The organism is Capnocytophaga sp. CM59 (assembly GCF_000293175.1).
GTDB lineage: Bacteria > Bacteroidota > Bacteroidia > Flavobacteriales > Flavobacteriaceae > Capnocytophaga > Capnocytophaga granulosa.
In genome coordinates, this window is the sequence record NZ_ALNN01000068.1 from 1 (window position 1) to 57,671 (window position 57,671).

Here is a 57,671-nt window from a genome sequence, read left to right on the forward strand (position 1 = left end):
TACACGTACGCCTTATTCTTCCCATATAAAAGCAGTTTACAACCCATAAGGCATTCTTCCTGCACGCGGCATGGCTGGTTCAGTCTTCCGACCATTGACCAATATTCCTCACTGCTGCCTCCCGTAGGAGTCTGGTCCCTGTCTCAGTACCAGTGTGGGGGATCTCCCTCTCAGGACCCCTACCTATCGTAGCCTTGGGGTGCCGTTACCACTCCAACTAGCTAATAGGACGCATGCCCATCTTTCACCACCTCAGTTTTAATTATCAAATGATGCCATCCAATAATATTATGGGGTATTAATCCAAATTTCTTCGGGCTATCCCCCTGTGAAAGGTAGGTTGCATACGCGTTACGCACCCGTGCGCCGGTTTCTGCCCCGAAGGGCTTCTCCCTCGACTTGCATGTGTTAGGCCTGCCGCTAGCGTTCATCCTGAGCCAGGATCAAACTCTTCATCGTTAAATCTTTAAATCTCTTTTGACTCGTATAAAGCCCGCTTAGTCTAAATCTTTCTGTGCTGTATTATCAATATTTCTTAATGAACTTAGTCGCTTTGTTTGCGGGTGCAAAGGTACAACCTTTTTTTTAATTGACCAAATCTTTTTTCAAAAATTTTTTCTCGGTCTCTTTTTTTTACTCGCCATTTTTGCGGGTGCAAAGGTACAACCTTTTTTTCAATTGACCAAATCTTTTTTAAAAAAAATTTTAGTCTCTTTCGCTGCGCTCGCTCGTTTTGAAAGCGGGTGCAAAAGTACAACCTTTTTTTGAAACTACCAAATCTTTTTTTAAAAATATTTTTTTGGTCTATTTTAATGAACTCACTCCCTTTTCGAAAGCGGGTGCAAAAGTACAACTTCTTTTTAAACTGACAAAATATTTCAACAAGAATTTTTGAATTATTTTTTAAGTGGTTGATAATCAGTATACCACTAACCCCAGAAGTTGATAAAAATCTGATTCCCTCTAGCTCCGAAGGGGGAACTGGAGGGGAGGAAATTAGTAGAAAGTGGCTATTTGGCTCTTTGTCTTATTATTTTTTATTTCCATAATCGGCGGGGATTTCGCCCCAAAGTTGGGTTTCCCACTTAAGAATAGGATTGGTATAGGTATGCGTATGGAGCCACTTCTCGGCACGTTCTATCAGTTCAAAGACTTTTTGGTTGGCCGCTTCCATAGGAAGTTTGGTCTTGCACTTCTTTTGTTTTACCCATGAGATAGCAATTTTGCTATCAGAATAAATGGTACGGCTATCCCCCGATAAGGCCAACTGTGCTAGGGCATGTACAATAGCCAAGAACTCTCCTATATTATTAGTGGCCTTGGCAAAGGGGCCTTGGGAGAAATAAATTGTTCCAGTAGAGAGGTCAATAGCGCGATAGTACATAGTTCCTGGATTCCCGCTACAAGCGGCATCTACCGCAATACTATGGGTATTGTAGGGAAGCTTTTCCCCGAAAGTAGGGGGTGTAGGTGTATTTTTTTTTCCTACATGTGCCCAATAGTTCTCATGGAATGCCTTTTGTGCTGCTTCTTTAGTAGGAAAGGACTTATATTTGGCTGTAGGATAGCCCGATATATTCTTCTTACACTCCTCCCAAGAAGAAAAAACGCCTACATTATAGCCCTCCCATACGGTATAGTATTTCTTTGCCATAGTTATTTGAGTGAATAGTAACGAGATAGGACATCGGTAAGGCTACGGATGGAATTTTTCGTCCATTGTAGGCGCAAAAGCAGCTGCTCTTCTTCTGAAAGTTGCCAATTAAGCGCTGAACTACGCAGTTTGGTGGTGAGGTATTGGAGTATTATGGCTACACTAACCGAGATATTAAGACTTTCGGTAAAGCCGACCATAGGTATAGTTAAGAAAACATCGGCCTGGGAGATCACCTGTTGGGAAAGGCCATCTCTTTCTGTACCAAAGAAAAAGGCGCTTTTGGGGGTTATATCAAACTCTTGCAGAGGTACCGCTGTAGGGGCAGGCAGAGTGGCCACAATCTGATAACCCTGTGCCTTGAGAGTATCTATACAGGGCTGTACCTGTGCATACCGATGGGTGGTCACCCATTTCTCGGCACCCATAGCAATTTTGGCATCCAAGCGTTTGCCATATTTTTCCTCTATCATGTGCGCTGTCTGTACACCAAAAACCTCACAGGTGCGAATCACCGCGCTGGCATTGTGCATTTGGAAAATATCTTCTATGGCTACGGTAAAGTGTTGGGTTCTATTGGAGAGAATCTCAGTGAACCGCTCCTTGCGCTCGTGGGTAATAAAATCCTCTAAATAAGTGAGTAATCGCTGTTCTTCAGTCATTGTTTTAGTATTTCTGTTTGACAAAAATTGCCCCTATTCTTCTGAGGAATTGGTAGATTTTTGCTTTTATAGAGTCTATCTTTTCATCTATTAGAGCCTCTTTGCGCATGTATAAGAAAGTAATAAGTATGGTTACTATCACAAAGAGAATCGCTCCTATGATTGCCTGCCATGGGGTGAGCTGATCGTGAAAATAGCGATATAGCCCCATTCCTGTAAAGCTCCCATATAGGATTATATAATGAATCACATAGATAGAAAGGGTATTTTGTCCTATTTTCTGCAATGTTGGGGAGGTGATCACATGCCGAAGAATCATAAAGAGAGCAAAAAAGAGTAGCACATTGCCTATACGCTTTATCAGATAGTCTCCATGAGCAATCAGTTGTAAGGAATGTATCTGTAGGGTATCGGCTATTTTACCCATCCAATAGGGAAAAGTAATCAGTATCACTCCCAAAAGGATATACCATATTATCATATTGCGATACAAGTGGGGATTTTCTCGATTTTTATAGAAGAGAAAGCCCATAAAGCCTCCTAAGGAAGCATAACCAAACCAAGGAAATATGGTAAATACCGAGTCATTTTCCTTGGTAAAATAGTTAGCCAAGGCCATAGGCAAATATTCGTAGGTTAGATGACTATAGATTGGTTCAAAGAAAAAGGCGACAAAGGTTGTCCCCAGCAGCATGATCGACATACGCAATCGGTTTTTCCTTCGGTAGGTGAGCAGATAAAAGGCGATAAGAAAGAGCAGGGAAAGGCCTATGCAGTGAAGCACATCTACTCGCCTGACATTCATATCGGTATAACCAGGGGTGAAGAGGTTAAGTATGTTGGCACGTAGCAGGTAGGCAATGATGATTAGGTTGATACCTCGCCTTACCCCTTTTTGTACACGCACATGATTCCAACCCATTTTGGCTGGATTCTGTTCCTTGATCAGCAAGTAGGTAAAGATAAAGCCCGAAACAGTAAAGAACACAGGGGCTGTCATACCTCTGATATAGTGCCAAGTGGCATAGAACAAGTTATTCTCATCACGATACTCAGGAGCCAGCAAGCCGTCTATAAAATGCCCTTCGAGCATCATACAGATAGCAAAAGCCCTGATAATATCTATAAAAATCAGTCGCGAAGTGGTTTGTTTCATTTTATTGGATTTGCAAAAAAGGATTCAGGCGCTTTTCTTCTCCTATAGTAGTGGGCGCACCATGTCCACTATATACCTCCGTTGCATGAGGTAAGGAGAGCAGTTGGGTGCGAATACTATGTAGGAGTTGGTCATAATCCCCCTTGTAGAGGTCAGTACGGCCTATGCTTCGGCGGAAAAGCGCATCGCCTGAGATAATTTTGTGTTGGCTCTCTATATAAAAGGCTACACTCCCTGGCGAATGTCCTGGTACGAAGCGTAGCGTAATGGGCGTATCCTCCAAGTGAAGGATGGTATGCTCATCTACAAACACATAATCTCCGTCAAACTCAGGAAAATCAAAACCAAAAAGGCGTGCATCCAAGGGGTTACGCTCCAAGACCTCTTGTTCGTTAGGATGCAGATGCACAGGCAAAGCAAAAGTATCACAGGCCCATTGTAGACCAAAGACATGGTCTATATGCGCATGGGTTAGCAGGATTTTCTCCACGGTAAGCCCTTTTTCCTTGATAAAATCTCGGAGCTTTACCTGCTCTGAGTGAATAGCACAACCAGGGTCTATTAGGAAAGCCTTGCCTTGTGCTCCATATAATATATAGGTGTTTTCCGAAAACGGATTGAACGTAAATGACTGTAATGTAAGCATTTTTGCAAAAGTAAAAGATACATTTTTCGAAACTGCAAAGATACTATATTTTGCAAATACAAGCAAAATCTTTGTCCTTAAAAAATTTTGCTAAAAAACCGTCTTTGCTTTTTCTCTTATCCAAGATTTTTTTGTACTTTTGCCTTTCTTATCATCTGTATATGTCAATTGTATTCCAACATAACCAATCCGCGCATTGTGAGAACGGTACAGCTTCTAACCTATTGAACTACTATGGGTTGAAGCTCAGTGAGCCTATGATCTTCGGGATTGGCTCTGGACTATTGTTCTTTTATTTTCCTTGGCTGAAAGTCAATCAGGCGCCTGCTATCAGTTATCGCACCATGCCTGGACATATTTTTTCCAAGGTTGCCCGCAGGCTGGGGTTTCGTGTAAAGCGTGAGCGGTTCTCCTCTCCGCAGAAGGCACAGCAGGCCTTAGATGAGAAACTACAGGCGGGCATGCCTGTAGGCTTACAAGTGGGGGTGTATCATCTGACCTATTTCCCCGATGCGTACCGCTTTCACTTCAATGCGCATAACTTGGTCGTATATGGCAAGGAAGCAGATACCTACCTTATCAGTGATCCTGTAATGGAACAACCTACAAGGCTTAGCTCTCAGGAACTTGAGAAGGTACGCTTTGCCCAAGGCACCCTAGCGCCTAAAGGACATATGTATTTCCCTACACACCTCCCCAAGCAGATAGACTTAAAGGAGGCTATTGGCAAGGGTATCAAGGATACTTGCAGCCAGATGCTCGCCCCTGTACCTATTGTTGGGGTCAGGGCAATCAGGTGGGTAAGCAAAGATATATTGCGCTGGTATGACAAGCGAGGGGTCAAAATCACCAATCACTACCTTGCCCAAATGATCCGTATGCAAGAGGAAATAGGCACTGGTGGAGGTGGCTTTCGCTTTATCTATGGGGCTTTCCTTGAGGAAGCCGCAGAGGTGCTCAAATGCGATGCCCTAAAGGAATGTTCCCAAGAGATTACGGCCATCGGCGATCTATGGCGTGATTTTGCAGTGGAGGTAGCACGCTTATATAAGAACCGCAACCAGGCGCATCGCGCCGCTTATGAGGGGCTTTCACAGAGGCTCTCTCAGATCGCCCAGCGCGAAGAGGCTTTTTATAAAAAACTTAGGAAAGTGATTAGTGGTTAGTAACTCAAAATTCAAAACTTAAAACTTAAATAAGATGACAAAGAAACAATATAGTGTAAAAGAAGTATTTGACAGTCACATCAAGGATGGAGCGGTAGCCAAGCATACAGGCTTTCTCCTGCTGTATGACTTGGTGCGCTACTTCCGTCCTAAGCGTGTGAGTTATAACATTTCTCTTTTGGAACTTATCGGCTATCTGCAGGAGAACCCAGAACAGTGCAAGATCTTAGGAGCGTATATCAAGGACTTACTCTCTGGACGACAGTTTGGCCGAATGATCTCTGAGGTGGGAATCCTACAGGATTCGAGTTTCTTTTATGAACTCAACAGACGCTTTTCGGCCAAGATACTCCCCTTTCAGCCTGAAAAAGATACCTTACAATATATCCTCAACCAAGTGTTCTACCTACAGACAGACTATCTGTGGATCGAGCGCATAGACCGCAAGGAGTTTCGTCTGCTCTTTGAGCTTTTAGGCTTTCATGATCTTTTTGCTCAGGAAGAACATCAGCATAACAGCCTTACCCAACTCTGTGAAGCCATTGGGCTAATCACTCAGCGTATGAGTGGACGCACCTTGGAGTCGGATATTATCCATATGGTGCCTGAATACAGCTATTTGGAAAGTCCTTTTTTGAGCTTTGAACGAGAGTTTGACAGCATGCGTGAGCCTATTCTCCAAGGCGAACCCCTCAATGAGGAAAACCTTAACTACAAACAGCTGATGGTGCTCTTCCATCAGTGTCAGGATTTTGTTCAACAAGCCTACAAAAATACTTCCAAATATGGGATCACCATGCGGGTCAATCAGGGACTCTTACGCCTCAACCAACAGCTCTCACGAGTAAAAACTCTAATAGAACTACTGGTTGTCAGCAGCAAAAAGGATAAGATAGACAACACTATCTGCATGGCACTCAAGCTGATAGAATACAACTGCTATAAAAACAATATACGCACCTTTATCAAGGAAAGTACCCAAACGGTTACCTACGAGATCACCCAGTTCAACGCCTCCACAGGGGAAAAGTATATCACAGATACCCCTAAGGAGTACCTCAAGATGCTCCGAGCCAGCCTCGGTGCAGGGTTTATCGTTGGGTTCTTATGTATCTTCAAGGCGCTATTACACGAAGTACATGCCAGTGCTTTTGGTCATGCTTTCCTCTATAGTATGAACTATGCCTTTGGTTTTATCCTGATCTACCTGACAGGCTCTGCACTGGCCACCAAGCAGCCTTCTATGACCGCCACCACTCTTGCCCGTGTGGTAGAAGAAGGTATGAAGAAACAATGTAAGGAAGAGGAAAAGCACAGCGAGTTTGCCATGTTCTTCGCCCGCTTGTGGCGTTCGCAATTCATTGCCTTTGTAGGGAATGTCATTATGGCCTTTGCCGTTGCCCTGCTCTTGGTATGGGGCGCGGAACGACTTTGGGGAATGAATATAGTAGCACATAGCTGGGACAAACTCCTAACAGACGCTTCTCCTATACACTCCAAACTCATCTTACATGCCGCTATCGCTGGAGTATTCCTCTTTATCTCGGGTATTATTGCAGGAAATGTCTCCAACAAGCAAAAGCACAACCAATTTGCTTACCGTATAGAGGAACATCCTATCCTAAAACGCGCCTTAGGGGTCAAGAGAACCAAAAAATTAGCTGCTTGGCTTGACCACAAGCGCCCAGGGATTCTATCCAACTTCTGGTTTGGGGTATTCATGGGGAGTACTGCCTCTATAGGAACTTTCTTTGACCTTGATTTGGATATACGCCACATCACATTTGTAAGTGGAAATATTGCTATGGGGCTTTATGGTGCTGCTTTCCACCTAGTCTGGAGCATGTGGATATGGATTTTCGTTGGCTTAGTTATCGTAGGGTTTATCAACTTTATTGTAAGCTTTGGCCTCTCTCTTTGGGTGGCTTTCCGCTCTAGAAATATCCCTGATTCGGAGATCTTCGCGCTTATCAAGGCTGTATGGAGACACTTCAAAAAGGCACCTATGAGCTTTGTACTCCCTAAACGGTCGTCAGTGGTTAGTGATTAGTGGTTAGTGATTAGTGGTTAGTGATTAGTGGTTAGTAACTTAAAACTTAAAAACTCCCCATGCGTTTCCTTCTTTTTCCTTTTGCTATTCTTTATGGAATAGCGGTGCGTTTGCGGCACTTCTTATATGATAGGGGGTGGCTTCACTCGAAGCAGTACCCCTTCCCTACCCTATGTGTGGGCAACTTGGCTGTAGGGGGTACGGGAAAGACCCCTATGGTGGAGTACTTGGTACGCCTATTGGGAGAGGAGCAAGTGGCTATTCTTAGCCGTGGATATAGGCGTAAGACGAAAGGTTTTATTCTTGCCGATACTTCATCTACAGCACTTACCCTAGGCGATGAGCCTTTCCAGTACCACCGCAAATTCCCCAAGGCAACCGTGGCAGTATGCGAAAGTCGCCAAGAGGGTATCGAGCGACTGCTCCAAAACCCTCACTTTCGGGTAATCCTCTTGGACGATGCTTTCCAACACCGCAAGGTACAAGCTGGGCTAAACCTGCTACTGACTTCCTACGACAAGCTCTATACCAAGGACTTTCTACTGCCTATAGGCTCGCTTAGGGACATACGCTCCCGTGCACGCAAAGCACAGATTATTTTGGTTACCAAGTGCCCAGAACTATCTGAAGAAGCACAACAAAAAATCATACAACAGCTCCACCCCCTACCCCATCAGCAGGTATTCTTTACCCGCATTGCCTATGCTACAAAGGTATGTCGGGACGGAGACAGCCTACCTTTGGAAGATTTCCTTTCTGCACCCTTTACTCTTGTAACAGGTATTGCCAAACCTACTCCCTTGGTTACTTTCTTGCAAAGCAAAGGAGCTCACTTCACACACCTATCCTATGGTGATCACCATCATTTTTCAGCAAAAGAAATCGCCTTCTTGAGCCAACAAGGACGACTGCTCACCACAGAGAAAGATTATGTACGCTTGGGCTTTGCGCTCCCCCAACTCTACTACCTCCCCATAGAAACCCAATTCCTCAACGAGAAAGACAAGGAAATGTTTGACAAAATAGTTTTGAGCTTTGAGTTTTAAGCATTCTTTGAGTCTTTATAAAAACATGATTATCAAAGGAGTAGAGACAATTATATCTCCCTATTCTTCAAGAAATAACAGATTGAGTATTAGAAAGTTAGTTAACAACATTTAACTATTGATTCGTATTACTCATCCTCCTCTTCAAAAAATACAAATAACTCTTTTAAAAATTAAAAAAAAATCTTATTTTTGCCATGTAATAAACCTAGATTCAATAATCACAATTATGGCAATAATAGACTTAGTCAGTTGGTCTCCACAAGGGAATAAAACTATATATGCTTGGCGATTTCCTCAAACCAACTTATCTACTTATACACAGCTAATTGTACAAGAATCACAAGAAGCTGTTCTATTCTCCAAGGGGCAAATCGTAGGCAAGTTTGGCCCTGGTAGGCATACCCTCAACACAGAAAACCTTCCTATTCTCAGGAGTTTATACGGAATCCCTTTTGGCGGAAAGAATCCTTTTACGGCTGAAGTTTGGTTTGTAAACAAGGTTCAAACCTTCAGTATTGATTGGGCTGTAAGCCAAATGCCGATTCATGATCCTGACTATAACACCCAACTTCCTTTGGTAGCTGGGGGGCGTTATGGGTTAAAGGTCAATGATGCTGAAAAATTCTTGATACGCGCCGTTGGGGCTAAATCGGAATATACACAGGACGACCTTACTGAACAGTTTTTCGGTGAGTTCTCCACTAAAACCAAATCCCAAATTGCTCAGTACGTCATCAAACATCGTGTGGGTTTCAAGTACTTATCCGCTTTTTTAGATGAGATTTCCGACTATCTGAAAAATGTACTCAATCCTTTTTGGGATAACTTGGGCTTAGAACTCTTACAGTTCAATATCACCTCTATCGATATAGACAAAACCACCGAAGAGGGGCGCAAAGTAGCCGAAGCTATTGCTACTCAAGCTTCTATGTCTATCACAGGACATACTTGGCAACAAGAACAGATGTTCAACACGGCTAACAATGCCATTGATGGTTTCGGTAGTGGCAATGGAGGACTCCTAGGAGGACTTATGGCCATGAGTATGATGGGGGGAATGGGCGGCAATGGAGCCGTGGGAGGCAGCATGATGCAACCCCAATACAACCAACCCAATTTCCAAGGAGGAACAGGAAATATCCAAGGACAGGAACAGGAACAAGGACAAGTCAAGATGGTTTATTGTTCCAACTGCGCCAAGAAGTTCCCAAGCACTTCACGCTTTTGTCCACATTGTGGTGATCCCTATAATCCCTGCCCCAAGTGTGGAACTGACAATGACCTCTCGGCCAAGCGCTGTGTGAGTTGTGGCACCCTACTGCAACAAAGCAATAGTACTTGCCCTCATTGTAATGCGCCCTTAGCCGAAGGGGCTACTTTCTGTGGAAACTGTGGCAAACAAGTACAATCCAGTGATACTTGTAGCCGTTGTGGTACCCCCCTTCCGCCTCATGTGAAGTTCTGCCCTAAGTGTGGTAACAAAAGATAATAATCACTATAATTATGGATACAAAAAAAACACTTACCCTTTTGGCGCTGCTCATTGGTGAGGCTATCATCATAGCGGGATTTGTGCTATTCGCTGGACACTGGGAGAATAGTATTCTAGTGCTAAACATCTTAGTAGCCTCCCTTATCTACGGGCTTTGCTTTGCAGAGGTGTTATCACCTTGGGGCAATTTTTCCAATCCCTCTCAGCAGAAGGTAGGCTCCTTAGGACTGCGTTGGTTCTCTATTGGCCTCTATGCTATCTGTGCTATAGGGGTCATGGTCGCGGCTAATCTCTTTTTCTTATGGACTTTCTTCCTACAATTGTTAGTACAAGGAGGGCTTATCTCACTGCTTCTGTTGAGCGTTGTAAGTTTCTTATTGGCCTCTGACAAGGTAGCCGAGGTACATTCTCAACAAGCCCTACAACGCAATGGCATTTCGAATATGAAAAAGGCGATCCAAGCACTAAAAAATAGTACTGAAAAGGTAGCAAACCTGCCTGAATCTCTTAGCAAGCGAATCCTTTCTCTTGAGGAAAACCTGCGTTTCCTCTCCCCTGCCCATACAGCCGAGGCTCAAGAGACAGAACAACTTTTTATGCAAACCGCTGAAGATATGCTACTTGCTATGCCCAACTATGCCCTTAATAAGGATACTATAGAAGGCCAACTCCTAAAGCTCGAACGCTTATTCCAAGATAGAAAAAAACTTTATTCAAATTAACATATATGACTGGCAAAATTTTTCCCGAATCCAACAATATCTACCAAGATCAAGCTAAGATATTATTCAATTATTACAGCCAAGCCGCTGAAAAAATCGTTGCAGAAGAGGAACGAATAGAAAAACAAATCGCTATCCTAGAAGAAGAAAAAGCTGTTTTACAGAAAAAAATAGCTGATCTATGGGTATGGTTCCTTACCCTTATCCTTTTTTTCGTTTATTTTATCAAGAAGAAAGCATTTGAAAAAGAAATCGCTGAAAAAGATAGCCGTATTGCTGAGTTTCAAAAGCAGTATAAGGAGATCTTCCGTGACTATAAGGTGAGCAAGTTGGGCGTGGCTTATGTACCCGTAGCCGACCAGATTAAGTATGAGGACAAGAGTTTTATCGTGGATTATACCGGCCGTGTAGCCGAATCGGAAGTAACCCTACAGATACCTCGCCAAAATGACCTCTTGATAGAGACCATCGGTACGCTAAATAACCTCTCCTCCGAAGCTCCTATTGTGGAAACTTCCGCCGATACTGAGACTATAGAAACCGATGCTTATTCTACTTCCCTACAACAGCTCAACCAGTATGATTATTTCGGAAAGTTAGAACGCTCCCTTAGAACCATCTCTTATTGTATGGACGAGCTGGACACCTCTTCTGTATCCCTACCTTTGGTAGCCGACAAAAGCGAATACCTACAACAGCTCAACGAATTTACTACCGATAATATCCCGCCGAGCTCCCCTGTTATCGAGGTATTCAATAAGGAAAAATACACTCAGAGCGTAAACAAATTCCAGGAAATCAACAAATTAAAAGATTCTCTTTCTACCAAAACACAACAATTCGAGGAAGTCCTCAAGAGCCTAATGATGACCATGGCCAATTCTGTACAGGCTATCTCCGCCCTTAAGGTAGCCTCAACCGATAAGGTGATCAATGAATCCAATAGAATACTATACCAAATTCTTAAGTCTCCCTACAACCACTATTCGCCTATTTTAGAACATGAGGAGATTGAGCGTATCCGTCAGGAAAAATTCGACTATAGCGATTCTATGCAGGGTTATCAGCCTTTCCAGCTCAAGCCTAGTTCACGTGTACACTACAACCTGCTTACAGGTATGTGGACAGCCGAGGATGGTAGTACCACTCATATGCCCTTCGGAGTTCACCAAATCTACGAGGAGATCGTCGCTCCTATAGTACAAAATCTTATGCAGGAGAACCGCATAGAGCGCCTTAAGATATACAACCATATCAAAGACCAAAAAATGAGCTACCTCAATAAGTGGCATCAGGATGTAGAGGCCTTCTATAGGGCAAGCCGTGCCGAAAGCTCCGATATTATCAACCTTATGCAGGAAAGTCTCCGTGAATATGTAGCCGCCTACAATGCCTTGACTAGCCTACAACGTACTGAAGATAGTATGGTTCAGTCCAATGATAACAATCTGGACACTACCATTGTCAATGTAACAGATAATTCCGCTGAAACTATTTCCGCCTTCACCCTACAATCACAGGAGTTTGCCAAAGTACAAACTGATTTCGAGGACTATATGGATCGCCTCAAAGAGGATATCGACCAAAAAGCCGAAAAATTCGGACATGTGGAATACTACGATGCCAAATTGCGCGATGGCCATTCCAACGAAATTGCAGTAGCTACCGATGAAGTACGCTTCTTGGACGAACGTCGCAAACCGCTCGCCCTTGTCAATCCGCTATTTGCCAAAACTTCTGAGCTGCCCCCTGCACCGAATGTAGAGGAAATTACCTTCGAACATATTTCGCTCAACCTTCCTGTTATTGCTAAAAATGCACTGGAAGACCTCAAGGAAGCCCAAGAGACCGAAGAAACTATTACTAACGCTTAAACCGCTGAAAATATGGCTCGTATAGATTGCTTACTGGATACAAAGCCTATGGCTCACGAGATGAACTCCATCTCCAATCATATCAAAGGTACTACAGCTGCTGTAGTAGCCATGCAGACTGCTGTAGTTTTAGCCGAACAAAAAGCTGCTGATCAGGTATGTAGCAACGTCAACAAAGGGTTCTATACCATGATGCGTTCGCAAATATCCCAAAAAATAGCCTCCCTACAGAGTCAGGTAGATTCCTACCTTATGCAGCTCAATGCTCAGCGCAAACAGCTCTTGGCTATCCGTACTCGTATGGAACGTGATTACAACATGATCTGTAACCGCTACATGAGGCTCTTCAACGGACTTAACCAAAACCTACGCCAGCGTGTCTTCGAACTGGATAAACCAACCATCGATTTTGCTGTACGCGAAGTGGAGCGTGTCTCCAACAGAACCAAATACCTTACCGCTACCGTTCCTGTCGCTCAAGTGGAATCCTTGGCCGATAGCCAAAAAATTCTAGCTTCTAATATCAAAAACCGAGGGGCCAAAGTAATAGCTTCCATGAGTGCCTTCCTTTCGGCTTCTCTCCAGCAGAAGAAACTTACCGATAAGGTGCTCCTAACCCACAACCATGCACAGACAGAATCCTTGGCTATACCTGTACTTATTAGCGAATGCAATTTCGATAAGTTCGATACCAAAAACCTCGATATCTTCATTTGCGAATCCCTCCTAAGTGCCCCCGCTCAGAGTGCTGTACGCAACACCCTAAACCAACAGCTCGAATCCCTCCAATGGGAAAAACAAACCCAAAACGATAAGGAAATAAAGAGTGAATTTAGCAAACTTATTGCTGCCTCCACTGCCCCTGATCGGGTAAAGGAACTCGCACAAAAACTATTTGCTAACAACCCTTTTCAAACCATTAAAAATCAATAACTTATGAGTTACACTAGAACATTTAGTAAGGATATAAGAATTTCATATTCGGGAACCGTAAGTTATCCCCCTTCCAAGACGGGAGGAGTTAGAACCTATAGTGGCACCGCTACCGAAACGGTACATGTGAATATAGAAGTGGATACGCTCCCCTTCGATGAGAGTGTCGTGAATTGTACTCATACGGTCAATGGACTGACCTCCTCGGTGACAGCTACCGAAGCGGCTCAGATCGTGGCCATCGACAAAAATGCTCAAAAAGTAGGTAGTACTATTATCAATGGGTTTTTCAATACTATCCGCTTGGAAATCGACCAGCAGATCATGCAACTCAATACCCGAATCGAGGCTACTCTCTTGCACCTACGCGAATTGGGTAAACGCTGTGTGGAAAAACAAAAACAGATGGAGCGAGATTACCATAATATCGCTAATCGTTATCAGAAGATATTCAATGACCTCAATCAAGAGTTGTCCAACCGTATCCAACAGTTGGATAAGCCCATCTTCCTTTTCAAGCAACAAAGTGATGACCAACAAAGCCGTACCATAGGCAATGACTTAGCTTCGACTGCTACCGTATTTGCAAGCGAAGGGGCGGACTTGCAAGCTCGTATCAGTGCCTCTATTACCAAAAAAAGAGCTTTCGATTCTTTGGGAAAAGCCAATACTTTCCTATGGAAACAAAAAAGATTAGAGGAGACTATCGATAAGAATATGCTTGAGGAAGCGACACAAGGAACTCGATATGCTCCAGTATGCTTTGTGGAAACTCAAGGAGATAATAATCAAATCGATAAAAAAGTATATCCCTCCCAGCTACTCTCTGAGGTAACCCCTAACGAACTGCTTAGTTCTTTCGAAGAAAAGGCTTGGGACAACCTCCCTAAAGAAGAAAGCGGACAGATAAGTAGGTATTTTAACGCCGAACTTAACCAGAAATACAATCAAGGGGATACCCATACTTCTCGCGTAAGAGAACATATCCTCAAATTACTAAATTTCAATCATATAAAAAGCCTATAATCATGAATGAACTAAAAGAAATTCGTTTCAATGAGAGTAATATACAGCTAAAAGATAACTTAGTCAAAGGAAGTATCCTTCCTGAAAAAGTAGCCGAACTCACCCGTACCATTACCGTACAAGGCAATACAATTATCGAAGGACCTGTCTTTGCTCATAAGCTGGAAATACAAAACGGAAATCTCGAAATACAAGGTGCAGTATTCACCCAGCTGGAACTCTATGTCAATAGTGAAGCCCAAGGGGATATTACCTTTAAGAAGAGTGTAGGGTCAGCCAACTCTATCGTATCAAGAGCCTCCCTAGTTAAACCTGTTTTCCACTCGGATATCAATGCCAAGAGTGTCACCCTCTACAATGCCTTTGTAGCAGGAAGTATCTATGCCGATGAGGTTATCTTGGAAAACTCTGTTGTATGTGGCGGGGTATTCTCTACCCAACAGATAGAGTTAAAGAACTGTATTGTAGGCACTTTCAATGCTCCTTCGGTACGAGTAGAAGGGCTGTTATACCTGTTGCTCCCTAGTGCTTTTTCTATAGAAAAGATGCTTACCACTGCTGATACGAGACTTTATAACCTAAGCCTAGCCGACCTCGGCGCTCTATACAGGGGACTCGAACAAGCGCCTAACTCTGGAAAAATAGCTATGGATATTCAGACCGATGAGGTCAAGTCCTCCCTCTCCGATCAGGATATACAGAAAACACTACGTAGCTATACCGTAATTGGTAAGGTATTGGCGGCTGACCTACTTGATACCGATAAGTTCCAAAACCATTTCCTCCTTACGGCTGCCAGCCTCGGAAGTCAATTGCTCAAAACCTATGACTTAGGCCCTAACAAAGAGGGGGAACCCTCCTTGCTGACTATAGAAAACATTCGAGATTTCTTCTTTGATATCCTCAATGGAAAAATTGATATTCAAGAGATCAATGGCAAGTTCAATATCTCTGATATAACAGGCAAATTCTAACTTGAATAATGCAAAAAATCCGACCCATTGCTGAGTCGGATTTTTTATTATGAAAAAAATAGTTTTAACCTCCAAAGTCATCAAAACGAATGTTTTCGTCAGGCATACCGAAGTCTTGTCCCATTTTCTGAACGGCCTTGTTCATCATCGGAGGACCACAGAAGTACAATTCTATATCTTCTGGTGCTTCGTGTTTGCTCAAGTATTGTTCTATTACAGCGTTGTGAACAAATCCTAAGAAACCATCGCCTTCTTTGTCATTGATGTCTTTCTTCACTTTCCAGTTGTCTTCTGGTAGTGGTTCAGAAAGCACGATAAAGAACCTGAAGTTAGGGAACTCACGCTCTAGTTCACGGAAGTGCTCTACATAGAAGAGTTCTCGCTTAGAACGACCTCCGTACCAGTAAGTTACGGTACGTTTTGTCTTCAAGGTTTTGAACAAGTGGTATAGGTGCGAACGCATAGGCGCCATACCTGCTCCCCCACCTACGTACAACATCTCAGCATCAGAGTCATTGATAAAGAACTCTCCATAAGGCCCTGAAATGGTTACTTTGTCTCCTGGCTTACGAGAGAAGATGTAAGAAGAGGCTACCCCTGGATTTACATCCATCCAGCCGCCTTTAGCTCTATCAAAAGGAGGAGTGGCGATACGTACGTTAAGCATGATTTCACGTCCTTCCGCAGGGTAAGAGGCCATAGAGTAAGCACGCTCTGCTGGTTCTGGGTTTTTCATCACCAGTGGCCATAGCTTGAACTTATCCCATTCCATCTTGAACTTCTCAGGCTCGCCTGGGTGTTCTACTGGGTGTGCGGTAATGTCAATATCGGAGTATTTTACCTCGCAAGGAGGGATTTCTATCTGGATATATCCCCCTGGTTTGTAGTCCATATCTTCTGGGATTTCCACTACAAACTCTTTGATGAAGGAGGCCACATTGTAGTTTCTCACTACGGTTGCTTCCCACTTCTTGATACCGAAGACCTGTTCAGGCACTCCGATTTTCATATCTTGTTTTACCTTCACTTGGCAGGCGAGGCGTACACCCTCTTTGAGTTCTTTTTTCGTAAAGTGAGGAGTTTCGGTAGGGAGTGCTTCTCCCCCACCCTCATACACGTGGCATTCGCACTGCAAGCAAGATCCCTTACCCCCACAAGCAGATGGGAGGAAGATCTTCTCGTTACCCAAGGTAGAGAGCAAGGAACCACCTATGGGAACTTCTATTACCTTATCATTATTGATGGTAATCTTCACTGGCCCCGATGGGGTTAGTTTTTGTTTTACATAAAGCAAAATCGCCACTAACAAGAGGATTATCACTAATAATCCTACCACCGTTACCGTAATAGTTGTTAATATTTCACTTGCTAAAATCATTACTTAAGTCTTTTGTGTTATTGGCTAATTTATCAGTTTTTACTTCTTGTTGAACGGTTGTAGTCTCTTTCTTAGGTTCTTCCTTCTTGCTGCTACCACCGGTGAGCATACCACCAAAGCTCATAAAGCCAATGGCCATAAGCCCTGTGGTGATGAAGGTAATCCCTAAGCCTCGCAAAGGTGCTGGTACATGAGAATAACGTATTTTCTCACGAATGGCAGCCAAAGCCAAGATCGCAATAGCCCAACCCAGTCCTGAGCTGAATCCGTAGGCTACAGATAATCCAAAGGAGTGGATAGTTTCCTCACGAGATTGCATAAAGAGTGATCCACCTAAGATCGCACAGTTCACCGCAATAAGTGGCAAGAAGATACCCAAAGAGTTATACAAGGAAGGAGAGAACTTCTCTACGATGATCTCAACCAACTGTACCATGGTAGCTACCGTTGCGATAAAGAGAATGTAAGTGAGGAAGCTCAAGTCATAAGAGGCATATTCCGCTCCGAGCCATGATAAGGCACCTTCTTTGAGAATATACTGGTTAAGCAAGTAGTTCATAGGCACGGTAAGAGTTTGTACGAAAACTACAGCCGCTCCCAAGCCTATAGCGGTAGATACCTTTTTGGATACCGCCAAGAACGAACACATACCCAAGAAGGTAGCGAAAACCATATTCTCCGAGAATATAGATTTAAATATCAGTGTTAAATATTCTAACATTTTCTTTTCGTTTTAAGTGATTAATGACCTTCTTCTATAAGGGCTTTGTTACGTGAACGCTGTACCCATACTACAATACCATAGGTTACCAAGGCCATAGGGGCCAAAAGCATAAAGCCGTTGTTTTCATAACCCAAGGCATACACGCCTGTCTTCTTGATAGGGTCGCCTAATACTTGGAAACCAAGTATAGTACCAGAACCTAAGAGTTCTCTGAAGAAGGCTACAATAAGCAAGGCGATAGAGTACCCTCCTGCGTTTCCAAGAGCGTCAAGGAAAGACTTCCCTGGAGGATTCCCCAAGGCAAAAGCCTCAAAACGTCCCATCAAAATACAGTTGGTGATGATAAGCCCCACATATACCGATAGCTGTTTGCTTAGGTCATATACATAGGCTTTGAGCACGAAATCCACCACAATTACCAAGGCAGCCGCTACGATGAGCTGGGCGATGATACGAATCTTAGGTGGTATCACATTTCTAAGCAAAGAAATGGCTACGTTCCCCATGGCCAATACGAAGGTAAAGGAAAGGCTCATCACGATTGCCGCTTTGAGCTGTGCGGTAATGGCCAGCGCGGAGCAGATCCCCAATACCTGTACCGTTACGGGGTTATTATCCCATAGGGGATCAGTTACTAATTTAATATCTTTTTTTGTTAGTCCCATAGTCTTATTGGTTTAAACTTTTAATATAGGCTACATAAGGGGAAAGTCCGTGTGCGATCATCTCTGCTACCCCGTTTCCGGTAAGGGTGGCTCCAGCGATGGCATCTACCTTTCCGTCCTCTTTACGTTTGTTTTCTGGGTCTGCGTTGCTCTTTGAGATCTGAACACTCTGGAAGGCGCCATTGGCATCCAAGACATGCTCTCCTATGAAGTCATCCATAAAGAAGCGTTCCTTGATATTGGCTCCCAAACCGGCAGTCTCTCCCTTGTGGTCAAAGAATACTCCTTGTATCACAAAGTCCTTATCTACGGCTATATAGCCCCAGATAGCATCCCACAATCCACGCCCATTTACAGGAATGATATAGAGGGTCTTTCCGTCTTTCTCTCCTACATAGAGGGGAAGTCCTGAGCGGTGTCCGTTGAAGTTGATAAGGTCTTCAGCTCCTTTTACTTCCTTAGCAGTATTGCTCTGAGGATCTATAAGGTACTGTGCCTTTACATATTTGTCAAACTCAGTATTGGCCTCTGCGGTAGTGAGGAAAACTACTTTACCTTCCCCAAGGGCGCCTTCGTTATGATTCACACCCATGGCATAAAGGATATTTTGCTTTTTCTCCAATTTCTTGTTTTCACTGATCTGGCCGCTAAGTGCGGAAGAAATTCCCGCTAGCAAAGCCCCTACGATTACCACCATGACAATGGCGAAAATCACTGTATATGAATTACTTTCTGTCTTGACTGCCATAATTATGCGGTTTTAGTAGTTAGTTTTAAGCGTTTTTTACGGCGAGACACATTGGCCTGTACCACAAAGTGGTCTATAGTTGGAGCCAATACGTTCATCAGCAAGATAGCGAGCATCACCCCTTCTGGATAAGCAGGGTTGAAGCAACGTATCATAATGGCAAAGAAGCCTGCGAAGAAGCCGTAAATGTATTTCCCTGTGTTGGTCTGTGCCGCTGTTACTGGATCGGTAGCCATGAAGACTGCCCCGAAAGCCAAACCTCCGATAAGCAAGTGTTGATAGGCTGGTACACTCCACAAAGCATAGAACTGGGTACCTTCCATACTTGGTGCCAAGCAGTTAAAAATACTTCCCATTACAAAAGCCCCTACAAAGGTACTAAGGATAATACGCCAAGAAGCAATCTTGGTATAGATAAGGAACAAAGCACCTAAGAGGATAAGCAGTGTAGAGGTCTCCCCTACCGAACCTGGGATAAACCCATAGAAGAGGTCAGATAGCTGGTAAGTACCTGTCTGCCCTTGGGCTAAGTTTCCTAAGATGGTCTCTCCTGATACAGCATCGAGTTGTGCGCCTCCTGCAATTTCCTTGGCTCTACCTAAAGCACCTTCTACCCATACCTTGTCTCCTGTCATATAAGTAGGATAAGCGAAGAATAGGAAAGCACGGATCGTAAGGGCAGGGTTTAGGATATTCATACCTGTACCACCGAATACTTCCTTACCAATAATTACTCCGAAAGCTACTGCTACAGCAAGCATCCAAAGAGGAATGTCTATAGGTACGATAAGGGGAACTAACATCCCTGTTACTAGGTAACCTTCTTCTACTTCGTGCTTGCGGATAGTTGCAAAAATGAACTCTATTCCCAAACCTACAAGGTAGGAAACGATCACCAAGGGAAGTACTTTCATCGCCCCTATACAGAAGTTTGCCCCACTCCAGAAGTCTCCACTGAAAAAGGACATACCTGCCTGAGGTTCTAGCGTACCAAAAGCCACTTGGTGTTGGTATCCTGCATTGAAAATACCAAAAATCAAGCAGGGAATCAGCGCCATAATCACGGTGTTCATAGTCCGCTTTAGGTCATCTGCTGCCTTAATGTGAGTACCCCCGTGGGTTACCTCATTAGGCGTATAAAGGAAAGTGTGGAGCGCATTGAAGGTCGTTTCCCACTTGGTTCCCTTATACTTTTCTTTTAGTGTATGTAATTTACTTTTTAAACTCATTTTATTATGAATAAGTTAATTATTTACTTTTAGAATATAGCTTTTCAAAATGACTATAACTCTCTAAATCCTCAAAATGACGCGAATACAATTCCAGTACAGCATCCTCATATTCTTCTCTCAAATACTGATTTACATCAATAAGTTGCTTGAAATGAATACTTACTTCCTCTCCCAGTCCATTTTTATAGCTTGTCTGGCAAGATTGACCATACTTGAGAGCCAACTCCCGTGCTTCTTCTAAGGAAGAGGCTTTTATAGAAAGTAACGTCTCATCGTAAGTTTTCTCCTTCGAAACTAAGTTTTCAGTCTCTAAAAGAACTAATGCTATATACTTCATTTGAAACTTCGTCATTTCTTCTTTATGGACTTGCGAATTAGTTTTAAAGCCCAATCATAATGACTTGATGTTGCCGAAACTAAGTAAGAACCTAAAGATGTACTCCCCGTCCAGTGATACTTTTTCTTAGTGAAAAGCTCCTCATCTGTGTGTTTCTGTATAAGTTGAAACACTTTGTTATGAGTGGCTTCAAAAAGTGAGCGTATCTCAGTAAGTGACACTCCTTGACACTGCTCCCATATCTCTCGGTTGAGCTTAGGGGTGTCAGAAAAAGTATAGCCTTCTTTGGGTATTTTGGGTTTCTCACCTCGCATCCCTACCTCGTACCAGTTTAAGAATAATAAATGCCAATGATACAAGTGACCTATGACATCACAAATATTCCTATTCATAGTACCTTCGGGAAATGCTTTTTCTCGCTCTTTGTCTGATAGTGCTTCTATCAAAGAAACTAACTTTTGGTAGTTTTCTTTGGCTAAAGCCTCTAAATCTTGCTTCGTTGTGGGTCTGGCCATTATGCTATAGCAACTTTTATCCCAATTCGTCCATCATAAGATCCAAACCGTTTCTGATGATTTGCTGGTGTGGCTGTTTGGACACACATACAAACTCGGTCAAGGCAAAATCCTCAGGGGCTACTTCATAAGCTCCTAAGTTTTCCAATTCGTCCAAATCCTTATACAAGCAGGCTTTGAGCAGCTGCATAGGGTAAATATCTAGTGGGAATACCTCCTCATACATACCTGTTACTACAAAGGCACGTTGCTCTCCATTGGTATTGGTGTTGAGGTTGTATTCCTTATCTGGGTGTAGCCAAGAGAAGGTCAAAGCACGGGTAAGGGAAATCTTGTTGCTTATAGGTTTTGCCCAACCCAATAGGTCGTAGTCATTACCTTCTGGAATGGCTGTAATCTGATCATCATAGAAGCCTAAGTAAGTGTTTTCACACACCTTTCGACCGGTAAGCACATCTCCGCTGATGATACGGGTAGCGGCAGGATCTTTTACCCCTGCTCCTACTACACTCTTGATTTGTGCCCCTGCAATAGCTGTTACATAGTGAGGATTTTCCATGGAAGCTCCTGTAAGCGCTACTGTACGTGTGAGGTTTAGGTGTCCTGTAAGGAAAAGCTCGCCTATGACTACCAAGTCCTGAGGAGCAACCACCCATACTACTTCTCCCTTGTTGATAGGGCTAATTTTCGCAATTTGGGTGCTGACATTACCTGCTGGGTGTGGTCCTGAGACGTTGTGCAATACGACATCCTTAAGACTGCGGAAAGGAGAAAGAGAACTGTCCTTGAAGACAGATACATGCACCTTACCAGTGGTAAGTTTGGAAAGGGCTGTAAGAGCCACCTGCAATTCCTTTTCCTTGCCCTTGAGCACATAGTCATAATCAGGGGCTAGCGGATTGGTCTTGCAAGCCGAGATGAAAATCTCCTTAGGCTGGCTGTCAGGGCTAGCAATCACGTCGTACGGACGTTGCTTAATGAGCGGCCAAGCACCTGACTCAAGCAAGTGTTCCTTGATTTGCTCTGGTGAGAGTGAGTTTACCTCCTTCTTTCCAAAATCCTGGAAAGACTGAGTAGCATCGGGAGTAATTCTGATTTCCAGAATTTTACGGCGTTCTCCACGGATAATCTCCGTGATAGTACCACTAACGGGAGAAGGGAAGAGTACCCTTTCATCTCTTTTGTCGTAGAAAACGGCGTCTCCGGCTTTGAGTGTTGCCCCTTCGCGTGCGATGAGCTTAGGGATGACGCGGTGGAATTCAGCAGGCTTAATACCATACACAGCCGCCAGTGGAGCAGGTTTCGTAATGGCATCAGCTTTTCCTTTCAGCTGAATATCCAATCCTTTTCGAATACGGATGTCGCTTGACATAGGATATAAATTAGTTAGTTTCTTAAAAAGTCGTGCAAAAGTATTATTTTTTTTTGAATTAATTAGTATGAAAACTGACTTTTAACAGCCATGTTTCGTTATTTATACTCTTTATAAATTAGCTATAATCAGTAGTCTGTTATCAGAAGTCAGTTGTCAGTTCTAATAAACGATCTCTGTTATTGTTTTCTTAAATTCCATTTCTCACAACTCCTTGAAAACAAATATATTACCCATAAAAGCTACAAAAAGATATTGTATTTTCTTTTCCTTTCAAAAAAAAAACATATCTTTGCCCCATAATTTAAATACATTTTAAGATGAAAAAAATTCTTTTATCAGCTTTAGCTGTATTTGCATTTGGCGTTGCCAATGCTCAGGAAATTACTTCTTCTAAGGGAGAAAACTACTTACCAAAACAAGGTGATTGGTCTATCGGATTTAATGCCAATAGTGCTTTGGAATTTGTAGGAAATGCTTTCAATGGTAGTACTGGTAACAAAGTAGCTTTCAACAGCAATGATGCTACTCAACTTCCAGGATTCGATAAAAGTGTTAGCTTCGTAGGAAGAAATTTCACCTCTGATACTACTGCAGATCGTTACACTGCTAACCTTCTTTTTTCTTTTGAAAAACAAAAAGATGTAGATGCAACTAATGCATTTGGTCTTTTGGTAGGTTATGGTAAAGAATGGAGAAAAGGCTCCTCTCGTCTACAAGGTTTCTATGGAGTTGATGGTCTTGTTGGTTTCGGTTCTCCTGCTAAAAAGAACACTAACTTCCTTATTGGTGCACAAGGTTTTGCAGGTGCTGAATACTTTGTATTCCCTAAAGTAGCTTTAGGAGCACAATACTCATACGGAGTATTCTTCAAATACAAATCAGTAAACGATGCTTCTACTATTAACTTCAACATCGGTACTCCTGATAGTGGTTTCGGAACTGCTTCTGTACTCCTAAACCTTTATTTCTAAGAATTAGTTTCTTCTTTATAGAAATTAAGAAAACCGCTTCTCACAAGGGAGCGGTTTTTTTATTTATTTAAGTTTCGCAATTTCTGTAACTTATTGGATTTCAAAACATCTCTTCACATACCCAGCTGTGGGCACTCGCTGGCTATCCCCCTCCGAAAGCATGGGTATCTACATAAGTGCTTGGAAATTTCCTTATGTCCTCCCCCCTACCCCCCTCCGAAGGAGGGGGTGATTAGAGTGTTTAGGCAGCATGATTTCTTTGTATAAGTCTGAATATCTATTCTTTTATAACATATTCTGATTTTTCAGTGTCCTTGCCCCCTCCTTCGGAGGGGGAAGGGGGAGGACATTAATTTGTCATCTTCCTAAGTCGTATCGCTGTGAGTACTTTCTTGGTATAGAGTGGGAAATCCGCATTGAGCATCCAGCCAAAATAGCCTGGTTCTTCCTCTAGAATCTCCTCTACCTTGCGCCCTTTGTGTTTGCCAAAGGTAAATATCTCTTCTCCTTTTTCATTATAGGCAATAAAGCCCGCAAAATCAGCTACTTGTTTGCGAGTAGTGAAGTCACTGAGCTGTTTGATGTCATTGGGCAGGGTATCGGCATAGGTATCGAGTTGTGCCTTGAGAATCTCATAGGTAGCTGTAGTGTCGGCCTCGGCAGAGTGGGCATTGTCCAAGGATTTCTTACAATAGAACTTATAAGCGGCCGAGAGGGTACGCTGTTCCATTTTGTGGAAAATTGTCTGCACATCTACCGTTACGCGGTTCTTGAGGTCAAAATCTACCCCTGCACGTAATAGCTCCTCGGCCAGTAGGGGTATATCAAAGCGATCAGAGTTATAGCCCGCTAAGTCGGAGTCTTTGATCATTGTATGTATCTGCCTAGCAAGCTCCTTAAAAGTCGGAGCTTGGGCGACCATAGCATCGCTGATCCCATGAATATCGGTAGAGGCAGGCGGAATGGGTACGGTAGGATTCACCAGCCATGTCTTACTCTCTCTATTACCATTAGGATATACCTTAAGTACAGAGATTTCTACGATACGATCGCGGGATACATCGGTGCCTGTGGTCTCTAAATCAAAGAAACAAATCGGGCGGGTAAGGTTCAGTTCCATTAGAATGTTTTTACAAGATAAGAGAGCACAAAAGTAAGGAAAAAAAATTACATATACATCCTCAAGTTTTTTATTTTTTCCTATAAAATATGCTATAAAATTCGTATCTTTGTATCCATAATTACAAAACTGTATAAGTGATGAATTACCAACGCATGCTCTCCCTTGTGGTGCTTTCTTCCATAGGCACCCTCCAAGGGCAAAACGCTCCCTATTGGCAACAACATGTAGACTACAAAATGGAGGTCAATATGGACGTAAAAAACTACCAATACACGGGAAAACAAGAACTCACCTACACGAACAATTCTCCTGATACGCTCAAGGTGGTTTTCTATCATCTTTTCCTAAATGCTTTCCAACCCAATAGCGAGATGGACGCCCGCCTTAAGACTATCCGCGACCCTGATAGTCGTATGGCAATTAACAAATCCAGCAAGGAAAATCCCCAATATGAGAGCCGTATCGCCTCCCTTAAGCCCGATGAGATTGGTTATCTAAAGGTAAGTAACCTTACCCAAGATGGCTCCCCTGTTAAGTATCACACTGAGGGGACTATTCTAAAGGTAGAGTTGGGCAAACCTCTGCCTCCTCACAAGAGTACTACTTTCCGATTGGACTTTGCTGGTCAAGCACCTGTGATGATTCGCCGTACTGGTAGAAACAGTCCCGACGGAGTGGCGCTCTCCATGAGCCAATGGTATCCTAAAATAGCCGAATACGACTACCGCGGCTGGGATACTACCGAATATATCGCTCGTGAGTTCTATGGTGTATGGGGCAATTTTGATGTAAAAATCACCCTTGATAAGGATTATATCGTAGGCGGCTCTGGTTACTTGCAGAACAACAATGAGATTGGTTTTGGCTACGAAGATACTGGCGTAAAGGTTCCCAAAGTAAAGGGCAAAACCCGTACTTGGCACTTCTATGCACCTCAGGTACATGATTTTACTTGGGCGGCTGACCCTCAGTTTATCCATGACAAGCACGACGCAGGCAATGGCATCACCCTACACTTCCTATACAAGAAATACCCAGAAGTGTGGAAGCGTATCCAGCCCGATATGCTCAAGACCTTTGACTTCTATAATAAGTTTGTGGGCAAATATCCTTGGCGCCAATACTCCTTTATCCAAGGAGGTGATGGAGGTATGGAATACGCCATGTGTACCCTTATAGAGGGAGAAGAGGCATACGAAAGTCTTCTTAGCACTGCCGTACATGAGTTAGGTCACGCTTGGTTCCAGCACATTTTGGCCTCTGACGAGACACACTACCCATGGTTGGACGAAGGCTTTACCTCTTATATTCAGGACTTAGCCTTGAGCCGTATCACTGGAGTGGCACCTTTCACTAGCTTTTATAGGTCTTATGATAGGTATGTCAAGTCTAAGTTTGAAGAAACTCCTACCCATCACTCCGACCGCTTCAATACCAATTATGCTTATTCGATTACCGCTTATGTGAAGGGGGCACTTTTCCTCCGCCAATTGGAGTATATCATAGGAGAAAAGAATGTGGAGAAAACTCTCCAGCTTTATTACAAGAGATTTGCCTTCAAGCACCCACAACCTCATGACTTTATCCGTTGTGCAGAAGAGGTTTCAGGCATGCAATTGGATTGGTACCTCAATGAGTTCATGCAAACCCCTGATCATGTGGATTATGCAGTAGAGAAAGTGGAAGCTAAGGGACAACAAACCCAAATCACTCTACGCCGCGTGGATCGTATGCCCCTCCCTGCCGATGTATTTGTTGTAGATAAGAGTGGTAATACGCATTATTATTACATTCCGCTACGTATGCAATTTGGTGAAAAGGAAAACCCTTATAGCTATGAGCGCAAAGTGCTTCCTGCTTGGGGTTGGGCTTATCCTACCTATAGCTTTGAGGTAGCTATTCCTTTTGAAAATATACAAAAAGTAGTGATTGACCCCTATAATATCACCACTGATATCAATAGAGACAACAATACTTTCCAACAATAGTAAGGGTATTAGTTTTTATATTACAAAAGAGAAGCCGTTCCTGATTTTTGGAACGGCTTCTTGTATTTCTGCCCCCTTCGGGGGTTAGGGGGATATTAGAACTTATACCCTACCCCTACTTGAATTACACGGTTGTTGGTATAATTCTTGGAGTCTCCATTCTTTCGGAGATTCGCCAAGCCCCAGTTATAAGAGGCTTCAAAGAACAAACCATTGTTTGGCAGGTTATACTCAGCACCTAAACCAATACCATAGTCAAAGTGGTTGTAATCCTCATCTTTTATGGAATAAGAAGAGCTTGTATTACCTTTTAATTCATGATTAAGAACATAACCTGCATAGAGTCCTGCTTTAGGACGGAAGCCTGCAAAGTCGTACTTAAACCATACAGGGAGGTTAAGGGTATGGTCTATAACTTTTCCGTCTCCTATTTTTGTCTTATATCCTTGGTTAGAGTAAGTAAGCCCTGCATCCATAAGGACTACATCATTAAAAGCATATTCTACCAAGGCACCTACATGAAAAGAAATACGAGGTACTGTTTCCTGCTTGATATCGTATTCTTTAGCAGCCTGATCCGTGTGGTTAAGCCCTGCACGAACGCCAAATTTTGTTTGTGCATTAGCTCCTGCTATGGCAAGGGCTGCAAACGCTACAGTCATTAAAATTTTTTTCATCATTTTAAGTATTATAGGATTTTAGAAATATAGAGTTATTAGCTATATTTCAATCCTTGATTAACTGACACTAATGTTTCAAAAAACATGCCAAAGTCACTTTTCTCTCTTCCCAATAAGGAATTAGAACTTATACCCTACCCCTACTTGAATCACACGATTGTTCTCATAGTTCTTAGCATCTCCATTTTTTTTAAGATTCGCCAAGCCCCAGTTATAAGAGGCCTCAAAGAACAACCCATTGTTAGGGAGGTTGTATTCTGCACCTAAGCCAATACCATAGTCAAAGTAGTTGTAAGCACCTCTATCTCTTATTACTGTCCTACCTCTCAATTCTGCCTTACGCTCAATCATATAACCTGCATAGAATCCCGCTTTAGGACGGAATCCTGCAAAATCATACTTAAACCATATAGGAAGGTTAAGGGTATATTGCATATCTTTGTCACCACCTTCTTTGGTCTTAGATCCTTGGTTAGAATAAGTAAGACCTGCCTCCATAAGAACGACATCGTTAAAGGCAAATTCTGCCAAACCTCCCACATAGAAAGAAGGACGAATTTTTGTCTCATCTTTTACACCATCTGTTTTAGAAGCTACATCAGCAAGGTTAAGCCCTGCACGAACGCCAAATTTTACTTGTGCATTAGCTCCTGCTATCGCAAGAGCAGCAAATGCTACGGTTATTAAAATTTTCTTCATTAATTTAAAGATTATAGGATTTTAGAAATATAGAGTTATTAACACAAATCAATAGTAGAAAAACAATTGTATAGTCCAATTCATTAAGACGCAATAAATTGCGTCTCTACGGATGACTACGCTCATCAGGAGTTGTCTTAGCCAGCGTCTATGTAGAGACGCAATTTATTGCGTCTTAGACAGTTAGTAAATAATGTTTTAACTATTGATTTGCGTTATTAGCTATATTTCAATCCTTGATTAACTGACACTAATGTTTCAAAAAACGTGCCAAAATCAATAAGCATAGGCTATAGTAGCAAACTACTAACTATGGTTTTTGCCAAAAATAATCAGGATTATTAGTGATATATTCTTCTATTCCCTTTTGAATTGTAAAGCCCTCAGGCAAAAGAGCTACATATGAAGTATCTGTTTTTCTAAAACGACTCTCTGGGTTAAATCTACTTTGTAGCGGACAAGAGAACCAATACAAATTCTTTGCCATATAGCTTTCCAGATACTCTTCTTTAGTCTGCTTTTTTTGATTATTCCAGTTAGCATCTTCATTGAGGACTAAGGGCTTGTTATGTATCAGTCGGTCTCTCACCTCTGCTATACTCAAGAGATTCCCGTTTTCATCTTTCACATAAGCATTATTAGTGGGATCTATCCAAATCCATTTCTGCAATTGTTGAGAATAGACACTATTAATCACATGACAATCCATATCATTGGGATCCTTAGGCATACAGGTTACATAACGAGAAGGAATCCCCATAGCCAGGTACATTTCATTGAGTGTAATGGCCAAGTGCCTACAATTCACTCCTTTTTTTGTTGTCTTATGATAGTTATAGATATCTATAGCATCAAATTCACAGAGCGCATAATTTCCTCCATCATGTGCTATATTATTATGTACAAAACGAAGCAGATTGAATATTTTAGAGAGTTCATCTCCCTTTCCTGCTACAGAATCCAACTTAAAATAGTTCCTTACATGCTCAAGAGATGGATCTTTGGCCGATTGATAGGTAAAGCGAGGAAGGGTATCTGTCTGCTGTTTTTGATAACCTCCTGCTTGCTGTAGTATCACTAGCTTATCAAAGGGTCTTAATTTTTCCAATAACACAAGAAATTTCTTTTCCTTGCGAATATTGATAAAATCCTCATCTGTTTTTGTATGTCTATAATCATTATAGCCAAAAGCAATCGCCTTTTCTAGAGCCTCAATGGCCTCCTTTTTCTTGTTTTGCAAGGAGCGTACGCAAGCCAAATTATAATATATATTGGCTTTTAGAGCCTCAATAAGGTTCTTTTGACGCTTTGGGTCTTCTTCAGTTAAGGATACCTCTTCCAATTTTTTCAAATTAGAAATAAAAATCTCCTCTTCTTCTTGATACTTTCCTTCCTTATGTAATTGCTGACACTTGTCACCAGCTTGTTGGAAATAATTGAAATAGTCTTCCAATGTATAGGAAGATTGAGCCTTTGCATACAAAGCAAAAAGACTCAAGATAAAGAATAAAAAATACTTTTTCATATAAGCTGTGTTTCTGAATTATACTTTTAAAGGTAAAAATGCAAATCAATAATTAAAATGCTATTCACTAACTATCTAAGAAGTAATAAATTACGCCTTAACAAATTAGATTATACAGATATTTTTTAACTATTGATTTGCATTAGTCACTTGTCATTAGTCACTTGTCATTAGTCACTTGTCACTCGTCACTCGTCACTCGTCATTAGTCACTCGTCACTTGTCACTTGTCACTAATTAAACGTATATCTCACTGTAATTCCCGTACGTATGGTCGTCATTGGGAAAGAGGTAGAGATGGCGTATTTAGAGAAGGAATAATCAAAATAGAAGATTCCTGATAGGTTCTTAGAGAACGAGTAATCTGCCGTGAAGCGACCTAGCCAAGAGGTTTGCCCGTTGGTTACTTGGTTATCATTGAGTTCCATATTGCGGATCACGGTAAAGTCACGACGTAGGGCAATATCGGCCTTGAGGTTCAGGTCACTCTTGATAATCACATCGTGCCCATTGAAGCGGGAGGCAAAGCTGATATCCTTGATACGATAACCCAAGCCCAATCGGTATTCTCGGCGCATAAGCTCGGTGAGATAGTTGTTATCCAAGCTGATAGAGATGGTGCGGTCCCGACGTATTTCCCCCATTACACTCAGAGAGTTCTGCAATTCGGCATCTATACGAATCAGCGGAGAGAACTGCTCTACGAGGTTCACATTGGTAAAGAGCTTTTCGTTGCGGAAATTACCTCCTTGGTCTAACTGGTCTGGATTCTTGACATACTCCAGATTGGTACGGAAATCACTCAAGGCATAACTTGCACGATAGCCATGGGTGAGAGAGAAGCGGCGGAAAGTATTCTTGAAGCTCTCAAGGCGCATCAATCCTGAATAACGTACTGTCCAAGCAGGAATTGGGAAGCTACGGAAAGCACCCAAGGTTACCCCTTCGGCATCTCGACCGGTATAAGCGGCATAGAAAGCAGGCATCAGCACCGCTTGGTTGTTCTTGCCATAGCCCTTAGGGAAGCCATCGGCATCAAGGTTGTTAGGGTCAGAAAGGTTGATACCTCGCTGTGCGGCTAAGCGCCTTGCAATGACGATTCTATTGTCTTTGAACTTCTCAAAGGCCTTAGAGCTATACTCATCCGATGCCATGAAAGAGGTCAATATCATATTATCGGAGATCATAAAGTTCCCCGTAGTATTGCCTATTAGCGGATTATAATACCCTGGTACGGCATTGAAGGTCTCTTCAAAGTTGTCTATATACTCACGATCGGCCTTCAGGTCTATTTGCAAATCATTGGCGGGCTGCAAACTGGCCGTTAGGTTAAGGGTCTTATTGGTAGAGCGGATAAACTGTTCGTTGAAATCATCAAAACGAGTGAGCCAACCGCGACGACCTGCTTCGTAGCGAATGTCATCTTGCCAACCGAAAACAAACGGCAACGAAGGTTGGGAGGTACCAAAGAAGCCTACCTGTGGCAAATACCCAGGGAGCATAGAGCCATTGGTTTCAGTATAGCTTACCCCAATACGCTTGATCATGGTAGCCAAGCGCAAGAGGTGATCCTTACCGGTAGATTTCTGACCAAGTCCCTTATTCTTCACCCCTAAAGAGGAGTAGAAGCGGTCAAAAGTCATATTGGCCGTTAGGTTGTGGGTATTGGCATTCTGTACTTTATTGATCTGATGCCCCGCCACTTGGGTCAAGGCCTCAGAGCCTCGTTGCCAATCAAAGTCTCCTGTATAGGAATAGGAGGCCTTGACAAAAGATAAGTAAGGTAGCTTATCCAACGGCAACTCATAATTGACCTTGAAAGCCGACATGAAGTGGTTCGGTGTTCCCTGATTCCAGAAGTCATGCCATAGGGTGAGTTCCTTGTTCAGCTCTCGCTCACCTATATTATTATAGCGGTAATAATTACGTACTATATTGCTATTGGTAGCATCATAGCTTACCTTGAGTGACTTGGTCAATGAATAATTGATACCATATTGCCAATCAAAGAGGTAGTTGCGCTGTTGCAACTCAGGAAGCGGCACCTGATTATCAGGATTCACCCCTAGTGGATACACCTCACGGAAACGCTGACGTGCAAAGGCACGAGTAATGGTAGGCCCTATATAGATATTATTCGGCAAGAAATTGAAATTCACCTCCGATAGCCACTTGAGGTACTTGCTGGCACTTACCTGCTGGTTGCCTTTGAAGGGTTCCCATTTCTTCTGTTCGAAGGCATGAGCATAGAGCGCCCCTGTACGTACGTTTTGTTCTCTTTGGCTTTCTATCTCAAAATCATGGTGATCCATTTGGTTATAGGCATAGTTCAGCGTAAAGTTCTCTATGGAATACACTTTGGCTTTTTCGCCCTCACCGAGGTTCTTCTTCACCCCGATAAGGCTGATACCACGCCTTAGGGTATAGTCCTCGGCTTGTTCTTTGATAAGATCTTTCTGAGCTTGGGTCTGTGCGGCAGCTATGCGGTCTTTGAGCTTGATATCCTCATACTGAGGGTCATACTCAGGGGTAGCCACAGAGGAAGAACGGTTAAGCCCTACAGGCATCTGTACATTCCACTTTTTAGGGAAGAGCTTACCTGCATTGATATTCATCATAGCATCAAGCTGTTTTACTTCCTCACGGCTGCGCTCATTAGGCTTCTGCTCTACAGTACCAAAGCCTACAGTACTGATTTTCCCCGTAACAGACATATCCATAAAGTCGGCTGCATTGAGATCCACAGCGGCAATACCTGCCCAACCGCCTTTGTTCTCCAGCTCGGCCATACGTAATTCATTGAACCATACTTCTCCACAGACGTGGTTGCTCGTTGCGTTCTTAACCCCTACCATGATGATTTGCACATCGGCCAAGGAGGGATTCCCCTTGATCGCATAGCGGTTTTGCCCCATTACATGAGGAGTGGTCGTAGGTGAGGCGATATGGTTCAGTGCCGCATCATAATAGGTAAGGTTGGCCAAGTTACCGCTATTGATACCTTTAGCCTTCATCTGGGTGAGGGCATCCATAGGAATATCAAAGCTATTGGCAGCAGGCCATATACCTTCGGCCAAGTAGGCTCCTGCGGGGGTTACCTGCAATGGTAATTCCACCTGATAGAAGTTTTCCGATAGGTCTGAACCCAAGCGAACGAAAGCCACCAACTCACCATCGGCAAGGGGTTGGTTCTTATAGCGCTCGGCATGGACAAACATTTTGATACGCTTGTACTGGCGCAAGTCGGCATGGAGGTTCTTATACACCCCACGAGCATCGCGTGGCGATAAGTCGCATACGGTATAGGAAAGTGATTGCTCGTTTTGGCTGACAATCGTATTGTTCTGGTTGATTTGCTCGCGATATACCCCAGGAGGCATACGGTAAGGTATCGGCTGACGAGTACCATTCTCTATGAGATTCACCGAACCTATTTCAGTGCTGGCACCAGCATCAGGAGCCGAAAGGTCGTCCTTGAGCGATTTGGTATAGTGTCGCCAGTCGCCTCGTACCAAGTCCAAAGTACCAAAGCGGAGTACCACATCGGAGGCAAAGCCTGTGAGGTACATACGGATATGGGTTACTGAGCGTAAGTCTCCCCCGCCACCATATTCACGACGATTGGCGTCCTTGATAGGAATCTTATACTGTATCCATCGGGCAAAAACAGGCTGACCATCAGGGGTTTCGGCATATACTTCCTTGATATCACTCACATAGCGGTCTGTACGCTGTACATTGCCATGGATAGGCACGCGGTACTCGTAGTAGCTATTGACGGTGCTCATGGTGTTATCCTTGTTCACATCTTCTGTATCTGGATTGAGGGAGGCAGCTTGGCTATTGCCAGCCACTGGGGAGTTGCCTTGTGTACCATTATAATTATAGTATCGGCTAAGCACCCCACCTGAGCGGGAAAGATAATACTCATAGTTATCCAAGGCTGGGTCAGTAGGCGAATCCACCAAGTTATTGGCATAGATGGCACGTTCCTGCTCATCGGTAAGTCCGTCCAAACCTATATCCTGCAAGGCGCGGTTTTCTTGGTTGCTATCAAAAGCATAAAGCAATGACTGGGATACAGGTGTTTTCCCCCAAGCGGTAGTATAGGTAGGTGACTGTATAGAGAGCCCTGGCAAACCGTTCTCATACTGCTTGCGGCCGTCCTTGAGGATATCCTCGGAGATATTTCCTAAGTCAAACACCAATTCACCTGAAGCGGAAGGGGTGAACTCTCCTGAGGTATAAGGGTCTAGCACCCAGAATTGTATATATTCTATATTATTCTCCTCAAAGTTGGTAGCCGAGATACCACGCATGATACCTCCCCACTTGTCAGAGGCTGCTAGGCTACTCATCGCTTGTGGGTTGTTGTTGTAAGAGCCTTTGGCATTGGGGTAGTAAGCCAAGTCCAATGTGTTCTGTACCAGCAAGTCTCCCTGAGCCAATTCTCGCTCTGGGAAGATTTCCTTGACATAGACACGGCGGGTGCTGTTCTTAGAAATCTCCGAAGCATTTACATCGCCTGGCTTATTGTTGCCATAGAAAACAGGATCTATGCTATACCAAGCCAATTTAGCGCGTCCGTAGCCGTTCTTAAGGTTGTCCACATCTTCAGGGGCATTCCCGTAGAGGGTCTGGTTCGGGTAGCTACCTTGACCAAACCTCAGTGGCGTGCTGGCCAATGACCACGAACGCATACCGCGAATGTCCACTGTAGTCTGAGCGGCCTCAAAGTCGTCTAAGTAAGCCGTCGCCTCTCCATCAAAGTCGGAACTGCGAGGGCTGCTGGGGCGCAAGAAGGCCATCTCTCCACGAACGGAGAGGTTAGAGGCCACATCGCTCTGCAAGGAGGGTACTTTATTGAGCAAGCGGGTAAGGAAAGGCAGTTCCGTAGAGTAGCTTCCTCCAAAACCAAAAATGGTGTTATTCACTGGCTCCTGTCCGTAATTGGCCTTGCGGGTGTAGGGACGTTCGTGCATGTTGATTAGCGAGGTTCCCACGACAAACTTATCACTGAATTTGTGTTCCACATTCACTCCCATAAAGCGGCGGCTCTGTCCGCCGAAGATAAGGTTATTCTCCACTGATACCTGTATCGGTAAGTTGGAGTTTTCTATCGTTGGGTCTATGATCTGTACGGTACCTTGTTGGTAATTAACGGTATAGTCTATACCCTCCTGTAGGATACGCCCACCCACGGTTACACGTACCGAACCACGAGGGACATTGTAGGCACCCAAGGAAATACCACGCCCTCCTTTGGACTTATAGCGCCCCTTAAGAGTAAATTTGTTGCGCTCGGCATCCTCCAAGGCCTTAGCCTTTATATCGGTATAGAGGGAACGGAAGACGTATTTCTTTTGGTTGGCATTCCAAGCGGTAGAAGTAGACTGATAGGCAGTAGGGTCATTATAGCGGCTGCCCCCGCCCAATTTGTCATAGAGGTATTTCCCGAAAGGCTCTACCTTGGTGAAGATGATTTTCCCATATTCGGGGTCTATGGTGATACCATCGACAAAGTCAAAGAAACCATCTCCCCCATTTTCAGGGTCATTGTAAGCATTGAGCCTATCAAAGTTAAAGAGTTGAAGTAGTATCTTGCGGGTGAGCTCCCTGTTCCAAGTAGCCTCATCTACAGGAGCTATGTAGTTCACTGGCGAAGGGTCATTGTAGAAAATGTTCATGCGGAAGTTATCAGGATTGATCTGCACCGCATTGAGCGAATATACGTTTTTCATCATCAGGTTCCAGATAGGATCACCTGTAACCAAACGATTACTCTTGAGCATCTTCAGCACCAAACAGTTATTGGTAATCTTGTTCTGACCCGCTATATAAGCATTGGTTGTAGCCGAGATCCCATCGTTGGCAAACTCCCCTACCTGATATACATTTCCTTCATAGGTGTATTGGTAGGCAACAGCCAATATTTCATCGTTATTAAGTCGCTGACTCAGAGAGATATATCCCAATTGCTTATTAACCTTGAAGTCGCGACCTTCTTCCAATTTTTGAGCGTTTTCCAAAACCGCATAGTCAAAGCCCTCATTGACCAAGGACGACATAGTGCCAAATCCCGAACGAATAGTCGCTACATCGCGAATCTCCTTGGTAAGTACTGATTGAGGAGAGTCTATACGAGTAGGGTCGTACTTATTGGCCTCATTGGTAGGCCTATCCCCTATGGAACCACGGAAGAAACCTACAGGCGCATTGCCCGCTATACGGGTATTCTCTGCCTTGGCTTCCCCTAAGTCCTGCAAAGCTACTATGTTACGAATGTTAGAGGTACGATTGGAGCGGTTGGTTGCCCATACCTCCACACGTACGATTTGCACCTTGCTACGTATATAAGGATAGTTCTCCAAAGCACGGTCATACTGGTCTCTGAAGAACTGGGAAAGGAAGTAGTTGCGATTCTCATCATAGTCAAGCGCACGGATTTCAAAATCCTGCATAGTACCGCCCCCTTGAGCTGTAACTGTCTGGGACTGAGAGCGCTGTTCGGAAAACACCCCTGTTATAGTAGTACGGCCAAACTGGAGTTCGGTCTTCACCCCAAAGAGGCTCTGCGCTCCTGTGATAAGGGAGCTATTCAGTGGCAAGCTCACATTCCCCAGTTCCACCTTGCGTACTATATCGTCCTCATTGGGCGTATATTCCAGCTTGAAGACATTCTGAAAGTCAAATGTCGCTTGGGTGTCATACATCGCATTGATAGACAGGCGGGTACCTACCTTCCCTTGTATGCCCAAGCTGATACGCTGGTCAAAATCAATCCCATAGGAACTGCGATATTCAGGACTTATAGAAGGGTTATCGTTCTTGGTATAGCGCAAACCCAAATCAAAGGCAACATTCCCCTGTGGGATAATGTCTATATTATTCCCCCCGAAGATAGATTCGAAAAGCTCCGACTTCACATAGAACTCAGGGAGCAAATCCCGCTGGGCATTATTGGGTGTTTGTCCTTGAGCAGTAGGCTGCATAGCCCTACTTTTCTCCCTGAAATACAAGCCCATACGCTCACGCATCACAAGGCTCTCGTACTCTTGGGGTGTTAGGAAAATAGGGGTAGAGATGTCATACTCCCCTACCTTCTCGCTATACACATATTTGTCCAGAGCCGCATTGTACTTATACTTGCGAGAGATTCTGTCGGAATCCTTCAATAACAAACGGCGCAGGGAGCGACTGGTCTTGATCGTATCCTTTTTCTTTTCTGTGGTATCTTTCTCTTGAGCAAAAGCCTCAAAAGCATGAAGCATGAAGAAAAAGAAAAATAACTTTATAAATAATTTCCCGTTCATCTTGTTACAATTGTTTTAAGGCTTGTTTGATAAGCTGTTCTACAGAAAGTTCTTCGCTGGATTGTGAGAGGATTTTTCCTACTATCCCTTCGGCTGTTTTTCTTGGATAGCCCAATACTTCCAAGGCTGCCAAAGCCTCTTCCTTATGGGGTTGTCCCTGTGGTAATGTAGGTAAGGAAGGATCTTCAGAAAGCTTGAGTACCTTCTCCCTGAGATCCAATATAATACGTTGTGCCGTCTTAGCCCCTATCCCCTTAGCCGACTGTATAGTGCGCACCTCATTGTTGATAATGGCACTGCGCAACTGTGTAGGCGAAAGCGAAGAGAGCATCACCCGTGCCGTAGCAGCTCCCACCCCCGATACGGAGATAAGCAGGGTAAAAAGTTCCCTCTCACTCTTGTCAAAGAAGCCAAAAAGAGTATGAGCATCTTCCTTCACCTGTAGGTAGGTATACACCTTAACCCGCTCCGAGTCAGGAAGTTGCGAGAAAGTATTCAAAGAAATGTTCACCCAGTAGCCCACGCCATTACAGTCTATGACTATATAAGTAGGCGTTTTCTCCACCAAGCGACCTTCAAGGTGTGTTATCATAGTTTTTTTGCGTTGTTTATTTCTCTGCGTTTAGCAAGCAATATTCGTCATTTTTCTTGAGACTAAGAATAGTTTTAGGAAAAAAATAACAAGATAATGATTAATGCCAGCAATGATTAATGATTAATTTAAGTTTCGCAAGCTCTGTAACTCACTGACTTTCAAAACCTCCCCCCTACCCCCCTCCAAAGGGGGATTTACTAAACAGTGGATTTTCAGAGAGTTAGACAATAGAAAACTCTTCATTTTGACTAACAAATTTATCCTTTTCCAACGTACTTACTCCCCCTTTGGAGGGGGCGGGGGGAGGTTTATTCTGTTGAATATTGATTTACAATTAATTACAAAACTAATTATAATTCAAAAATAACTTGCGAAACTTAAGTCATTAATCATTATTGGCATTAACCATTAATCATTATTGGCATTAATCATTAACCATTATTCATTATGTAAAAACGCTTTTTTCTGCAAGAGTTCTTCCTCGGTTTCTTTATAGTTTTCGTCGGGAATACAGCAATCCACAGGGCATACGGCAGCACACTGTGGTTCCTCGTGGAAGCCCAAGCATTCGGTACATTTGTCGGGGACTATATAGTAATAGTCATCGCTAATGGGCTTTTGCACCTCATCGGCATTGACATGTTTTCCATTAGGTAGGACGATATTCCCTCTAAGGGTCGTCCCATCGCTATAGCGCCAGTCATCAGCGCCCTCGTATATAGCATTGTTAGGGCATTCAGGTTCGCAAGCCCCACAATTGATACAGTCATCAGTAATAATAATAGCCATTTTTTTATTTTTTAGTAATAAATTAATGTTCAATCGCTCTCCCCCTCTTTTTCTATATCTATGATGGAAACCTCCCCAAGGGGGCAGAGGGAAGTCCCCTATCCAAAAAAATCCCAAGAGCAAGACACACTTACCTTACTCAGGGGCAAAGATACGATTTTTCTATGAGTTTTGAATTTTGAGTTTTGAATTTTAAGTGAATCTCCATTAGTCACTTGTAACTCGTCATTAGTCACTCGTCATTAGTCACTCGTCATTAGTCACTTGTCACTAGTCACTCGTCATTAGTCACTTGTCACTAGTCACTCGTCATTAGTCACTTGTCACTAGTCACTAAAAAAGTGGGTTACAGGATTCAGTTAAAACCCTATAACCCTTTTCTATCTATAACCCTTTATCCTTTATTTCTCTAAATCAATCATTTGGATAGCTGTAATAGCGGCTTCTATGCCCTTATTGCCATGCTTGCCGCCACTTCTGTCTATGGATTGTTGCAGAGTATTATCGGTCAGCAAGCAAAAAATCACAGGAACAGGTTGGGTAGCATTCAGGTAAGCGATCCCTTGAGTCACCCCTTGGCAGACGAAGTCAAAGTGCTTGGTCTCCCCTTGTATCACACAGCCTATAACAATGACAGCATCTACACTTTTGCTAAGGAGCATACGCTTAGCACCATTGACCAGTTCAAAGGCGCCTGGCACCTGCCACTGAAGGATATCCTCAGGCAATATACCACAATCCAAGAGGGTCTCTACGGCTCCCTTGCGCATGTTTTCGGTAATCTCTCCATTCCATCGAGAGGTGATAACCCCGATAGATTTGCCCTTCACCTGCGGAAGAGCAGCCTTATCATAGGTAGATAAGTTCTTGTTCTCTGTCGCCATATTATAGGTTCGTAAGTGCCTCTACTTGGCTGATTTGCACATCTACAGAAGCTGCCTCTTCAGAGTTAGGATAATCAGTCTTGATGCGTTCCAAATAGGTTAAGGCCTCTTTGTAGTTCTTTTGATCTTGCGCCACTTGTGCTGCCTTACTTAGATAGATAGGTGCCGTAAGGGCATTATCGCTCTTATCTATTGCCTTTTTATAATAATCCATAGCATCTTTAGGTTGGTTAAGAGCTACAAAAGCATCGCCTATATTACCCAAAGCCAAAGCACTAAGGATCGGATCGGAAGAGGAGAACTTGTCCAAATGGGTTACCGCTTCCTTATATTTGTTCAGTTGCAGATAAGCCATACCTGCTGCATAGTTAGCCACATTGCCCGCTTTGCTAGAGCCATGATCCTTGATAATCTTCAAAAAGCCTGCATGGGTCTTATCTCCATTGAGCGAAAGGGTAAAGAGAGAATCACGGGTAGCAGTGGTATTGGCATCAAGCGCCTGGTTGAATACACTCTGAGCAAAAGAGAGTTGTTCGGAGATTTCTCGCTCGCGAGGTTCGCTTACAAACTGTTTGTAAAACATATAACCTAACCCCACTACCACTACAGCAACGATTGTAAAGAGGATGGTACGCTGATGCTGGATCACCCATGCCTCAGTCTTGCCTGCTTTTTCGTCTAAGGTATCGAAGACCTCCGCAGTGGTACTTTCATGTGATAATTGTTCGCTACTAACCTCATTAGCAGCCTCTTCCTGTTGTCTTTCTTTCTTTGTTTGTCGGCCTGGACGATAGTTATTCTTCTTGTAAACTGACATAAAATTTTTGCATTAAAAAGATTTTGCAAAAATAAAATTTTTATTTGTAATAGAGGGTGTTTTTCTCAAGAATTTTTAATAATTTGCGCATGTTTTTGTAAGCCCCTTTTTTGATGTACCTAAAACGACTTTACATACTGAATTTCAAAAACATAGAAAACAAAGAGTTCTCTTTTTCTCCTCAGCTAAATTGCTTTGTGGGCGACAATGGAATCGGAAAAACCAATTCTTTGGACGCAATTTACCACTTAGGAATGACCAAAAGCTACTTTTCTTCGAGTACTTTGCACAACATTCGCTTAGGAGAGGATTTTTATCTGATAGAGGGTACTTTCCTTAGAGAGGGGCGAGAGGAACAAGTGGTCTGTAGCGTCAAGAAAGGACAGAAAAAAGTGGTCAAGCGCAACGGCAAGCTCTATGACAGACTCTCCGAGCATATCGGCACGTTCCCTATCGTGATGGTCTCCCCTTCCGACCGTGACCTCATTCACGAGGGCAGCGAAGCCAGGCGCAAGTTCCTCGATGGCATGCTCTCTCAGGTACGCCCCCTCTATCTGCAAACCCTACTGAGATACAACCAAGCCCTCACCCAGCGCAATAGCCTGCTTAAGCTCATGCACGAACGGGCATATTTTGACCCTGATACCATAGCCATCTACGATGACCAACTCTCCCTATATGGCCAAGAACTCTTCAAGGAACGCAAGGCTTTTTTGGAGGAATTCCTCCCTATTTTCCAAAAGCAATACCAGAGCATCTCCCAAGGGAAAGAACAAGTAAGCGTTAGCTATCTTAGCCCGCTGGAGGGGCAGGATTTCAAGCAGTTACTCTCTCAGAGTATCTCCCAAGACAGGGCTGCCCAATACACTACTATTGGGGTACATAAGGACGATTTGGTCTTTACCATAGAGGAACAGCCCGTTAAGAAATTCGCCAGCCAAGGCCAACAGAAATCTTTCCTTATCGCCCTGAAGTTTGCCCAATTCCTTAGTATCTATGAGCATACCAAGGTCGCTCCTATACTGCTATTGGACGATATTTTTGACAAACTTGATAGCAAGCGTGTAGGACAGCTCCTTCGAATGGTTACCCTCCCTCCCTTCTCTCAGGTGTTTCTCAGCGATACCGACAAGGAGCGCACCGAACAGATGGTCAAGGAGATTACCACAGAATATCAGATTTTTACACTCTAAAAATTTATCCACAATTATTTTTGGATAATTAAAAAAATTCCTATCTTTGCACCCTCAAACTGCATATAAGAATGAAAGATAAAAAACGCGACTTAAAAGCGTATGATATTCACTTTGCAGGACTAAAAGATGGAGAACATCTCTTTGAATATCAGATAGATAACCACTTTTTTGAGTTGTTTGACTATCATGAGTTCAACCAGGTGAACCAGAGAGTAAGTGTACACTTAAAGAAGAAAAGTACCCTCTTGGAACTACACTTCTTAAGCCAAGGCACTGTTAATGTCAATTGTGATATCACTGATGAACCTTTTGACCTCCCTACTGAGGGTGCTTTAGACTTAGTGGTGAAGTTTGGGGATAGCTACAATGATGATAATGATGAGTTGCTTATCCTTCCCCAAGGCGAACACACCCTTTCGGTAGCCCAGTACATCTATGAAATGATTGTGCTCTCGGTACCTGCCAAGCGTATCAATTCGCAGGCTGAGAACCTCGCCGAAGTGTTAGACACCATAGATGCTTTTAGCCCCAAAGAGCTTGAAGAAGCAGCAGATGATTCCCAGACAGACCCACGCTGGGACGAATTAAAAAAATTGTTGAACAAATAAAAAAATAAGAAAATGGCACATCCCAAACGAAGACAATCCTCTACCCGAAGAGACAAAAGAAGAACGCATGACACAGCTGTAGTTCCTCAAATAGCTAAAGACCCAACAACTGGCGAACTACACCTTTACCACAGAGCACACTGGTTTGAAGGCAAGCTCTACTATCGTGGCCAAGTCCTTATAGACGCTACTGCTGGCAACGAAGCTGCTGCAAGCTAAAAATATAAGTAAAAGATAAAAGGTAAAAAGTAAAGTAATACTTTTTACCTTTTTTTATTTTTAAAATGAATCGAATCCTACTCTAATACACAATACATCTCCACATTAAGAGACAATACATCTCCACATTAAGGAAATAACATATCTCCACAAGAGACAATACATCTCCCTACATTAATACACAATAAATTGCGTCTCTACGCAAGCGCCAGCCAAGACAATTCCTTCTTTAGCATAGTCTTCCGTAGAGACGCAATTTATTGCATCTTATCATTTAATCATTAATCATTAGTCACTAATCACTAATCATTTGTCATTAATCATTATTTATAGAGTACCTTCTTCACTGCTTTGATTACGTCCTGAGCGTTAGGCAACCATTCTTGTAGAAGGGCTGGTGAATAAGGAGCAGGGGTATCAGCAGTAGTGATACGTTGGATAGGTGCATCTAAGTAGTCAAAGATATGTTCTTGTACTTGGTAAGTAATTTCAGAAGATACACAACCAAAAGGCCATGCTTCTTCAAGGATTACCAAGCGGTTGGTTTTCTTCACTGAAGCAAAGATAGTCCCCCAGTCCATAGGACGAATGGTACGAATATCTATAATCTCACACTCTATACCTTCCTTAGCAAGCGCATCGGCAGCAGCGAAAGCCTCTTTGATAATCTTTCCGAAAGAAACGATGGTTACATCTTTCCCAGCACGCTTAACATCGGCTACGCCTAGTGGAATGGTATATTCCTCTTCTGGCACTTCACCTTTGTCTCCGTACATCTGTTCGGATTCCATGAAGATTACAGGGTCATTATCACGAATAGCTGATTTGAGCAAGCCTTTGGCATCATAAGGCGTAGAAGGTACTACCACTTTAAGACCTGGACAGTTAGCAAACCAATTCTCAAAAGCCTGTGAGTGCGTAGCTCCCAATTGTCCAGCAGAGGCAGTAGGCCCACGGAATACAATAGGAATATTGATCTGTCCGCCTGACATTTGGCGCATCTTAGCTGCATTGGAGATGATTTGGTCCATGCCAACCAAGGAGAAGTTAAAGGTCATGTACTCAATGATAGGACGGCAACCATTCATAGCCGAACCTACTCCGATCCCAGAGAAACCACTCTCTGCAATAGGTGTATCTATGATTCGCTTAGGGCCGAACTCGTCCAACATTCCCTTGGAGGCTTTGTAGGCACCATTGTACTCGGCTACCTCTTCTCCCATCAAATAAATAGAAGGATCACGACGCATTTCTTCACTCATCGCTTCGCAAATAGCTTCTCTGAATTGTATTGTTCTCATTACTTTTATTTTTAGTTCTTAGCAATTAGTGGTTAGTGGTTAGCCACTATTCACTTTTCACTATTCTTTCTTCTCTTAACTAGCTGCAAAATTACGTATTTTTTTACTTTATACAAAATCAACAATCAACTTTGTGATAAAATTTATTTGTTCTTCGTCCAATTCCGTGTGCATAGGCAAGGAAAGTACTTCCTGTACTAGGAGATTGGTCACGGGAAAGTCTGCCTCCTTATAGCGAGGATCTGTATAGGCTTTTTGCTGGTGCAGTGGTATAGGATAGTAAATTCCAAAAGGTACACCATGGGTAGATAAGTGCTCAGCTAAGGCATCACGCTTACCATTGGTAATACGTATGGTGTATTGGTGAAACACATGAGCTGTATCCCCTTCGGGAATCTCTGGAGTGATGATATTGGGGTTGGCTGCCAACCTTTCAGAATACATAAGGGCAAAGCTACGGCGCTTCTTATTATAGGTATCTAGGTGAGGCAGTTTGGCTCGCAATACACATGCTTGCAAGGAGTCCAAACGAGAATTGACCCCTACCACATCGTGGTGATAACGCACGTACATACCATGATTTACAATACCTCGCAGGGTATGCGCCAGCGCATCATCATTGGTAAAGATAGCCCCGCCATCGCCATAGCAACCCAAATTCTTGGATGGGAAGAAACTTGTAGCCCCTACCTGCCCTATAGTACCGAGCTTCTGCTTGTGGCCATCACTCCAAGTGTAGTCCGCCCCTATACCTTGTGCATTGTCCTCTATCACAAAGAGGTTATGCTCTTTAGCTATCTGCATAATCGCCTCCATATTGGCAGGGCGACCATATAGGTGCACAGGAACTATGGCTTTGGTTTTAGGAGTAATCGCTTTCTTAATAGCCTCTATATCTATATTGAACGTATTGGGTTCCACATCTACCAGTACAGGCGTAAGCCCTAGAAGAGCTATCACCTCCACAGTAGCGGCAAAAGTAAAGTCAGCTGTGATGACTTCATCGCCAGGTTTAAGGCCTAAGCCCATCATAGCTATCTGGAGAGCATCAGTACCATTGGCGCAAGGAATCACATGTTTTACCTGTAAGTATTGTTCCAATTCCTTCTGTAGCGCTTGCACCTGAGGGCCATTGATAAAAGCCGCACTGGAGAGCACCTCATCAAAGGATTGCTGTATTTGTGCTTTCAAGGGCTCATATTGCCCTTGCAAATCTACCATTTGAATTTTCTTCATGGTCTTGGTTGTTTATCGCCCGCAAAGATACAAAATAATGATTAATGTATGAAATTAATGATTAATTTTTTTGTGTTAAGGATTATAGGGATTTGGTACAATTTTTGTGGTCTAGTATGGGGAATAATTTGTACCTTTGTACTCAAAATAAGAATCTTATGCCAGCTACATTGACACGTCCGAAAACAGCTTCAAAGAAAACAACAACTTCCCAAGAGTTAAAGAAAGAGGCTACTAAGAATAAAACAGCGACAACACAGACAGCACTTTCTTCTAAAAAAAAGAAAACAATAGAAGAATTGGCTGAAAGAGCCCAATCTATCATAAGCAAGTATGATATACCTTACACTAAGAACAATCAATAATACGAATCCATAGTTAAATATTATCCGCTAACTATCTAAGGCGCAATAAAATGCGTCTCTACACATGTGCTGGCTAAGATAATTACATAATAGATATAGTTTTCCGTAGAGACGCAATTTATTGCGTCTTAATGAATTGGACTATACGATTGCCTTTCTACTATTTATTCGCGTTAATAACTGAGAAACAAAGAATTATAGAGTTTTAGCTGAAATCCCTCACCTTTATAACCTTTTATTTATCAAATTATACAGCGATTTACAAAAGAATATAATTTAACTACACAAATTCCTCTTCTGCTAATTATAAAATACTGAATATTTAATAAAAAGTTAAAAAATGATTTAGACCGATTTAAAATAATATCTTTGCTCCCGAAATTTTTACTTCATGAAGTATCTGATTTGGAGCTTTTTAGCATTATTTTCCGCTACATTATACGGCCAACAGCAGTTGCTCTCTGGCATCGTACAAGACGAGCGGAAGGAACCTCTTCTAGGGGTGAGTGTTGTGGATAAAAACACCAAAAAATGGGCTATCACGGATGAAAACGGTAAGTTTTCCCTCCCTTTCCTTAAGGAATACGACTTGGACATACAATTCTTAGGTATGGAAAGACGTACAATCAAAGGAAGTGATATCTCTATTACTATTACCCTAAGAGAAGAATCTCTCTCCTTAAAAGAAGTAGTGGTTACTGCCGACAAGGTCAAGGATCAGACTAGCTCTGCCATCACTCTTGACAAATATGCCATTAGTCAGTTCCAATCGCTCTCCCTATCCGATGTGCTGCAACAACTCCCTGGGCAACCTATCAAGAATATTGCCTTGGAGAGTCCCAAAGATATCCAACTGCGTACTGCCCTCAAAAACCAAAATAACGCTTTTGGAATAGGCTTCATTATGGATGATATGTATATCTCCAACGATGAGAATATGCAGACCTATGCTTATACTCAAAAAGGAGGAAGCAATAACGCTGCTTTTTCTCATGCCAATAGCTCCATTGACCTACGTACCATCCCTTCTTCCAATATAGAAAAGGTAGAAGTGATCAGTGGTATTGCCGATGCTAAATATGGTAATGCGACTTCGGGCTTGATTATCGTAGAGCGCAAGGCGGGGGTCTCTCCCCTACAGCTCTCTGCTTCTATGGTAGGCGGAGGCAATACAGTTAGTGCTCAAAAGGGCATCAAATTACCTAAGAATTGGGGTAACCTGAGTCTATCCTTAGACTATCTCAACTCTAACAGCGATCCTCGCAATGATCTGATGTCCTTCAACCGACTCACCACCACAGGAATATGGAGTACTTATAACTCCTCTCAACGCTTAAAAAATACACTAACCCTCTCGGCAAGAAGTAACTTGGACGGCAGCAAGCAGTACAAAGAATTAGACGAGATGTTCCGAAATGGCTCCTCTAAAAAAGAATACGGCTATACACTAAGTAACCGCACTACCTTGCAGCTAGAAAGCCCTTGGATAGACCAACTAACAAGCTCTGTAAGCTTCTCTTATACAAAAACAGATTCTACCAAGGAATACTATGTCAATGGAATAGGTAATGTAGTTCCCTTGGCTGACCATACCTCTTTCCACCAAGGAGCCTATACGCCTGTCTCCTATATGTCCAAGGAGCGCACCATAGGCGAACCTATTAATGGTGCTCTAAGCCTGAATGCTTCCAAAGATTTCTTCTATCATAATTTCCGTCATCTTGTATTGGCAGGAACGGGCTTCACCTATAGTGATAATATAGGCGAAGGAAAGATCTTTGATACCAATTCTGCTTCTATGCTCTCTTCTCTAAACCCTAACAAAGGAGGCACAGATAGCGGACAAGGTGTACGCCCGCTGAACTTTAATCGTTATGTGATAGCCAATAAGCTCTTCCACTTCTATGTGCAAGACAATATCACCTATACCTTCAACAACCGCCAATCCTTAGCAACTAATATAGGGCTAAGATATGAGAACCAAAATGGATTTTCTTCACTTAGCCCCCGCTTGAACATGGCATTCACCCTCTCCCCCTCCGTAAAATTAAGAGCAGGAGCAGGACTAGCCACCAAGGCTCCTTCCTTACAAAACCGCTTTCCTGGTAATGTGTTCTTTGATATCTTAGTCAAAGACTTGCGTACTGGTGACTATGCCGTCAATTATATACAAACCCATGTCATAGAACGTCCTGAAGTGTCCCTCAAGCCTGCCAAAGCTTGGAAATATGAAGTAGGTACTGACCTTACCTTGCCTTTTGCGCGCCTTAACCTTACAGGATTCCTTAACTATAACTACGATAGCTTTGAGAACAACCCTCACTTAGGCCTTTATCCCATTCCTGAGCTGAGGTTCACCCCCAATACGAACCCTAAATTACCGCCTTCCTATACCATTATAGGTTACAAAGATATGCTCTTGGAGTACCAAAGCACCTCAAATACTGCCAAAAATACAGATATAGGAGTAGAGATAATGGTACATTTTAATAAGATTGAAGCTATCAATACCCAATTTACCCTTTCTGGAAGCTATGTATATTCCGAATCTGACAGCAATTTGCCCAACCAAGTGGCTAATACTAATTTTGCTGACACCGAACACCGATATATCCTATACCCTAAGGACATCACAAGTGCCGATAAGCTAAGCTTGCGCCTAACGGCTACCTATCACCTGCCTTTCTTAGGACTATTGACCTCCTTGACAATAGAGCAATTCACCTTTAGTCATCAGTTTGCTTCTATTAAGGATATCTATCCTTTGGGGTATCTAAATAGTCAGTTACAACATATCGTAATCCCAGAGGCAGAGCGAAGCAGCAGTCGCTACCAGGCTCTCCATCGAGTGGCAGGTACCACAAGCCAAGACAGACGTACCCCTATGTATCATAACTTCCACTTGCGCCTTACAAAAGAATTACAAAACGGACTCTCTCTGTCCTTTTATATCAATAATGTAGCTAATTACCGCCCCACAGTGGTGATTGCTGGTTCTGAAACACGTATGAACGAAGCTATTTCCTTTGGAGCTACCGCTACTTTCAACTTTGGAAAAATATAATCCTAGTGGCTAATGATTAGTAATTAGTGGTCAGACACTAAAAACTTATCACTAACAACTAAAAATTAAAAACTTAATATACTTTTATGAAGAAAATTGTTTTACTTCTATCTTGCATAGCGCTACTGAGTGCTTGCCGCAAGGACGATGAGGGCTTTGATAATAATGGTCAAAGTCAGGAAGTGTCCCGTATCTCCTACACAGTAGAGGCTACTTATGGGGACAAATTCAATAATGTCAAAGCCGCTGGTGCTGTGGTAAAACTTAGCGACACTTCCACTGGCCAGCTGTATGAGGCTACCACCTCTGACGAAGGAAAGGCTACCCTACAACTGCTCCCTGGCACTTACAATATAGAGGTGTCTAAATCCCTAACCAAGGAACAGAACAATACCCTCTTTGGCTTTGATAATGAAGCTCATTTCTCTGCCTCCAAACAGGGAGTAACTATTTCCAAAGAAGCAAATGCTCTTTCGTTCAAGATGAGCACTGCTCGTATGGGCGATTTGGTGATCAAACAGTTATACTATACAGGTTCCAATATCCAGACAGCGGCCAAATACTATGATAACTTCTTTGAGGTACATAACAATTCCTCCGATACGCTCTATTTGGATGGTATCTACTTTGCTAAATTGACTGTATCAGCCAATGCCAAATCCAACAAAGGTAAAAAAGGATTTGATGCCGAAGGGAAATATGACTGGAGTCAAGCGCAAGGCCTAGAAGGTTTAAATGAGAAAGCCAATACTGACTATGTATATGCCAAAACAGTTATTGCCTTTCCAGGTAGCGGAAAAGAACATCCTTTAGCTCCAGGCAAATCCAAGATTGTAGCGGCTTCAGCTCGTAACCACAAAGAACCTATCGCCGGACAACCTGTAAGAAATCCTGAACTAACTCTTGATTTAAGCCGAGCTCACTTTGAAGTATATTTAGATCCTTCTTTTGTCAAAGACGGAAAAACTTTGGACACCGATAATCCTGCGGTCACCAATATGGTCATACTCCACAAAAGTGGGGGAAAGGACTTCCTTTTGGATACACATGGTAGGGAAGCCTATATTCTTTTTAGAGATACTAAAGAACACTTTGATGCTTATAAGCGTGTTGCACTGCCTACAATAACTACTCCTAAGCCTGATACTGCTAAGTACGTACAGATCCCTATAGATAAAATCATTGATGGAGTCAATGCCCAACATGATGATGCTAACAAATCCTTCCCTCATAGTCTACCCAATAGCATAGATGCAGGAGAACTCAAGGCCGAAAGTTTCTACTCCTCCGAGGTGTTTATCCGCAAAGTGAAAGATACTAAAAATGGTATTACACGCTATCAGGATACCAACAACTCTACCAATGACTTTGATAGAAAAGTAAAAGTATTTGACCTTAGTGCTTTAGATTAATTACTATATTAGTTATATGAATGAGTGTCTTAAGGCACTCATTCTTTCCATTTTTACTATGAAAAGACTCTTTTTACCCTTATTTGGACTCCTTGTAATCACCTCCTATGGACAAATCCCCCCAGATACCGATATGTTTGGAAAGATGTATGCCATATATGAACAATCTCCTATCTTCTTTACAGAAATACCTATAGAGAACTTTACTTCCAGCAGCTTATACCTAAACCATAGGGAGGGTAACCTACACCTTGCCCAAGAAGCCAAAGAACAAACAGATTTTGGTCTGCGCTCCTATGGCTTCTATAGGCATAAACGTATCAACTTCTTTGGAAAGCTCAACTTGCAACGTATCTATCAGAAAGACAAGGCGTGGACGCTTTCCGATGGGGAGGTACAGCCCAATGGCCTTATGCCTGATCCTCATTACTTTGCCGTAAGCCGACCTGCTCCATGGGTGAACCAACAGTACAATATCTTCGGAGGAGCTGGTATTCCTATCTATAAGCAGATATGGGATATGACTCTTTCTGCCCGTATCAACTACGAAGAAAAATTTCGAGAAATCTACGATCCTCGCCCTAAAACAAACCACAATGAACTATTTTTCGCAGGACAAACCGCCTTTCATATTTCTAATAAACACAAAATAGCCTTCTCTGCCGAATATGGATACAATAAAGTAACTAATAAAATGAAATTCACCGACGAAGAGGGGCAAACACCTAACAATTTTACCAAGTATAATCGTTGGCAACTTGGTTATGGCACCTTTCAGCTTACCTCTAACGCTAATAACAAACGTAATAACGACTATTATGGCTTTTCCTTTGGCTACCATTATACAGGAGAACTACATAAACTCTTAGTGGAGGGAAGTTACAAAAACACACTCACTCATACCTATCGCAATGGCAATGATAGTGAATTTGATGAAGATATCTTAGCGCGCCTCTATGAGGATACTTTCTTAGCTAAAGCACATTATATCAACCAATTAAAAGAAGACCAGGCTCTAAGTCTGTCCCTTATAGCCTCTGACAGGCAAACCACCAACCGCCTTATGAATCGTCAAGGACGCAATTATCGTGCTTACCAAGAGGACATCTCTTTCTCTGCCAATCTGTTAAAGCAAATTGGAGAAACCCATCGTGAGTTAGCCTTAGAGGCTATCTATGAGGGGGCTTATCAGAAAGATATCATGGCAAAAACTCTTACTGATCATTCCTCCCTTGCCCTATCTCTGTTTTGGACAAAAGGATATGAGTTAGATCGCTTTGTGGTACAGCCCTCTCTAAAGACTACCCTTATCAGTCCCCTGTACAACAAGCTGATAAACCAAAACGAAGACTATCGCAAGCCCTATCGTCCTACAGACTATGCCGCCCGTACATTACGCCTTTTCTATCAAGAGGTAGTCTATCCTGACTATGCTTATTTTGACAAGACTCGCTATCTGCTTGACTTAGGCGTAGATTTCAAAAAACGCCTCTCAAGTGGTACGCTGCTTATCACAAGCATCCATTCCACCTACCTAACCACCTTCAAGGGAACTGATCGCTATGGTGCTGCTATCTCGATTTCTTTACTCAAATAAAATTTGCACCTTTGTCTGCCAAAGTCTAAAAGACTATACCCCTTAATTTCATAATCTTAAAACTAACTAACAACTGAAAAATGAAAAAAATACTTATTTTACCCCTTTGTATGGGCGTTTTCTTCTCCTTTACACGACTGAAGGAATCTTTGTACGAACCTGAATATATAGCACAGCTTAGAGAAGCTTATAGCAGCGGAGATTCTAAAAACTGGGAAGCTCCCCTGTTGGACGAAAGCGTAAAAGCTCGTTATGTGGAAATCGGCTCCTTACCTAAACTCTCTTTCCCTGAGAACAACCCTTATACGGATGCGAAAAAAGAATTAGGCAAGCTCCTTTTCTTTGACCCTCGCCTCTCAAAATCCAAACAAATCTCCTGTGCCAATTGTCATGATCCTGAATTGGGCTGGGCAGACGGACGTAGTCTTTCCTTTGGACACAATCGTAAAAATGGGGTAAGAAACTCTCCTTCAGTATTTAACATGGCTTACCATACTACCTTTTTTTGGGACGGCAGGGCGAGCACCCTCGAATCCCAAGCCATGTTCCCTCTTACCGACCCAGTAGAAATGGCCTCTCATGAAGTAGTTGCCCTAAAGAATATTAAGCGTATCAAAGGCTATCGTCCATACTTCAAAGAAGCCTTTGCCGATGAGACCATTACCCTTTCTCGTATCTTTGATGCCATTGCTACTTACGAACGTACCATTGTCAGCGGCAAAAGCAAGTTTGATCGCTTTATCGCAGGCGAAAAAGACCTTTTCACCGATGAAGAGGTCTTGGGCTTGCATCTGTTCCGTACCAAGGCTCGCTGCGTGAACTGCCATTTCTCTCCTATATTTTCTGACCAGCAGTTTCACAACTTAGGTATGTCCTACTATGGACGCAAATATGAGGATTTAGGCAGATACAAAATCAGCAAAGACAAAGATGATGTAGGCCGATTCAAAACAGCTTCCCTACGTGAAGTGAGCCGCACAGCTCCCTATATGCACAATGGCCTAATATCTACTTTAGACGAAGTAATACAAATGTACGATGCAGGTATGGCGCACCCTAAGCCTCGCAAAGATCAGGAAAACGACCCTCTTTTCCCTACTACTGATCCTCTGCTCCAAAAGCTCTCCCTCACCAAGGAGGAAAGAGCAGCCCTCAAGGCCTTTCTCCTTACCCTCAGCTCCCCTTTCAAGCGAGAAAGAATCCCTGAATTACCATAACTAAGGTATAAAAAGTTATAGTTTTTTAGTCAAGAAGTAAAGAAATTTAGGGTTATAAGGTTTTAGCAGGAATCCTATAACCCTTTACTCCTATATTCCTAAACTATTGTTAATCATTGATTATTAAGGATTTATATTTCATACCTTTGCGTCCTACATAACCCTTAATCCTTAATTATCATGAAAAAACTTATCTTTTCAACACTCATTGCCACAGCATTATTCATTTCCTCCTGCTCCAAAGAAGGAGGAGGAGGAAATGCTGCTTCGCTACCTGGTACGCTCTATGTGGATTTCGCTACTGATGGTATTCAGTCCTATAACTTCTCCAATGGAAAGCTCAGCAAGGTAGTAAAAACGAAGACCGGCCCTGGTATTACAGGCTGTGATATCACCTATGGCAGTAAGGAAATAGCACTGGCTATTAGTACTGACCGTTCGTTTGGTACCCAAGATACCCAAACTTTCTTGTTGCGCCCTTGGGACGGTAGTCATGTATGGTTCGCCTACGATGATCTTCCCAAGACGGGCAATACCTTTTCGTTTAGCTTTACCTATGACCCCCAAGAGTTTTACAAGAGATGTATCATTCGCCTCTCACCCAACAAGAGATTCATTGCGGTTGATTCCTATGATTGGGACAAGCGTGGGGTGCTCTTGCTCAATACCGAGACAGGCAAACTCATAGCTGACTTTACTGAGGGGCTTACCCGTGACGATTTGAGCTACCAAAGTACCCCTGTATGGACACTGAATAATGAAATGTATAGCGCTATCAGAGGGGTACTCTATCGCTGGAAGGAGGCTTTTGGAGACCGTGTAGAAGAAGTACTTACACTCAACGAAGGCAAAGGCGCCAGCTATGTAACTGTAAATCCACAAGGTACTCGTGTGGCTTTCCGCTATAACAAACACCTTTGGGTACAGAATATAGACGGCAGCAACTTGCACCAAGTAACCACTTCCCAGCTCACAGGGTCTGATAAGGCCGATGGTGAATATCATCCCGTATTCTCCCCCGATGGCAAGTATATTGCTCTGGTAGGGGCTCCAACCGTTGGTCGTGGTTGGACAGACTATGACCCTTTACAACCCAGCTACGGAGGGGTGCATGTTGTAGGTGACGGCTATGGCTATGTGTTTGTCATTCGCGACGACGACAAGCTCTATGACCTTGAAAACGACAAAAGTGGCTTCATTGTACTCCGCCAAGAAAGAGGCATACATGGGGTTCCCTCTTACTTCAGCGGTATGATGTGGCGGTAATCAATAAGGTGGAAGATAAAAGGTAAAAGGCAAAGACCATAGGTGTTTTTACTTTTTACCTTTTATTCTTTACTTTACATAAAGGAATCCTTTCTTTAGCTGTTTTTCCCCATGGAGGGTATAGTTCATTATATAGAAATAAGTCCCTGAGGGAAGACGTTGGCCTCTTCCCACTATGCCACTTACATTGGCATAGCCTTGGAATACGTCTCCGTTGTCCTGATAATGAGCACTCTCATAGACTACTAAGCCCATTTCGTTAAAGATAAGCAGCTCTATAGGCGTATTAGGATCCGTATTTTCTACTTTAAAATAGTTCTCTCCTCCCCCCTCTACAGAAACTCCATTATATACCTCTACCTCTTGTGATACAACGTCAGGGGTCGGTATAGGATCAGGAGTTGGCGCTGGCTTGGGCGTTGGCTCTGGAGTCGGCTCTGGCTTGGGTGTAGGCTCTGGTGTCGGCACTGGCTTAGGCGTTGGCTCAGGGGTCGGTGCTGGCTTGGGCGTAGGCTCTGGGGTCGGTGCTGGCTTGGGCGTAGGCTCTGGAGTCGGTGCTGGCTTAGGCGTAGGCTCTGGAGTCGGTGCTGGCTTAGGCGTAGGCTCAGGGGTCGGTGCTGGCTTAGGCGTAGGCTCTGGAGTCGGCGTTGGCTTGGGCGTTGGCTCAGGGGTCGGTACTGGCTTAGGCGTTGGCTCAGGGGTTGGTACTGGCTTAGGCGTAGGCTCTGGGGTCGGTGCTGGCTTGGGCGTAGGCTCTGGGGTCGGTGCTGGCTTGGGCGTTGGCTCTGGAATCGGCGCTGGCTTAGGCGTAGGCTCAGGGGTCGGTGCTGGCTTAGGCGTAGGCTCAGGGGTCGGTGCTGGCTTAGGCGTAGGCTCTGGGGTTGGTGCTGGCTTAGGCGTTGGCTCTGGGGTCGGTGTTGGCTCAGGGGTTGGTGCTGGCTCAGGGGTTGGTGCTGGCTTAGGAGCTTCGTCCGCTTTGGGGTCAATGGTGATAATTTGTTCGTAGCGATTTTCATTATGGGCAGCATCTTCAGCAAACCATACATTGCGTTCTCCTATCTTTTTACCTTGCTTGTCATAGATAGGCTCAGAGCTTGAAGAAACATCCACTTGAGAATCACAATTATCCGTAGCTGTAAGGGTAGGTTTGAATGGTATTTCGCTTTCATCCTTTACGGTTAGGTTCGCAGGATAGGCTGAAAATTCTGGTCGTTGGGTGTCTTTTAGGAAAATTTGTTGAACATGTCGGATAGCAGGTGCATCAGCCGCATAGGCCGTCCATACACGAGTGAGCTTGTAGGCTTTCTTATCGCCCTCGGTCATTTCTTCCTCGTATTCGATCTCAACCGAATCGCTTCCTTCTGCCTGCAATGTAGCCTTAGGAGGAATCTCTCCTGGGCATTGTACATGTATATCTTGAGGAAGATCCCCTACAAAATGTAGGGTCTTGGTAGGAGCTTCTTTCTCAAAATAGATATATTGCACAAAAGTAGCTTTGTTTTTACATTTATCCGTGGCTACCCAACGGCGCACTATATAGTCAGCATGCGATTCCTCTGAAAAAGAAACCTCTGCCTTTTTATTCCTACATTCACCATGGTCAGATGTGGCAGTAACCTCTGCTCTTTCAGGTATTTCCGTTCTTTTTACGGTAATAACTGGCTTGGGCAAATTATTAAAGACAATACTCGAACTCAACATGTCAAGCGTATAGGGTTTATCCGGATAGACTGCATAAGCTATATGATCCAGTACTTCTATCTTGAAGGTACCCTCCACATAGCCTGCATAGCCCTTCCAGCCTTTTGCTTGAGGGAAAATAACGGTTGCCTGGCCACTATTGGGCACTGCTTCTGCTAAGACATAGTCATAGGTCTTTCCATAGTTATCTGAGAAAAGAATACGTACCTTACTATCTGGGGCAAATAGCTTCTTATCCACATTCCAATGTAGGGTAACATTCTCTCCTCGCTTATATCTACCTGATTTACTTTCTCCTATAATATTTGTAATTCTAAAAGGGGTTCCATCTTTTATTTGTACTTTGGTCTGATAAACATCATAGAGAGGGGTATGGGGCTTGCCTGCTTTATAAGCTCCTACAGAACCATCACATACACCTAACCAAAAAGTAAAATCTCCTGTTTCGTATTCACCTGTGAATTTGTAAGGAACCTCTTTCCATTCATTTGTGCTTTTATCCTTAGTATATGGCCGATAGAAAGCAATTTTATTATCTGTAGTAGGGCGGTTGGAAGGAAAACGCGCCTTACCAAACACCTTAAAATCAGCCTGATGCGCCATATATAGCAAGGGATCTCCATCGGGATCGCTCGCTTCTATGGTAAATTGGAAATAGGTATTAGGGGGTAAGGTATAACTTTTCTTGAGCTTGCTACGGTCAATCATCGGTGCCTTATTATCGGAGGGCTCCCCATAAGGAATATTGGGCTGAGGAAGTCCCACGAGCTGGGTACGTGCCTTATCGGCATAATAGGCATCATGCAGATTGGTACGGTTATGAATAGTATAGATAGAAGGCAAGGAAAAATAAGTGCCATAAGGGTCATTGATATAACTCATAATAGAGTTACCCCTATCAGGTTCGGTAAAGGAAGAGGCCGTAGCCCCTCCTATGGTAAAGGTATGCGCGGAACCCAATAGGTGTCCAAGTTCATGCAGAATGATATAGAACTCCTCATTGGCCACACAGCCTCCCTTGAGCTTACCTGTAATCTCTCCTAAATGTGCCAATCCACGATTGTCCTTATATACGGCAAAGACGATACCTGCATCGTAATTCTCCTCTCCTATAAGTTTATTAAACGCATCTGTAGCCGTATTTACAACGGTACGTACCAATGGCTTATCGGGATAGATTTCTTCTTTCTCTGCAACTCGGATCAGGCGTGGATCATCTACTAATTCAAATTGGTAGCCCAATTCTCGTCCGCAGACCTCATTAAGCTTGGTTTGTACATCCGTCATAAAGGCCTTGGCCAGTTCCATACGTCCCTGACAGTGCCCTTTGTAAAAGCTATAATCTATCAGCATGGCCAAGCGGAAAGTCCTCAGTACATGCACATTATACAGTACCCGCTTGTCCTCGGAAGGAAGCGATTCTTCCGCCAAGATAGTACCAGGAGCCAGACGAGTAGGCAGCATTGCCCGCTGAGGGGTCGCTCCATCAGCACAAGCCTCACAAGAGGTGTGCAATTCTTGAGGGCTTACCCTAAGTAGTCCCTTGTCATCTGAGAGGGAATAAGTATGTCCGCCCTGCCATACCTCTCCTGATAAAGTAGTGTCATTCATAGAGATACTACCAGAAAACACCCCTTGATGATAGGCAACAAAACTACGATACCCCTCAGAGGAAAGCGTATTGTCTCGTTCCTCCCACTCCAGAGGAAGACTCCCCTGAGGAGTGGGTACTGCCCACTGCAAATGAGTGGCTTTGGAGAAATGTGCTATGACAGCACTCGTTTTCTCTTGACCATAGAGCGCTGAAAAACAACACCCTATAAGCAACCAAAAGCTAAAACAATGAATTGTTTTCACAACAAATATTTTTGTTAATAATGAATTATTTAAGTTTCGAAAGTTCTGTAACTTATTGATATTCAAAAACCTCCCCCTACCCCCTCCAAAGGGGGAATGAGATAGTTTATGATTCTCAAGAAGTTAGAGAGAGGACATTTTCCAGATTAATAGACAATTTTTATCTTTTTCAACGAATTTTCACATACTCTCCTCCAAGTATTCGGAGACTTTCCCCTCTCGGAGGGGGCAAGGGGGAGGTTTTTTTTACAATATATTGATTATTAATTAATTATAAATCCAATTATAACCTAAAAATGACCTGCGAAACTTAAATGAATTATCAATGATGAATGTTCAGAAATATAAATCACTTTACCTTTTACCCACATACTCAAGCTACAAGTATTCGCTTGGCTTTACTTTTTATTTTTTACTCACATACCCAAGCTCCATATATTCGCTTGGCTTTACTTTAAATAAAGGTATCCCTTTTTTGTTTCTTGTTTTCCGTTATGGGTATAAGAAAGTATATAGAAATAAGTACCTGAAGGGAGGCTTTGACCGCTGGTGATCACACCTTTTACATTGGCATACCCTCGGAATACGTCTCCGTTTTGTTGATAATGCGCATTTTCATAGACTATCAAGCCCATTTCGTTAAAAATAAGCACCTTTATAGGCGTATTGGGGTCTGTATTTTCTACTCTAAAATAATTTTCACCTCCGTTTTCTGCAGAAACTCCATTATATACTATAATTTCCTGCGCCTCAGGAGTCGGTACTGGCTTGGGCTTTGGCTCAGGAGTCGGCACTGGCTTGGGCTTTGGCTCAGGAGTCGGTGCTGGTTTGGGCGTTGGCTCAGGAGTCGGTGCTGGCTCAGGGGTTGGT

45 protein-coding genes and 1 rRNA gene (1 of these 46 running past the window's edge) are annotated in these 57,671 nt (G+C 43.1%); 20 read left to right on the forward strand and 26 right to left on the reverse strand.

Annotation, left to right across the window (positions count from 1 at the left end; genetic code table 11):
* The 5 genes from HMPREF1154_RS12310 to HMPREF1154_RS12335 form a co-directional block, all read right to left on the reverse strand.
* Positions 1 to 459, reverse strand: a 16S ribosomal RNA gene (locus HMPREF1154_RS12310); the annotation flags it as partial.
* A 571-nt stretch (positions 460 to 1,030) separates the two neighbouring features.
* On the reverse strand, positions 1,031 to 1,654 hold the full coding sequence (locus HMPREF1154_RS12320; protein WP_009642958.1) for a ribonuclease H1 domain-containing protein: 624 nt from the start codon (positions 1,652 to 1,654) through the stop codon (positions 1,031 to 1,033).
* A gap of 2 nt (positions 1,655 to 1,656) precedes the next feature.
* Positions 1,657 to 2,316 (reverse strand): TrmH family RNA methyltransferase, encoded by a 660-nt coding sequence (locus HMPREF1154_RS12325; protein WP_009642956.1) that lies wholly within the window; start codon positions 2,314 to 2,316, stop codon positions 1,657 to 1,659.
* A gap of 4 nt (positions 2,317 to 2,320) precedes the next feature.
* Positions 2,321 to 3,472 (reverse strand): heparan-alpha-glucosaminide N-acetyltransferase domain-containing protein, encoded by a 1,152-nt coding sequence (locus HMPREF1154_RS12330; RefSeq protein ID WP_009642950.1) that lies wholly within the window; start codon positions 3,470 to 3,472, stop codon positions 2,321 to 2,323.
* 1 nt (position 3,473) lies between these two features.
* Positions 3,474 to 4,118, reverse strand: a complete 645-nt coding sequence (locus HMPREF1154_RS12335) for an MBL fold metallo-hydrolase (RefSeq protein WP_009642992.1) — start codon at positions 4,116 to 4,118, stop codon at positions 3,474 to 3,476.
* A 161-nt stretch (positions 4,119 to 4,279) separates the two neighbouring features.
* On the opposite strand from HMPREF1154_RS12335, the gene HMPREF1154_RS12340 reads away from it, so the two are divergent.
* The 9 genes from HMPREF1154_RS12340 to HMPREF1154_RS12380 all read left to right on the forward strand — a co-directional run bounded on the left by HMPREF1154_RS12340 (position 4,280) and on the right by HMPREF1154_RS12380 (position 15,404).
* Positions 4,280 to 5,284, forward strand: a complete 1,005-nt coding sequence (locus tag HMPREF1154_RS12340; RefSeq protein ID WP_034567523.1) for a BtrH N-terminal domain-containing protein — start codon at positions 4,280 to 4,282, stop codon at positions 5,282 to 5,284.
* Positions 5,285 to 5,318: 34 nt separating this feature from the next.
* The gene (locus HMPREF1154_RS12345) at positions 5,319 to 7,334 is read left to right on the forward strand and encodes a recombinase (RefSeq protein ID WP_009642972.1); all 2,016 of its coding nucleotides are present in this window, start codon (positions 5,319 to 5,321) and stop codon (positions 7,332 to 7,334) included.
* A 59-nt stretch (positions 7,335 to 7,393) separates the two neighbouring features.
* Positions 7,394 to 8,380, forward strand: a complete 987-nt coding sequence (gene lpxK / locus HMPREF1154_RS12350) for a tetraacyldisaccharide 4'-kinase (protein WP_009642948.1) — start codon at positions 7,394 to 7,396, stop codon at positions 8,378 to 8,380.
* 229 nt (positions 8,381 to 8,609) lie between these two features.
* Positions 8,610 to 9,872, forward strand: a complete 1,263-nt coding sequence (locus tag HMPREF1154_RS12355; protein ID WP_009642977.1) for an SPFH domain-containing protein — start codon at positions 8,610 to 8,612, stop codon at positions 9,870 to 9,872.
* 14 nt (positions 9,873 to 9,886) lie between these two features.
* Positions 9,887 to 10,597, forward strand: coding sequence for a hypothetical protein (locus HMPREF1154_RS12360; protein ID WP_009642970.1), 711 nt, complete (start codon positions 9,887 to 9,889; stop codon positions 10,595 to 10,597).
* A gap of 5 nt (positions 10,598 to 10,602) precedes the next feature.
* Positions 10,603 to 12,471, forward strand: coding sequence for a hypothetical protein (locus tag HMPREF1154_RS12365; protein WP_009642947.1), 1,869 nt, complete (start codon positions 10,603 to 10,605; stop codon positions 12,469 to 12,471).
* A gap of 12 nt (positions 12,472 to 12,483) precedes the next feature.
* Positions 12,484 to 13,404, forward strand: a complete 921-nt coding sequence (locus HMPREF1154_RS12370; protein WP_009642985.1) for a hypothetical protein — start codon at positions 12,484 to 12,486, stop codon at positions 13,402 to 13,404.
* A gap of 3 nt (positions 13,405 to 13,407) precedes the next feature.
* Entirely contained in the window at positions 13,408 to 14,430 is a 1,023-nt protein-coding gene (locus HMPREF1154_RS12375) for a hypothetical protein (protein WP_009642962.1), read from the forward strand.
* A 2-nt stretch (positions 14,431 to 14,432) separates the two neighbouring features.
* Positions 14,433 to 15,404: a hypothetical protein gene (locus tag HMPREF1154_RS12380; RefSeq protein ID WP_009642975.1), complete on the forward strand. Its 972-nt coding sequence runs from the start codon at positions 14,433 to 14,435 to the stop codon at positions 15,402 to 15,404.
* 64 nt (positions 15,405 to 15,468) lie between these two features.
* Here HMPREF1154_RS12380 and nqrF read toward each other — a convergent pair whose 3' ends face one another.
* From nqrF to HMPREF1154_RS12420, 8 genes are read right to left on the reverse strand one after another with little or no spacing between them, the layout of a single operon-like run.
* Positions 15,469 to 16,782 carry an NADH:ubiquinone reductase (Na(+)-transporting) subunit F gene (gene nqrF / locus HMPREF1154_RS12385; protein ID WP_009642946.1) on the reverse strand — a complete coding sequence of 438 codons (1,314 nt, stop codon included), beginning with the start codon at positions 16,780 to 16,782 and terminating at the stop codon, positions 15,469 to 15,471.
* Positions 16,766 to 17,503, reverse strand: coding sequence for an NADH:ubiquinone reductase (Na(+)-transporting) subunit E (gene nqrE, locus HMPREF1154_RS12390; RefSeq protein WP_009642965.1), 738 nt, complete (start codon positions 17,501 to 17,503; stop codon positions 16,766 to 16,768). Before nqrE ends, nqrF begins: the two co-directional genes overlap by 17 nt.
* A gap of 20 nt (positions 17,504 to 17,523) precedes the next feature.
* On the reverse strand, positions 17,524 to 18,171 hold the full coding sequence (locus HMPREF1154_RS12395; RefSeq protein ID WP_009642966.1) for an NADH:ubiquinone reductase (Na(+)-transporting) subunit D: 648 nt from the start codon (positions 18,169 to 18,171) through the stop codon (positions 17,524 to 17,526).
* Between the two features lie 4 nt (positions 18,172 to 18,175).
* Positions 18,176 to 18,919: a Na(+)-translocating NADH-quinone reductase subunit C gene (locus tag HMPREF1154_RS12400; RefSeq protein ID WP_009642984.1), complete on the reverse strand. Its 744-nt coding sequence runs from the start codon at positions 18,917 to 18,919 to the stop codon at positions 18,176 to 18,178.
* 2 nt (positions 18,920 to 18,921) lie between these two features.
* Positions 18,922 to 20,148, reverse strand: coding sequence for an NADH:ubiquinone reductase (Na(+)-transporting) subunit B (locus HMPREF1154_RS12405; RefSeq protein WP_009642952.1), 1,227 nt, complete (start codon positions 20,146 to 20,148; stop codon positions 18,922 to 18,924).
* Positions 20,149 to 20,167: 19 nt separating this feature from the next.
* A complete protein-coding gene (locus tag HMPREF1154_RS12410) occupies positions 20,168 to 20,488 on the reverse strand; it encodes a DUF4288 domain-containing protein (RefSeq protein ID WP_009642957.1) in 321 nt (106 codons plus the stop codon).
* 11 nt (positions 20,489 to 20,499) lie between these two features.
* A complete protein-coding gene (locus tag HMPREF1154_RS12415) occupies positions 20,500 to 21,003 on the reverse strand; it encodes a ClbS/DfsB family four-helix bundle protein (protein WP_009642942.1) in 504 nt (167 codons plus the stop codon).
* A gap of 16 nt (positions 21,004 to 21,019) precedes the next feature.
* Positions 21,020 to 22,375, reverse strand: coding sequence for a Na(+)-translocating NADH-quinone reductase subunit A (locus HMPREF1154_RS12420; protein WP_009642993.1), 1,356 nt, complete (start codon positions 22,373 to 22,375; stop codon positions 21,020 to 21,022).
* A 320-nt stretch (positions 22,376 to 22,695) separates the two neighbouring features.
* On the opposite strand from HMPREF1154_RS12420, the gene HMPREF1154_RS12425 reads away from it, so the two are divergent.
* Positions 22,696 to 23,349, forward strand: coding sequence for a hypothetical protein (locus HMPREF1154_RS12425; protein WP_009642951.1), 654 nt, complete (start codon positions 22,696 to 22,698; stop codon positions 23,347 to 23,349).
* A 349-nt stretch (positions 23,350 to 23,698) separates the two neighbouring features.
* Here HMPREF1154_RS12425 and HMPREF1154_RS12430 read toward each other — a convergent pair whose 3' ends face one another.
* Positions 23,699 to 24,469 carry a 3'-5' exonuclease gene (locus HMPREF1154_RS12430; RefSeq protein WP_009642943.1) on the reverse strand — a complete coding sequence of 257 codons (771 nt, stop codon included), beginning with the start codon at positions 24,467 to 24,469 and terminating at the stop codon, positions 23,699 to 23,701.
* A gap of 140 nt (positions 24,470 to 24,609) precedes the next feature.
* On the opposite strand from HMPREF1154_RS12430, the gene HMPREF1154_RS12435 reads away from it, so the two are divergent.
* A complete protein-coding gene (locus HMPREF1154_RS12435; RefSeq protein WP_009642990.1) occupies positions 24,610 to 26,460 on the forward strand; it encodes a M1 family metallopeptidase in 1,851 nt (616 codons plus the stop codon).
* 95 nt (positions 26,461 to 26,555) lie between these two features.
* On the opposite strand, the gene HMPREF1154_RS12440 is transcribed toward HMPREF1154_RS12435, so the two are convergent.
* From HMPREF1154_RS12440 to HMPREF1154_RS12475, 8 genes are all read right to left on the reverse strand, one after another.
* Positions 26,556 to 27,137 (reverse strand): porin family protein, encoded by a 582-nt coding sequence (locus HMPREF1154_RS12440; RefSeq protein WP_034567526.1) that lies wholly within the window; start codon positions 27,135 to 27,137, stop codon positions 26,556 to 26,558.
* A 123-nt stretch (positions 27,138 to 27,260) separates the two neighbouring features.
* Positions 27,261 to 27,839 carry a porin family protein gene (locus tag HMPREF1154_RS12445; RefSeq protein WP_009642964.1) on the reverse strand — a complete coding sequence of 193 codons (579 nt, stop codon included), beginning with the start codon at positions 27,837 to 27,839 and terminating at the stop codon, positions 27,261 to 27,263.
* Between the two features lie 310 nt (positions 27,840 to 28,149).
* The gene (locus tag HMPREF1154_RS12450; RefSeq protein WP_009642994.1) at positions 28,150 to 29,364 is read right to left on the reverse strand and encodes a TPR end-of-group domain-containing protein; all 1,215 of its coding nucleotides are present in this window, start codon (positions 29,362 to 29,364) and stop codon (positions 28,150 to 28,152) included.
* 233 nt (positions 29,365 to 29,597) lie between these two features.
* Positions 29,598 to 36,677 (reverse strand): T9SS outer membrane translocon Sov/SprA, encoded by a 7,080-nt coding sequence (gene sprA / locus HMPREF1154_RS12455; protein WP_009642988.1) that lies wholly within the window; start codon positions 36,675 to 36,677, stop codon positions 29,598 to 29,600.
* A gap of 4 nt (positions 36,678 to 36,681) precedes the next feature.
* Positions 36,682 to 37,269 (reverse strand): Holliday junction branch migration protein RuvA, encoded by a 588-nt coding sequence (ruvA, locus tag HMPREF1154_RS12460; protein WP_009642976.1) that lies wholly within the window; start codon positions 37,267 to 37,269, stop codon positions 36,682 to 36,684.
* A 441-nt stretch (positions 37,270 to 37,710) separates the two neighbouring features.
* A complete protein-coding gene (locus HMPREF1154_RS12465; RefSeq protein WP_034567531.1) occupies positions 37,711 to 38,061 on the reverse strand; it encodes a 4Fe-4S dicluster domain-containing protein in 351 nt (116 codons plus the stop codon).
* 401 nt (positions 38,062 to 38,462) lie between these two features.
* On the reverse strand, positions 38,463 to 38,945 hold the full coding sequence (gene ribH / locus HMPREF1154_RS12470; protein WP_009642978.1) for a 6,7-dimethyl-8-ribityllumazine synthase: 483 nt from the start codon (positions 38,943 to 38,945) through the stop codon (positions 38,463 to 38,465).
* Between the two features lies 1 nt (position 38,946).
* Entirely contained in the window at positions 38,947 to 39,762 is an 816-nt protein-coding gene (locus tag HMPREF1154_RS12475) for a tetratricopeptide repeat protein (protein ID WP_009642971.1), read from the reverse strand.
* Positions 39,763 to 39,875: 113 nt separating this feature from the next.
* On the opposite strand from HMPREF1154_RS12475, the gene HMPREF1154_RS12480 reads away from it, so the two are divergent.
* The 3 genes from HMPREF1154_RS12480 to rpmF all read left to right on the forward strand — a co-directional run bounded on the left by HMPREF1154_RS12480 (position 39,876) and on the right by rpmF (position 41,785).
* On the forward strand, positions 39,876 to 40,955 hold the full coding sequence (locus HMPREF1154_RS12480; RefSeq protein WP_009642968.1) for a DNA replication/repair protein RecF: 1,080 nt from the start codon (positions 39,876 to 39,878) through the stop codon (positions 40,953 to 40,955).
* Between the two features lie 71 nt (positions 40,956 to 41,026).
* Positions 41,027 to 41,566, forward strand: a complete 540-nt coding sequence (locus HMPREF1154_RS12485; protein ID WP_009642961.1) for a YceD family protein — start codon at positions 41,027 to 41,029, stop codon at positions 41,564 to 41,566.
* A gap of 12 nt (positions 41,567 to 41,578) precedes the next feature.
* Positions 41,579 to 41,785, forward strand: coding sequence for a 50S ribosomal protein L32 (gene rpmF, locus HMPREF1154_RS13265; RefSeq protein ID WP_009642973.1), 207 nt, complete (start codon positions 41,579 to 41,581; stop codon positions 41,783 to 41,785).
* A gap of 323 nt (positions 41,786 to 42,108) precedes the next feature.
* On the opposite strand, the gene HMPREF1154_RS12490 is transcribed toward rpmF, so the two are convergent.
* Both HMPREF1154_RS12490 and HMPREF1154_RS12495 read right to left on the reverse strand, forming a co-directional pair.
* On the reverse strand, positions 42,109 to 43,086 hold the full coding sequence (locus tag HMPREF1154_RS12490; protein ID WP_009642967.1) for a pyruvate dehydrogenase complex E1 component subunit beta: 978 nt from the start codon (positions 43,084 to 43,086) through the stop codon (positions 42,109 to 42,111).
* A gap of 108 nt (positions 43,087 to 43,194) precedes the next feature.
* Positions 43,195 to 44,322 carry a DegT/DnrJ/EryC1/StrS family aminotransferase gene (locus HMPREF1154_RS12495; RefSeq protein ID WP_009642991.1) on the reverse strand — a complete coding sequence of 376 codons (1,128 nt, stop codon included), beginning with the start codon at positions 44,320 to 44,322 and terminating at the stop codon, positions 43,195 to 43,197.
* Between the two features lie 158 nt (positions 44,323 to 44,480).
* Between HMPREF1154_RS12495 and HMPREF1154_RS12500 the strand changes: the two genes are divergently transcribed.
* From HMPREF1154_RS12500 to HMPREF1154_RS12525, 6 genes are all read left to right on the forward strand, one after another.
* Positions 44,481 to 44,687 carry a hypothetical protein gene (locus HMPREF1154_RS12500; protein ID WP_157231290.1) on the forward strand — a complete coding sequence of 69 codons (207 nt, stop codon included), beginning with the start codon at positions 44,481 to 44,483 and terminating at the stop codon, positions 44,685 to 44,687.
* Between the two features lie 391 nt (positions 44,688 to 45,078).
* Entirely contained in the window at positions 45,079 to 47,751 is a 2,673-nt protein-coding gene (locus HMPREF1154_RS12505) for a TonB-dependent receptor plug domain-containing protein (protein ID WP_009642987.1), read from the forward strand.
* A gap of 86 nt (positions 47,752 to 47,837) precedes the next feature.
* Positions 47,838 to 49,163, forward strand: coding sequence for a DUF4876 domain-containing protein (locus HMPREF1154_RS12510; RefSeq protein WP_009642949.1), 1,326 nt, complete (start codon positions 47,838 to 47,840; stop codon positions 49,161 to 49,163).
* A 58-nt stretch (positions 49,164 to 49,221) separates the two neighbouring features.
* Positions 49,222 to 50,760: a DUF6850 family outer membrane beta-barrel protein gene (locus tag HMPREF1154_RS12515; protein WP_232212005.1), complete on the forward strand. Its 1,539-nt coding sequence runs from the start codon at positions 49,222 to 49,224 to the stop codon at positions 50,758 to 50,760.
* 80 nt (positions 50,761 to 50,840) lie between these two features.
* A complete protein-coding gene (locus tag HMPREF1154_RS12520; protein ID WP_009642963.1) occupies positions 50,841 to 51,977 on the forward strand; it encodes a cytochrome-c peroxidase in 1,137 nt (378 codons plus the stop codon).
* A 180-nt stretch (positions 51,978 to 52,157) separates the two neighbouring features.
* Positions 52,158 to 53,243 carry a TolB family protein gene (locus HMPREF1154_RS12525; RefSeq protein ID WP_009642986.1) on the forward strand — a complete coding sequence of 362 codons (1,086 nt, stop codon included), beginning with the start codon at positions 52,158 to 52,160 and terminating at the stop codon, positions 53,241 to 53,243.
* 69 nt (positions 53,244 to 53,312) lie between these two features.
* Here HMPREF1154_RS12525 and HMPREF1154_RS12530 read toward each other — a convergent pair whose 3' ends face one another.
* Both HMPREF1154_RS12530 and HMPREF1154_RS12535 read right to left on the reverse strand, forming a co-directional pair.
* A complete protein-coding gene (locus HMPREF1154_RS12530; RefSeq protein WP_009642954.1) occupies positions 53,313 to 56,801 on the reverse strand; it encodes a reprolysin-like metallopeptidase in 3,489 nt (1,162 codons plus the stop codon).
* A 449-nt stretch (positions 56,802 to 57,250) separates the two neighbouring features.
* On the reverse strand, positions 57,251 to 57,671 hold the final stretch of the coding sequence (locus HMPREF1154_RS12535) for a reprolysin-like metallopeptidase (protein WP_009642989.1). The gene runs 2,084 nt beyond the window's last position; only the last 421 of its 2,505 coding nucleotides appear in the window; its start codon lies beyond the right edge, outside the window; its stop codon occupies positions 57,251 to 57,253.

Coding starts and splice junctions, on each gene's coding strand:
- HMPREF1154_RS12415 (WP_009642942.1), bottom strand. CDS start 21,003: ATGGCCAGACCCACAACGAAGCAAGATTTAGAGGCTTTAGCCAAAGAA.
- HMPREF1154_RS12490 (WP_009642967.1), bottom strand. CDS start 43,086: ATGAGAACAATACAATTCAGAGAAGCTATTTGCGAAGCGATGAGTGAA.
- nqrE (WP_009642965.1), bottom strand. CDS start 17,503: ATGTTAGAATATTTAACACTGATATTTAAATCTATATTCTCGGAGAAT.
- HMPREF1154_RS12340 (WP_034567523.1), top strand. CDS start 4,280: ATGTCAATTGTATTCCAACATAACCAATCCGCGCATTGTGAGAACGGT.
- HMPREF1154_RS12370 (WP_009642985.1), top strand. CDS start 12,484: ATGGCTCGTATAGATTGCTTACTGGATACAAAGCCTATGGCTCACGAG.
- HMPREF1154_RS12430 (WP_009642943.1), bottom strand. CDS start 24,469: ATGGAACTGAACCTTACCCGCCCGATTTGTTTCTTTGATTTAGAGACC.
- HMPREF1154_RS12400 (WP_009642984.1), bottom strand. CDS start 18,919: ATGGCAGTCAAGACAGAAAGTAATTCATATACAGTGATTTTCGCCATT.
- HMPREF1154_RS12380 (WP_009642975.1), top strand. CDS start 14,433: ATGAATGAACTAAAAGAAATTCGTTTCAATGAGAGTAATATACAGCTA.
- HMPREF1154_RS12365 (WP_009642947.1), top strand. CDS start 10,603: ATGACTGGCAAAATTTTTCCCGAATCCAACAATATCTACCAAGATCAA.
- HMPREF1154_RS12520 (WP_009642963.1), top strand. CDS start 50,841: ATGAAAAAAATACTTATTTTACCCCTTTGTATGGGCGTTTTCTTCTCC.
- HMPREF1154_RS12330 (WP_009642950.1), bottom strand. CDS start 3,472: ATGAAACAAACCACTTCGCGACTGATTTTTATAGATATTATCAGGGCT.
- HMPREF1154_RS12480 (WP_009642968.1), top strand. CDS start 39,876: ATGTACCTAAAACGACTTTACATACTGAATTTCAAAAACATAGAAAAC.
- HMPREF1154_RS12445 (WP_009642964.1), bottom strand. CDS start 27,839: ATGAAGAAAATTTTAATAACCGTAGCATTTGCTGCTCTTGCGATAGCA.
- HMPREF1154_RS12325 (WP_009642956.1), bottom strand. CDS start 2,316: ATGACTGAAGAACAGCGATTACTCACTTATTTAGAGGATTTTATTACC.
- HMPREF1154_RS12510 (WP_009642949.1), top strand. CDS start 47,838: ATGAAGAAAATTGTTTTACTTCTATCTTGCATAGCGCTACTGAGTGCT.
- rpmF (WP_009642973.1), top strand. CDS start 41,579: ATGGCACATCCCAAACGAAGACAATCCTCTACCCGAAGAGACAAAAGA.
- lpxK (WP_009642948.1), top strand. CDS start 7,394: ATGCGTTTCCTTCTTTTTCCTTTTGCTATTCTTTATGGAATAGCGGTG.
- sprA (WP_009642988.1), bottom strand. CDS start 36,677: ATGAACGGGAAATTATTTATAAAGTTATTTTTCTTTTTCTTCATGCTT.
- HMPREF1154_RS12425 (WP_009642951.1), top strand. CDS start 22,696: ATGAAAAAAATTCTTTTATCAGCTTTAGCTGTATTTGCATTTGGCGTT.
- ruvA (WP_009642976.1), bottom strand. CDS start 37,269: ATGATAACACACCTTGAAGGTCGCTTGGTGGAGAAAACGCCTACTTAT.
- HMPREF1154_RS12465 (WP_034567531.1), bottom strand. CDS start 38,061: ATGGCTATTATTATTACTGATGACTGTATCAATTGTGGGGCTTGCGAA.
- HMPREF1154_RS12440 (WP_034567526.1), bottom strand. CDS start 27,137: ATGAAAAAAATTTTAATGACTGTAGCGTTTGCAGCCCTTGCCATAGCA.
- nqrF (WP_009642946.1), bottom strand. CDS start 16,782: ATGATTTTAGCAAGTGAAATATTAACAACTATTACGGTAACGGTGGTA.
- HMPREF1154_RS12450 (WP_009642994.1), bottom strand. CDS start 29,364: ATGAAAAAGTATTTTTTATTCTTTATCTTGAGTCTTTTTGCTTTGTAT.
- HMPREF1154_RS12495 (WP_009642991.1), bottom strand. CDS start 44,322: ATGAAGAAAATTCAAATGGTAGATTTGCAAGGGCAATATGAGCCCTTG.
- HMPREF1154_RS12355 (WP_009642977.1), top strand. CDS start 8,610: ATGGCAATAATAGACTTAGTCAGTTGGTCTCCACAAGGGAATAAAACT.
- HMPREF1154_RS12405 (WP_009642952.1), bottom strand. CDS start 20,148: ATGAGTTTAAAAAGTAAATTACATACACTAAAAGAAAAGTATAAGGGA.
- HMPREF1154_RS12335 (WP_009642992.1), bottom strand. CDS start 4,118: ATGCTTACATTACAGTCATTTACGTTCAATCCGTTTTCGGAAAACACC.
- HMPREF1154_RS12505 (WP_009642987.1), top strand. CDS start 45,079: ATGAAGTATCTGATTTGGAGCTTTTTAGCATTATTTTCCGCTACATTA.
- HMPREF1154_RS12500 (WP_157231290.1), top strand. CDS start 44,481: ATGCCAGCTACATTGACACGTCCGAAAACAGCTTCAAAGAAAACAACA.
- HMPREF1154_RS12375 (WP_009642962.1), top strand. CDS start 13,408: ATGAGTTACACTAGAACATTTAGTAAGGATATAAGAATTTCATATTCG.
- HMPREF1154_RS12345 (WP_009642972.1), top strand. CDS start 5,319: ATGACAAAGAAACAATATAGTGTAAAAGAAGTATTTGACAGTCACATC.
- HMPREF1154_RS12475 (WP_009642971.1), bottom strand. CDS start 39,762: ATGTCAGTTTACAAGAAGAATAACTATCGTCCAGGCCGACAAACAAAG.
- HMPREF1154_RS12485 (WP_009642961.1), top strand. CDS start 41,027: ATGAAAGATAAAAAACGCGACTTAAAAGCGTATGATATTCACTTTGCA.
- HMPREF1154_RS12515 (WP_232212005.1), top strand. CDS start 49,222: ATGAAAAGACTCTTTTTACCCTTATTTGGACTCCTTGTAATCACCTCC.
- HMPREF1154_RS12410 (WP_009642957.1), bottom strand. CDS start 20,488: ATGAAGTATATAGCATTAGTTCTTTTAGAGACTGAAAACTTAGTTTCG.
- HMPREF1154_RS12435 (WP_009642990.1), top strand. CDS start 24,610: ATGAATTACCAACGCATGCTCTCCCTTGTGGTGCTTTCTTCCATAGGC.
- ribH (WP_009642978.1), bottom strand. CDS start 38,945: ATGGCGACAGAGAACAAGAACTTATCTACCTATGATAAGGCTGCTCTT.
- HMPREF1154_RS12525 (WP_009642986.1), top strand. CDS start 52,158: ATGAAAAAACTTATCTTTTCAACACTCATTGCCACAGCATTATTCATT.
- HMPREF1154_RS12320 (WP_009642958.1), bottom strand. CDS start 1,654: ATGGCAAAGAAATACTATACCGTATGGGAGGGCTATAATGTAGGCGTT.
- HMPREF1154_RS12420 (WP_009642993.1), bottom strand. CDS start 22,375: ATGTCAAGCGACATCCGTATTCGAAAAGGATTGGATATTCAGCTGAAA.
- HMPREF1154_RS12395 (WP_009642966.1), bottom strand. CDS start 18,171: ATGGGACTAACAAAAAAAGATATTAAATTAGTAACTGATCCCCTATGG.
- HMPREF1154_RS12360 (WP_009642970.1), top strand. CDS start 9,887: ATGGATACAAAAAAAACACTTACCCTTTTGGCGCTGCTCATTGGTGAG.